A 57057-nucleotide genomic window follows, 5' to 3' on the forward strand; every position below is an offset into this window, starting at 1 on the left:
TGCCGTCGCACCCGGGCCCGCGCACCGGCCCGCGGGTGAACGTGCTCGTGTCGCTCAACTTCCCGGACATGAACGGGCACGTCGCCGACCTCGTGCGCCGCTTCACGCGGGTCGCGCTCGAGGAGCTGGCGGGGCTCGGCTTCGACTGGCGGCTGGTCGACACCTCGGCGCCGCTCCCGCCGCTGCACGAGGTGCTCGACACCGACGCCGTGCTCGTGCTGGGCGGCGGCGACATCGACTCCGAGCTGTACGGCGTACCCGGCCCGGTGCCCCACGAGTACGGCGTCGACACCGCGGCCGACCTCTTCTCGATGGACGCGATCCGCGCGGCGGTGGAGGCGGACGTCCCGCTGCTCGGGATCTGCCGGGGCGGGCAGCTGCTCAACCTCGCCTTCGGCGGCGGCATCGTGCCCGACCTCGACCCGTGGCACCTGCACAAGGGCGACTACGCGAGCGGGCTGTTCATCGACGAGCACGTGACGCTCGACGAGGGCACGCGGCTCGCTGCCATCCTCGGGCGGCGCGAGTGGATCGTGCGCGCAGGCCACCACCAGGCCGTCGCGGACGTCGCGCCCGCGCTGCGCCGGGCCGCGGTCGCCGACGACGGCGTGGTCGAGGCGGTCGAGCACCCGACCGCGTGGGCCGTCGGCGTGCAGTGGCACCCGGAGGACGACGAGGGCTCCGGGGAGGACCGCGCGCTCCTCTGGACGGCGCTGCGCCAGGCGGCCGTCGTCCGCGCCGCCGACCGCGCGGGGGCGCTCACCGACTGACCGGTGACCGTCTTGTGGGCATACCACGGTCTGGCTAAGGTCTATTGGTATAGGGAGAGAACCTCTTCGACGCGGTCCGCACCCCGGACGGACGTCGCCGTCCTCGTCGAGCCACCGTCGCCGGAGCAGCCCACATGACCAGCACCGTCCCGCCCTTCGCCAACCACCTCCCGGTGCGGATCCGCTTCGGCGACGGCCGAGCCGCCGAGCTCCCCGCGGTGCTGGCCGAGCTCGGTGCGACCCGTGCCCTCGTGATGCTCGACGAGGGCATCGAGCGCTTCAACCCGGCGGTCGCGGCGCTGCTCGACCTGCTCGACTCCACGGACGGCCTCACCGTGACGCGCTTCGCCAAGCCCGCGGGCGAGCCCACGGTCGCGATGGTCGACGCCGCGATCGCGGGTCTCGCGGCGGCGGACGCCGACGTCGTCGTGGCGATCGGCGGCGGCTCGGTGATCGACACGGCGAAGGCCGCGCGGCTGTGCGCCGACCAGGGCTGCACGTTCGCGGAGTTCCTCGCCTCCGAGCGGCGCTACCCCGAGCCCGTGCTCCCGCTGGTCGCGCTGCCCACGAGCGCCGGCACCGGGTCTGAGGTGTCGGGCGGCGCCGTCGTGTCCGACCCGGACGCCGGGCGCAAGGCAGGCATCGCCAACGCGAACCTCCGGGCCCAGGTGGCGATCGTCGACCCGGTGCTGACCCACAGCATGCCGCCGAGCATGACCGCGAACACGGGTATCGACGCCCTCGCCCAGGCGATCGCGGGCATGGTCGCGAAGGTGCGCACGCCGATCGGCGACGCGATCGCCCTCGAGGCCATCCGCATGATGGGCCGGTCGCTCGTCGCCGCCTACCGCGACGGCTCCGACGCCGTGGCCCGCTCGGAGATGGCGTGCGCCAGCATGATGGCCGGGCTCACGATGAACCTCTCGGACTGCACGGCCGAGCACTCGCTGGGGCAGGCCATCGGCGGCCTCAGCCACGCACCGCACGGGCTCACCATCGGGCTCGTGCTCGTCGAGACGCTGGAGCGCGAGCGCCACCACGTTCCGGAGCAGCTCGAGCGCGTCGCCGACGCCCTGGGCGCGCCGGACGACGGCACGCGCGACGGCAGCCGTGCGGTCGAGGCGGTCCGCGCGATCATCACCGCCCTCGACTTCCCCGTGCTCTCGAGCCTCGGCTTCACCGAGGACGACGTCGACCGGCTCGCCGACGCGGCGCTGGACGACTTCTTCATCACGATGGCGCCCGAGCCGTGGACCCGGGACGAGGTGCGCGCGGCGTTCCTGTCCGCCCTCGCGCTCACCTCGCGCACCGCGGCCTGACGGGCGCGTGCCATGACGGGTCACGACGAGAACCTGGACCTCGACGTCGTCGTGGTCGGGGCCGGCTTCTCCGGCCTGTACATGCTGCACCGGCTGCGCGGGCTCGGCCTGCGGACCCGTGTGATCGAGAGGGCGCCGTCGGTCGGCGGCACCTGGTACTGGAACCGCTACCCGGGCGCCCGGTGCGACATCGAGAGCATCGACTACCAGTACTCGTTCAGCGAGGAGCTGCTGCGGGAGTGGCGCTGGTCCGAGAGGTACGCCGCCCAGCCGGAGATCCTCGCCTATCTCGAGCACGTGGCCGACCGCTTCGACCTGCGCCGCGACATCACCTTCAGCACGTCTGTCACGTCCGCCGTCTACGACGAGGCGGCCGCCTGCTGGATGGTCACCACCGATGCGGGCGAGGTGCTCTCGGCTCGGTGGTGCGTGATGGCGACGGGCAACCTGTCCGTGGTGCAGCCGCCGAGGATCCCGGGGCTCGACTCGTTCCGGGGCCGCTGGCTGCACACCGGCGAGTGGCCGACCGAGCCGGTCGACCTCGCCGGCAAGCGCGTCGCCGTGGTCGGCACGGGCTCGTCCGGCATCCAGGCCGTCCCCGTGATCGCGCGCACGGCGGCGATGGTGCACGTCCTGCAGCGGACGCCGAACTACAGCATGCCCGCGCACAACCGGCCGCTCGCGAGCGAGGAGATCGAGGAGGCGGTGCGCACGTTCGCCGAGCGCCGCCGCATCTGCGAGTGGTCCGATGCCGGCACCCCGCTCGCCCCGCCCACGACCCGGGCCGTGGACGCCACCCCCGAGGAGCGGCGCGCCAGGTACGAGGAGGGTTGGAAGCGGGGCGGGATCAGCTCGCTGTCGTTCGCGTTCACCGACATGTTCACCGACGAGGTCGCGAACGGCTACGCGCAGGACTTCGCGCGCGAACAGATCCGCAGCATCGTCCACGACCCCCGCACCGCCGAGCTGCTCTCGCCGACGCACCACATCGGCACGAAGCGCACCTGCACCGACACCGGCTACTTCGAGACCTACAACCGCGACAACGTCGAGCTCGTGGACGTGCGGACCGACCCCATCGTGGAGATCACGCCCGACGGCATCCGCACCCGTGACCGGCAGATCGACGTCGACGTGATCGTCTTCGCCATCGGGTTCGACGCGATCACGGGTGCGCTCGCCGAGATCGACCTCCGCGGCCGCGACGGCGTGCGGCTGCGGGACGCGTGGGCCGAGGGGCCGCAGACGTACCTCGGGCTGCAGACGGCCGGGTTCCCGAACCTGTTCCTGATCACCGGACCGGGCAGCCCGTCGGTGCTCAGCAACATGGTGGTGTCGATCGAGCAGCACGTCGACTGGGTGGCCGACTGCATCGACCGCCTGCGCGCGGACGGGCTCGACACCATCGAGCCGACCCTCGAGGCGCAGCAGGCGTGGATGCGCCACGTCGACGAGCTCGCCCAGCCCACGCTCTACCCTCGGGCGACCTCCTGGTACCTCGGCACCAACATCCCCGGCAAGCCCCGGGTGTTCAACGTGTACGTCGCGGGCTGCGGGCCCTACCGGCAGGAGTGCGACGACGTCGTGGCTGCCGGCTATCGCGGCTTCGTCAGGGGACGGCAGGGGAACGAGTCGCAGAGGAGCGGGTCATGAGCGGCGGCACCGGGCTCGACGAGGCGGCGACGGAGCTGCTCGACCGGCTCACGGCCCTGGGCATCAGGACCGTGGTGATCGGCGGGTCGGACACGCACGGGGTCATGCGCGGGAAGCGCCTGCCGTTCGCGCAGCTGCGGCAGATCCTCGAGCACGGCATGCCGCTCTGCGACGTGTTCTGGGTGATGCACGTCGACGAGTCCGACCTCGTTCCGCGGCCCGAGGACCATGTCGGCTACTTCCCCACGGAGAAGCAGGGCTATCCCGACATCGTCGCGCTCCCGGACCTCGGCACCGTGCGTGTCGTGCCGTGGCACGAGGACACCGCGTTCCTGCTGGGCGACTGGCACCTGCCGCACGGCCACGGGCCGGTGCCGATCGCACCCCGCAACGTGCTGCGGTCGGTGGTCGAGCGCGCTCAGGGCATGGGCCTCACGCCGTACAGCGCCCTCGAGCTCGAGTTCTACCTGTTCGACGAGCCGCTCGGCACCGCGCACGCGAAGCGCCCGGCCGAGCTCGTTCCCCTGCAGGAGCGCCCGAGCACCTACGGCGTCGTCCTCGGCGCGCACCAGGAGCACATCTCGTCGGTGATCCGGCAGAGCATGCTCGACTACGGGCTTCCCATCGAGGCCTGCAACCCCGAGACCGGGCCGGGCCAGTTCGAGATCAACCTGCGCTACACCGGCAGCCTGGAATCCGCGGACCACGCGTTCCTGTTCAAGTCGGCCGTCAAGGAGGTGGCCGGTCAGCTCGGCTACCTCGCGACGTTCATGGCCAAGCCGAACCACGAGTGGGCGGGCAACAGCTGCCACATCCACCTGAGCCTGCGCGACGACGCCGGCCGCGGCCTGTTCTACGACGCCGCAGCCCCCGACGGCATCTCCGCGACGATGCGCCACTTCGTCGGAGGCATCCTCGCCACGATGCCCGAGCTCACGGCGCTCATGGCGCCGACCCCCAACTCCTACCGCCGCTACGCGCCCTACAGCTGGGCGGGCACCACGGCCACGTGGGGCATCGACAACCGGTCGGCCGGCCTGCGCGCCATCGTCGAGGGGGAGCTGGGCACCCGGCTCGAGCACCGTCAGCCCGGCGGGGACGTGAACCCGTACATCGGGACGGCCGTCGCCCTGGCCGCCGGTCTCTACGGGATCGGGGAGTCGATCGAGCCGGCCGACGTCGTCCGCGAGGACGTGTACGCCATGCCCGCGGGAACCGTGCCCGGCCTTCCGCGCACCCTCGAGCACGCGGTCGACCTGCTCGACGGCAGCGCGATGGCCCGCGAGTGGCTCGGTGCGGACTTCGTGGGGCACTACGTCGCCATGAAGCGCGCGGAGATCGAGGCGCAGTCCCGTGCCGTCACCGACTGGGAGGTCGCGCGCTACCTCGAGGCGCTCTGACCGCTGGTCAGTGCACCTCGTGCCCGCCGTCCACGAGAGTCAGCGGGCCTCGACGGGGGTCACCAGCGCTCCGGCGGTCCCGAGCCACGCTGGGATGAGGATCGCTGCGACCCACGCCGTCACGGGGGTCGCAGCGAGCACGACCATGACGAAGGCACTGATCGACAGCCACCTCGGGATACGGCGGAACGCCACGGCGACAGCGAGCACGAGGGCGAACCCCACGGCGTAGCGGCCGAACTCGACCATGTTGGCGGCGACGAGGGCTGCCTCGCCCGAGGCGGCCCCGGGGGTCGTGAGCAGGTCGGCGCCCACCAGGGAGCCGGCCGCGAACGAGCCGTAGTAGAGCGCCAAGAGGACGGCGACGGCGCAGCCCGCATGGCCGACGACGGCTCCGGCAGGCCCCCGGACCGTCCGCGAAACGCGGACGACGGCGACCGACAGGGCCGCCGCGGCATAGACCGCCAACGTCGCCGCGAGCACGATCGCGCCTGCCTGGTCGACGAGCTGTGCGCCCAGCCCTGCTCCGTCGGTCGCTGTGATCCTCTCGCCCAGAACGACGAGGGCAGCGGCCGCGAGCACAGCCCCCGCACCGCTGACGGCCCGCCCGATGGCGTCCATCCGCCGGGATGCGGTCGGCACGGGTGGCGTGGAGGTCTCGACGTCGATGTGCATGCTCTCTCCCATGGTCGGCCGGGGCCCGTGCCCCGGTCGACCGGACGCTAGGAGCGGCGACGGTGAGGTGGCTTCTGTCGCGGGGCCAGGCCTTCTCTGCCGCAAGGCAGAGGCCGAGCGCGTCGCCAGCACCTACGCTCCGACCCATGTCACGCGGAGGACACCGACGGGTGCTCGTGCAGGACGTCGTGCTCGCGGGCGCGTTCACCCTCGCCGCGCAGCTCGAGCTCACGGCCCAGTCGTCGGTTGTCGAGGGCCCCCTGCTCTGGCAGCGCTCGGCGTTCCTGCTGATCACGTCATCCCTGGCCGCGCGTCGGCGGGCGCCGATAACCGCGGTGGCCGTCGCCTCGACGGGATTCGCGCTCCAGGCGGCCGTCGGTGATGCCCCGGTCGCCAGCGGCTTCCTGGCACTCCTCGTCCTGCTCGCCTCGCTGGGCTTCTACGCGTCGCCCGGGCGGGGTGCCTCCGGGGTCGCCCTGCTGCTGGCAGCGGGCGCGGTGCCCGCCGTCCTGAGCGGGATGGCCGTGGGGGACCTGCTCGTCAACGCGGTCGTCATCATCGGGACGTGGGCGGGGGCGTTCCTCATCCACCGGAGCATCGAGCGACGCCTCGAGGCCGAGCTGGGACGCGAACGTGCAGCCCGGGAGGCGGTGCTGTCCGAGCGTGCCCGGATCGCGCGGGACCTGCATGACTCGGTCGCGCACGCCATCACCGTCATGACTCTGCAGGCAGGCGGCGCACGGCGCCGGTCCAGCGATCCCGTCGTGCAGGACGCCCTCCTCGTGGTCGAGGGCGCGGGTCGGCAGGCGCTCACCGACATGAACCGGTTCCTGGAGGTGCTCGGCAGCGACGTCGAGGCTCTCGGCGAGGCGCCGGGGCTGGACGACGTGCCCGACATCGTCGACGTCACCCGCGCGGCCGGCGCCGACGTCGAGGTGAGCATCTCCGGGCAGGTCGACCGCGTGCCGGCCAGTGTCGGCGCGACCGGCTACCGCGTCGTGCAGGAGGCACTCACGAACGCGCTCAAGCACGCCTCGCCAGGACCGATGCGCGTGCGGGTGGTGGCGGGATCCGACGCGCTCGACGTGCTCGTCGTCAGCCCCGCCGCACTGGCGGGACCCAGGGCAGGCGCGAACGGCGGCGGGCGAGGACTGAGAGGCCTCCGCGGGCGGGTCGCGGTCTTCGGGGGGAGCCTCGCCGCTGGGGCGGAGGGCGACGTGTGGCAGGTCGCGGCCCGCATCCCGTACGAGGACATGCCGTCATGAGCCAGAGCGCCGTCGCGGTCGAGGTGGTCATTGCCGACGACGAGCCGCTCGTGCGAAGCGGCCTGAGGCTCATCCTCGACGGCTCCGCGGTGGAGGTCGTGGGCGAGGCGGGCGACGGGCTGGACGCGCTCGAGCTCGCCCGGCGCTGCCGGCCGCGCGTGCTGCTGGCCGACCTCCGCATGCCTCGGATGGACGGGATCGAGCTGACGCGCCGCATCCGGCACGACCCGGAGCTCGACGACGTGCGCGTCGTCGTCCTGACGACCTTCGCCGAGGACGACTACCTGGTCCGTGCCACTCAGGCGGGAGCCGACGGCTACCTGCTCAAGTCGATGCCGCCGGAGGACATCGTGGCAGGGGTGGCTGCGGCGGCACGCGGTCAGACGGTCCTCGCGCCCGCGCTCGTGCAGCGACTCCTCGCGGAGCACGTCCATGGCAGGGTGACGGCGTCACCGGCGATGGAGCGGCTCACGGCGCGGGAGATCGACGTCCTGCGCCTCATCGCGGTGGGCAGGTCCAACCTCGAGATCGCCCACACCTTGTTCGTCGGTGAGGGGACCGTGAAGACCCACGTCGCGTCCATCCTGCGCAAGCTCTCGGTCAGGGACCGCGTCCAGGCCGCCATCGCCGCCTACGAGCAGGGCCTGGTGAGGCCGGGTGAACAGGGCTGAGGCACCACCGAGCGCCTCACGCACCGAAGTCCCAGAAAACCGTTGCGGTTTGTGGCACTTCGGTGCGTGAGGCGTGGGTCAGTGCACCTCGTGCCCGCCGGACACGTTGACCGCCTGGCCCGTCACGAACGACGAGCGCTCGTCGACGAGGTGGGCGACCGCGTGGGCGACGTCGTCCGGCGTGCAGGCCCGCCCGAGCGGGATCTCGGCCACGAACCGGTCGCGCCAGCCCGCGGTGTCGACCTCGGCGTATGCGTGCGCGAAGTCCTCGGCCAGGCTCTCCATCATCGCGGTGTCGCAGATGACCGGGCAGACGCAGTTGACCGTGACCCCGGTGCCCACGAGCTCGAGCGCGAGCGACTGCGCGAACCCGATGACGCCGAACTTGGACGCGCAGTAGTGGGCGATCCCGGGCTCGCCCGTCTTGCCGGCGTCCGACGAGATGCACACGACGCGGCCGCGCGGCGAGCGGCGCAGCAGCGGCAGGCAGGCCTGCACCGCGAGGAAGGTGCCGGTGAGGTTCACGGTGAGCACGCGGTCCCACTGCGCGCGGCTCATCGTCTCGACAGGCGCGACGTCGATGACGCCCGCGCAGGTGATGACGGCGTCGAGCCTGCCGAGCTCGGTCTCGACGGTGCTCGCGAGCGCGGCCACCGACGCCTCGTCGGTGACGTCGCACGCCACCCACCGGTCCGGCCCGGGCACCGCGTCGGCGCGGTCGCTGCCCACGACGAGCCAGCCGTCGTGCTGCAGCCGGGCGGTGATGGCGCGGCCGATGCCTCCGGCGGCGCCGGTCACCACGGCCACGGGCGGCGAGGTGCTCATCGGACCTCGACCGAGCGGAACCGCGCGAGCTTGGTGCGCAGGATGTACGAGCTCGCCGAGAACGGCCACTGCGACACCACCCTGCCGGTGCCGGCCTTGAAGTAGCTGGTCGTCTCCGCCCACACCGTCCGGCGCAGCTGGGCCTGGACCCAGTCGTTGAACTTCCGGAACGCCTCCGGGTTCACCGTGATGAGCGACCGGGAGGGGTCCTTCAGCTTCGCGATCAGCGAGGCGGCGAAGTCCGCCTGGGCCTCGTAGAACGACACGAGGGGCACGGCGTTGGTGTTGGGGCCGTACATCATGAAGAAGTTCGGGAAGCCGGGGACCATCATGCCGAGCAGGGCCTCGGGCTCGCCGTCCCACACCTTCTGCAGGTCCGCGCCGCCCTCACCCGTGACCTGGTAGCTGCTGAGGTAGTTCGCGGCATCGAACCCCGTGGCGAAGATGACGATGTCGACGGGGTGCTCGGTGCCGGAGGCGTCGACGACCCCGGTGCGCGTGAGCGACGTCACCGCGCGGGGCACGAGGTGCACGTGGTCCTGCTTCAGCGTGGGGTAGTACGTGTCGCTGATGACCGTGCGACGTCCCTCGAACGGGAACTCGGGCGTGCAGGCCTCGACCAGGTCGGGCCGGTCGCCGAGCGACTGGCGCAGGTACTCGAGCGAACGCACGCGGCGCTCACGGTGGGCCTTGCCGTCGGTCCGGGCGTGCTGCGACCGTGCCTGCCGCAGGTCGTATTCGGCATACAGCTTGAACCGCTTCCACCGGTAGACGAGCGGGTTCCTGCTCGCCTCGCGCTCCTCGGGGGTGAACGCCCGGCTGTTCTTGGGCAGCAGCCAGTTGGGCTCGATCTGGAAGATCGTGACGTCGCTCGCCACGGCGGCGGCCTCGACGATGATCTGGACCGCGGACGAGCCGGTGCCGAGCACCGCCACCCGCTTGCCCGTCATGTCCAGGCCCTCCGGCCACGTCGACGTGTGGCACATGACGCCCTCGAACTCCGTCTCGCCGCGCGCGAACGGCGGGATGAGCGGGACGTTGAGGAAACCGACGGCGCTGATGACTGCGCTGAAGGTGCCGAAGTCCTCCCCGGAGGCCGTCGTGAGCGACCAGGTGCGGGTGTCGTCCGACCACGTGACCGACTCGACCTTCTCCTCGAACCGCATGTGCTCGAGGAGGCCCCACTTGGTGGCCACGCGGCGGAGGTAGTCGAGCAGCTCGTGCCACTCGACATGGGTGCGGGTCCAGTCCGAGTGCTCGAACGAGAACGAGTAGATGTGCGACTCGAGGTCGACCTCGGCCCCGGGATAGCGGTTGGCCCACCACGTGCCGCCGACGTCCGGGTACTTGTCGAAGATGACGAAGTCCTCGATGCCCTTGCGGCGGAGCTCGACACCCGCGGCGATGCCGCTGAAGCCGGCACCGATGACGGCGACCCGCGGGCGGCCGGGCGTGGGGAGCGGTGGTGTCACGAGGATCCTCCCGGGCCTCACGTCCGTGCATGCGTCGCTCGCCGACGGTGGGTGCGGGCCCAGGGCGAGGGTAAGGCCCACAATGTAGACCAAAGTGCCGGGCTGTCAACCCTTTCCCAGATCGGAACGGACGCAACGCCATCGACCCGCCTGCGCAACCTGTGCGCAACCCGCAGGAAGCCCCTGACCGCGGGTAATGGTCCATTCTCTTGCTGTTTTGTTCGACGCAGGATAGGAAAGCCTTCTCACATCCCGACGCCGAGGAGCGTGCATGTCTACGGTCGTGGTCACGGGCGGCGCCGGCGGGATCGGCATGGCGATCTGCCGCCGTGTGGTGGAGGCAGGTCACCTCGCGGTGGCGGCCGACGTCGCGGTCGCGATCGAGGCTCACGGCGGTGCTGACGAGCCCGGCGTGAGCTTCGTCGAGATGGACGTGACCGACCGCGCGAGCATCGAGCGGGCCGTCGCCTCGATCGTCGCCGAGGGGCACACCGTCACCGGGCTGGTGAACTGCGCCGGGGTCCTGCGCGACACGTTCCTCGGGTCGCTGTCGGACGACGACATGCGCTTCATGTTCGAGGTCAACGTGGCCGGCATGGCACGCGTGACCGACGTCGTCGCCCCGCACCTCGTGGACGGCGGCGCCATCGTCAACATCGGGAGCCTCACCGGCCAGATGGGCCGGTTCGTGGGCGCCTCGGTGTACGGCGCGACGAAGGCGGGCGTGGCCGGCTACACGCGCTACCTCGCGATGGAGCTCGCACCGCGCGGGATCCGCGTGAACAACGTCGCCCCCGGGGTCATCGACCTCCCCATGAGCCGGTCGATGGACGCGATCTCGGGCGGGCCGGTGGAGTCGGCGAAGCACGTCCCGCTCGGCCGACTCGGCACGGCCGAGGAGGTCGCCGAGGTCGTCGAGTTCCTCCTCTCGTCCCGGGCGTCGTACGTCACGGCCCAGACGCTGCTCGTGGACGGCGGGTTCATCGCATGGTGACCCACGCGGACATCGACGCGGCCAATGCGCGCGCGCTCGAGCTGCTCGGCGCCGCGGACCCCGTGGTCGTCGACGTACGCACCGCCGGGGAGGTGCTGCCGGGCTACCGGCCCAACCTGATCCTCACCTCCGGCGCGCCCATGCCGTGGTCGGAGTACGTCGGCGGGCAGCGGGACGCCCTCATCGGGGCGGCGCAGTTCGAGGGCCTGGCCGCGAGCCGCGAGGAGGCCATCGAGGGGTTCGAGTCCGGCGACATCGAGGTCGGCTCGTGCCACGACCACGGCGCCGTCGGGTCGTTGGCCGGCGTCTACTCCGCGTCGATGCCCGTGTTCGTGGTGGAGAACCGGGCGACCGGGGCGCACGGCTACTGCAACTTCTACGAGGGCAAGGAGCCTCGCCGGCTCAACTACGGCTGCTACGACGAGGGCGTCCACGAGCGGCTGCTGCACGTCAACCGGGTGCTCGCCCCCGTGGTCGGCGAGGCGATCCGCCGCACCGGCGGCGTGGCGCTGAAGCCGCTGATCTCGCGCGCGCTGCGCATGGGCGACGAGGTGCACAGCCGCAACGCGGCGGCGTCGATGCTGTTCAGCCGCGAGCTCCTGCCCGCGTTCCTCGACCAGGTCGCGACCGACCGGGACGGTGTCACGGAGACGGCGACGCACCTGGCCGAGAACGACTACTTCTTCCTTCGCCTGTCGATGGCCGCGGCCAAGGCCACCGCCGACTCGATCATCGGGCTCGAGAACTCGACCGTGGTCAGCGCCATGGCCTTCAGCTGCCAGGGGTTCGCCATCCGCGTGGCCGGCACCGGCACACAGTGGTTCACCGGACCGCCGCCGGTCCACGAGGGCCGGCTCTTCGCCGGCCACACCGAGGACGAGATCACGTGGATGGGCGGGGAGAGCCCCATCACCGAGACGATCGGCCTCGGCGGGTTCGCCCAGGCCTGCGCACTGTCGCTGCAGGAGTACCAAGGAGGGTCGCCCGAGGTCATGATCGAGCGCAACAAGGAGATGTACGGCATCACGGTCGGGGAGAACCCCGACTACCGCATCCCGCTCTTCGCGTTCCGCGGCACGCCCACGGGCATCGACGTCCGCAAGGTGCTCGCGACCTCGGTGCTGCCGGTGATGGACGTGGGCCTCGCGGGGCGCGACGGCGGCCAGATCGGCGCCGGGGTGATCCGGGCCCCGCGCGAGTGCTTCGAGTCAGCTGCGTCCGGGTTCGAGGCGCAGTACGGGATCGCGCTGTGACCCGCGACCTCGAGGGCCTCCGCGCCCTCGTCACGGGCGGCACCCGCGGCATCGGCCGGGGCATCGTCGACACCCTCGTCGCGCGCGGCGCGACGGTGGTGGCCTCGGGCCGTGACACGGAGGCGGGCGAGGCTCTCGCTGCGGCCGTGCCCGAGGTCAGCTTCCTCCCGGCCGACCTGCGCGACACGGCGTCGGTCGCCGGGCTCGTCGACGGTGCCGTGCGCGCGCTCGGCGGCCTTGACATCCTCTGCCACTGCGCGGGCATCTACCCCGAGCACCCGATCGGCTCGATGCTCGACGGCGACTGGCACGACGTCATCGACACCAACCTGACCAGCGCCATGGCGCTGGTGCGCGCCGCGCTCCCCGCCCTGCAGGCCTCCGGCTCGGCGCGGGTCGTGCTGGTCAGCTCGATCTCCGGACCGCGCACGGGCATCAGCGGTCTGACCCACTACTGCGCGTCCAAGTCCGGCCTCGAGGGGTTCGCGCGCGCGGCCGCCGTGGAGCTCGCGGGCTCCGGGATCACCGTCAACTGCGTGGCACCCGGGACGATCCTCACCGAGGGGCTCGCCGCCCTCTACTCCGAGCCCGGCGTCATGGACGACGTCATCGGCCGCATCCCCGCAGGCCGCATCGGCGCACCGTCGGACATCGGCAACGCCGTGGCGTTCCTCGCCTCACCGGCGTCGTCCTTCGTGACGGGCCAGTCGATCACGGTCGACGGCGGGCAGACCCTGCCCGAGGTGCAGGGCTAGACGTGGCGGGCACCTCGCGCATCGAGCTGGAGCTCTCCGGGGCGACCGCGCTCGTCACCGGCGCCGCCTCGGGGATCGGGCTCGCGACCACGCGCATGCTCGGCGCCGCGGGCGTCCGGGTGCTCGCCGTCGACGTCGCCGCAGGGCTCGAGGACTCGGTGCGCGACCTCGTGACCGCCGGCTGCGACGTCGTCGCCGTGCGCCACGACATCACCGACGAGGAGGGTCTCGTCGCCGCGCTGGAGGCGGCGGGCGCGGACGGCCTCGCCTACGTCGCCAACTGCGCCGGGATCCATCAGCAGCGCTCGTTCGACGACATCACGCTCGACGAGTGGCGCCGCATGCTCGAGGTGAACCTGCTCGGCGCGTTCGCCGTCACGAGGGCCGCGGCACGCTGGCTGAGGGCCAGCGGCGGCGGCGCCGTCGTCAACGTCACCTCGACCGAGGCCGAGCGCGTCATCGCGCTCGTGAACCCGGACGCCGTGCCGCACTACGCGGCGTCCAAGGCGGCCCTCGCGATGCTGACCCGGAGCGAGGCGCACGCGCTCGCCGCCTACGGCATCCGCGTGAACGCCGTCGCACCCGGCTTCGTCGCGACGCCGATGACCCGGGGCAACCACGACGCATCCGATCTCCCCGAGCCCGCGCGGGCGCGAGCGCTCATCCAGCGCTACGCCGAGCCCCAGGAGATCGCCGTAGCGGTCTGCTTCCTGCTCTCGGACGGGGCCGGCTTCATCACCGGCACGACGCTGCACGTGGACGGCGGCTACCTGGTCACGTGACCGGCGATGTGGCTCGATCTCGCGCTGCCCTGACGGGCGGCACCCCTGAGCGGTAGGAAGAGGCATGGCGGACACCACGCGGTTCGAGGCGTTCCTCGGACGTGACGCGCGCGCGGGCTCCTGGGAGGAGCTCTCCCGCGGCACGTACCGCGTGATCCTCGAGGCCCTCGACTCCGGTGAGTGGCACGTGGCCGAGGAGCTGCTGCCCGTGACGATCCTCGAGGCCGAGGAGCTGCACGGCATCTACGGCGTCTGGCCGGGCCAGATCGCGCAGTTCCTCCTGGCCGAGGGCGCCGGGACGGACGAGGTGGACGCCGGGAGGCGGCGCCTCTGGACCGCGATCGGCGACGGCACCGAGCCCGACTGGGAAGGGGCCTGGCAGCGGTACCTCGAGCACACCGCCACGGCAGCATCGCTGGCCGCGGTCCGCGACGAGGGCACTCGCGAGGCGGTGCTGCGCGCGCACGAGACCTGGCGGGCGGCGCACGACCAGGCCGTCGACCACGTCTACGGCCTGGTCGACCTCTGCTTCCGGCTGCTGGGCGAGGGCTCGGTGCCGCGGGTCTGGGACCACCTCATGTCGCCCTGGTACGACGACCACGCCACGAGGCTGTCCACGGCGAACCAGCCGTGGTCGGAGTCGGCGCGGCAGCTGAAGCTCGCGATCGTGGACGGGTTCCACGCGCACCTGTCGGGCACCGACCGCCTCGGCGACGTCGAGCTGATCACCGAGCCGGGCCGCACCGGCTTCCGGTTCGCCCCCTGCGGATCCGGCGGGCGCGTGCTGCGCGACGACACCACCGGCGGCCGGCCGCGGGTCGAGGAGCCGTTCGCGTTCTCCGTGACGACCGAGCCGCACGACTGGTCGTTCGGAGAGGCCGGCGTCTGCACCTACTGCGTGCACTGCTGCCTGCTCAACATGACGATGCCGATGGACCGGCTCGGCTACCCGACCCGGGTCATCGAGCCGCCGACGTGGCCGGACGCCCGGGAGGGCGGCACCTGCACCTGGTGGGTGTACGACGACCCGTCGCTGGTGCCCGATTCGGTGTACGAGCGGGTCGGGCGCACACCTGACCGGCGACCCCGTCCCCAGGAGGAGCAGCAGTGAGCCCCGTCCCCCTCACCCAGCTCGAGGTGCCGGACTACGACCTCGGCCTGCGCGGGAAGCTCGTGCGCAGCGAGAAGCTGACCCGTTCCGGCAAGGCGGCGTTCTGCACGATCATCTACGGGCTCGACCCCGCGGACGGCGTCGCCGACACGCCTCTGTCGTCGGCGGCGAACGGCTACCCCGACGCGTTCGCCGTGCCGGACGAGTCGACCCGCGTCCAGCTGCCGTGGCGCCGCGCGACCGAGGCCGTGATCGCGGACATGGTCGACGACGACGGCGCACTGCTCGAGGAGTCGCCGCGCACGGTGCTCGCTCGGGTCGTGGCCGGCTTCGCCGAGCTCGGCCTCGTGCCCGTGCTCGGCTTCGAGTACGAGTGCTACGTGCTGCACGCGGACGACGACGTCCTGCGTCGCGGCGACTACGCCTCGCTGCGCGCGCTGGGCCGGGTCGACAACGCGTACAGCATCGGGCGGCACACCGAGAGCGCCGACCTGCTCGGCGAGTTCATCGACCGGATGGACTCGATCGGCATCCCGGTGGAGGCCGCGCACTCCGAGCTGGGCCCGGGCTTCTTCGAGTTCGCGATGTCGCCGATGGATGCCATGCGGGCCGCCGACAGCGCCGTCCGCGCACGCCAGTACTTCCGCGACCTGTGCGCCGAGCGAGGGCTGGTCGCGACCTTCATGGCCAAGCTGCGGATCGAGGCGTCGGGCTCCGGCGGCCACGTGCACCAGAGCGTGACGCGCGACGGCGTCAACCAGTTCTCCGACGGCGCGAACGGCCTGTCGGACACCGGCCGCGCCTACCTCGGCGGGCTCGTGCGCAGCATGGGCGACTACACGGTGCTGCTCAACCCGCTCCTCAACTCCTACAAGCGCATCAGCGCCGGCTTCTTCGTCGCCGAGAGGGCGACGTGGGGCTGGGACAACCGCAACGCCGCCTGCCGCGTGGTGCACAACGCGGGGTCGGCCGCGACGCGGGTGGAGCACCGGCGTCCAGGCGCCGACGCCAACCCGTACCTCGTGGCCGCCGCGCTGCTCGCGGGCGGGCTCGAGGGGCTGCGCGACGGCCTCGACCCGGGCGACCCGCTCGAGGTCGGGTCGGACATCGCGACGGCAGGGGACGCGCTGCCCTCGACCCTGCCGACGGCCATCGCGGCGTTCCGGGGCTCGAGCCGGGCCCGCTCGATGCTCGGCGACCGGTTCGTCGACTGCTACGCCGCCACCCGGGACGCCGAGGTGGCCGCGTTCGAGACCTGGTGGAACACCTCCATCACCGACTGGGAACTTCGCCGCTACGTGGAGCACCTGTGACCTCATCGCCCCTGATCACGTACGTCGAACTGCTGGAGCTCGCCCGCCAGGGCGAGGTCGACACCGTCGTCTGCGGCACGCCCGACCCGGTCGGGCGCATCGTCGGCAAGCGCCTCACGGTGCCGGCGTTCACGACGCTCTGCGTCGAGGGCGAGGGGATCGGCGCGAGCACGTTCGTCTTCGCCGTCGACGTCGAGATGACACCGCTCGACCTCCCGGTGTCGAGCGCGGAGAACGGCTGGGCCGACTTCCGGCTGGTGCCGGACATGGCGACCATGCGCCGCATGCCGTGGGAGCCGCGCTCGGTCTTCGTCCTGTGCGACGCGTACGAGATGGGGAGCGACGACCTCGTGGCGGTCGCGCCCCGGACGATCCTGCGCCGGCAGATCGAGCGGGCCGAGGCGCTCGGCCTCCGGTTCAAGTTCGCCTCCGAGCTCGAGTTCTTCCTGTCGAGCACGCCGCAGGCCGAGGCGTGGAGGCGCCGCTACCGCGACCTCGAGCCGCTCACGCCGTACCGCAACGACTACCAGGTGCTGCAGGGCGGCCGGGACGAGTGGTTCATCTCCCAGGTCCGCAACCACATGAGCGACTGGGGCATCCCGATCGAGTCGTCCAAGCCCGAGTGGGGGCTCGGCCAGCAGGAGGTCACGCTCGACTACACGAGCACCCTCGAGATGGCCGACCGGCACGTGCTCTTCAAGTACGGCGTGAAGGAGCTCGCCCACCGCGCCGGGCTCACCTGCACGTTCATGGCGAAGCCGGCCATCGACGAGGTCGGCTCGTCGTGCCACCTGCACGTGAGCATGTGGGACCTCGACGACAACCCGGTCTCGTGGGACGGCACCGGGCCCGCCGGCATGTCGGCCAGGTTCGGGAGCTTCCTGTCGGGCCAGCTCGCCCACGTGCTCGACCTCGGTCTGCTCCTCGCCCCGACGGTCAACTCCTACAAGCGGTTCCAGCCCGACCAGTTCGCCGGCACCGCGATCGCGGTCGGTGTCGACAACCGCTCGTGCGCGTTCCGCCTCGTCGGCCGGGGCCCGTCGTTCCGCATGGAGAACCGCATCCCGGGCGCCGACGTGAACCCGTACTACGCCTACTCCGCCACGATCGCCGCCGGTCTAGCCGGGATCGAGGCGGGCGCCGCGTCGCCGGAGCTGCACTCGGGCAACGCGTGGACCGACGGCGACCTCGCGACGATGACGACGTCGCTCCACCGCTCGGTCGACCGGTTCGCCGCGGCCGAGGTGGCGCGCGACGCCTTCGGTGACGACGTGTTCGAGCACCTGCTGCAGAGCGCCCGCGCCGAGGTGCTGGCGTTCGACTCCGGCTGCGTGACGGACTGGGAGCTCGTCCGCTACTACGAGCGGGTCTGAGGTGGGCGGCCGTCGTCCGGTCATCGGCGTCACGGGCTTCCACGAGCAGTGGGCGTTCGAGCACGGCAGCTACCTGTTCACCGCGACCGAGCGGGTCTTCACCGACGGTCTGCTCGAGGCCGGCGGGCTCCCGGTGCTGCTCATGAGCGCGGCCGAGACGACCGACGACGCGGTCGCGATGCTCGACGGGCTGCTGCTCACGGGCGGTGCCGACGTGGAGCCGTCTCACTACGGGCGGGAGGTGGCGCCGGAGACCGGGACGCCCGACCACGAGCGCGACGCGTTCGAGATCGCACTCGTCCGGGCAGCCGTCGACCGGGGCCTGCCCGTGCTGGCGGTCTGCCGGGGCAACCAGGTCGTCAACGTGGCGCTCGGTGGCGAGCTCGTGCAGCACGCACCGACGCACCAGGGCTACGGCCACCCCACGGTCGGCTTCCACGACGTCGACGTCGCCGCCGGCTCGCGGCTCGCCTCCGTGCTGGGCGCAGGGAACCATCCGGTGAACTCCCTGCACCACCAGACCGTAGGCAGCACGGCCCCCTCGCTGCGTGCCGTCGCGCACACGGCCGACGGCTCGGTCGAGGCGACCGAGCACCCCGACCAGCCGCTGATCACCGTGCAGTGGCACCCCGAGCGCCAGCTCGACAACGACTACTGGTCGCGCCTCGCGTCCTGGCTCGTGCGCGAGGCCAGGACGTACTCGTCCCGCACGCCCGAAGGTCAGGAGCCCTGATGCCGCTGCACCCCGTCGCCGCCCAGATGGTCGAGGACGCCAAGACCGGGCGGCCGAACGCCCACCTGCTGCCCGTCGAGGAGGCCCGCGCCAACTTCGAGAGCGACTTCGGCTCGCTGCCCAAGCCGGCCATCGCCCGCAGCGAGGACGTCGAGATCCCGGTGCGGGACACCGTGATCCCCGGCCGGGTCCTCTCGGACACGACCGAGCCGGGCGCGCCGCTGCTCGTCTTCTTCCACGGCGGAGGCTGGCTGCTCGGCAGCATCGACAGCCACGACATGATGGCGCGCAAGATCGCGATCGCGACCGGCTGCGTCGTCCTCAGCGTCGGCTATCGGCGCGGCCCCGACTCGCGGTTCCCGACCGCCACCGATGACGCGCTCGACGCCGTGCGGTGGGCCGTGGCGAACGCCGACATGCTGGGTGCGGACGCGTCGCGGCTCGTCCTCGCGGGAGACAGCGCCGGCGGCAACCTCGCCGCGGTCACCGCGATCCGGTGCCGGGACGAGGGCGGCCCCGCGGTGACGCACCAACTGCTGGTCTACCCGGTGACGACCTGCGACCTGGAGATCGGGTTCGACCCGGAGTGGGAGGGCGTCATGCTCTACCGCGACGAGATGCTGTGGCACCAGGAGCACTACCTGCCGGGGCCCGAGGCCCGGACCGACCCGCACGTGGCGCCGCTGCTGGCCGATCTCGCCGGTCTCCCGGCCGCCACCGTCGTCCTCGGCGAGTGCGACCCGATCCGTCCGCAGGGCCGCCTCTATGCCGAGGCGCTGGCGGCAGCGGGCGTGCCCGTGCAGGTCGAGGAGTACGCGAGCCTGGTGCACGGGTTCTTCGGCCTCGAGATGCTCTTCCCCGAGGCCGCCGCGGCGATGGACTTCGCCGGCGCTGCGGTGCGCGCTGCCGTCGGGACGACGGCATGAGCGAGGCCCGGCGCCCGACCGCTGTGGTCACCGGCGCAGGCGGGGGCATCGGCCTCGTAACGGCGCTGCGGCTCGACCGCGACGGCTACCGCGTGTGGGCCGTCGACGTGAAGGACGCGGCGCCCGAGCTCGCCGGGACAGGGATCGTCGCCGTACGTGCTGATCTCACCGACCCGGCCGCGCCGGCCGCGCTCCTCGCGGAGCATCTGGGCGACGACGGGCTCGATGCGCTGGTCAACGCGGCCGGCGTCGCGTTCTTCGACCGGGACGTCTCCGCCCTCGACGTCGACGAGGAGCTCTGGAGCCGCACGTTCGCGGTCAACCTCGACGGCATGCGCCGGATGAGCGCCGCGGCGGTGCCCTACATGCGACGCACGGCGGGCGCCGCGATGGTGCACGTCGCGAGCATCGCCGGCCTCCGCGGGATGGACTCGCCGATGGACGCCTACCAGGTGAGCAAGGCCGGCGTCGTGTCGCTCTCGCGCAGCATCGCCGTGCAGCTCGGGCCGGAGGGCATCCGGTCCAACACCGTGTGCCCCGGCGCGGTGCTCACACCGATGATCGCCCACCTGTACGACGAGGCGCCGGAACGCCGGACGCGGATGGAGGGCAAGACCCCGCTGCGCCGGCTCGGCAGGCCCGAGGACATCGCCGCGGCGGTCCGCTGGCTGCTCTCGAGCGAGGCCTCGTTCGTCACGGGCACCGACCTGGTGGTGGACGGCGGATGGATCGCGCAGATCGTATGAGCCCAGCCTCCGTCCCGCGGCGCTCACCTATGCTTCCGAGAACTGCAGGCATCGACGAAGGGCGCTCTGTGACGACGTCGCCGTACGGACTCCAGCCCGTGCGCACGCGGTCCGCCCACGAGCTGGTGCTGCAGCAGATCGAGACCGCGATCAACCTGGGCCGGTTCCGGCCCGGCGACCGGCTCCCCACCGAGCGCGACCTCGCCGACATGCTGCACGTCTCGCGCACCACGGTGCGCGAGGCGATCGCGGTGCTCGAGAACCGCGGCGTCATCGAGGTACGTCGGGGCCGCAACGGCGGGGCGATCGTGCTCGACGTCGTGCGCACCAAGGCCGATCTGCGCAAGCTCCTGCGCGCCAACCGCGACCAGCTGCGCGACACGTTCGACTTCCGGGTGGCCGTCGAGTCGGCCGCCGCGCGCCTCGCGGCCGAACGCCGTACGGCTGCGGACATCGACACCCTGCGGCGCCTCGTCGACATGCTGTCGCTCGTGGTCGAGAGCCCTGCCGAGGTGAGCGGGTCGGCCCGCTTCGCGCAGTTCCAGAACCTCGACTCGCAGTTCCACCTCGCCATCGCGCACGCGGCCGGGAGCCAGCGGCTCGCGACCGCGATCCTCGAGTCGCGCAGCGCGATGTTCCTGCCGGTGGGTGCGGTCTTCACCGATCTCGAGCCCACGGCCAACGACCTGCACGAGGCGGTGGTCGAGGCGATCGTCGCCGCCGACGGCGACGAGGCCGCGCGCGTGATGGCCGAGCACATCAACGTGACCCGGTCGACGGTCGAGGGCTGGCTCTGACCCGACCGCTTCGTCGCACTCGTCAGGCGACGACCAGCACCGCGTTGTCGCCGTTGCGCTCGGGGGCCTCGGGCTCGTCGAGCCAGGTGCCGCCCTCGCCGAGGTAGCGGAACTCGAACCGCCCCTCGGCGACCTCCACCTTGGCGCTGCGGGTGCCGTTCCACCGGCGGACGAGCGGGTTCGCGCCCGGCGTCCAGCCGTTGAAGTCGCCGACCACGCTCACCGGCCCGTCGTGCACGTCGCCGGGCAGCACGAACGTCACCGTCGTGCCGCCCTTGCGGGACCTCGCCACCTTGATCATCGCTGCACCTCTCGGAGTCTGGACGGACGGCCGGAGGCCGCCCGCGTGCCCAGGGTGCTCGACCGTCGACGTCGGCCGCGCGGCGGCACGCGCACGAAACCTGTTGTTTGCACGGGGTTCACGATGGTTTACACAGAGTGAGGGCCTGACTGCGGTACGTCGCCACTCACCCGTTCGTGGTCACCCGTGCGGTCGATTCGAAGTGACGCACAGTTCCGGCATCCTCATCGCATGACGCCGTACGGGGTTACGGACGTCCTGGCCGAGCGCGATCTCATCGTGCCCGGGTCGGTCGTCGATGTGGACAGTGTGCGCCGCGAGCCGGCGCTCTTCGCCGATGCTGCGCTCGCGCTCGGATGGCTCGACTCGTTCGTGCTGCAGCCGAACGACGGCCTGGGAAGGCCAGGTCACGTGTGCCCGCGCCTCGGCCCGGTCGTGAGTGCCAACCGGCTCACCTTCGTGACGATGCAGACCCCCGACGCCGAGCTGGGCACCGCGTACGCCGCGGGCCAGCAGCTCGCCACCCTCTACCGGTCGCTGTACCCGGACACCTCCGACCACAAGAGCGCCGCGCTGATCGCGATGTTCCCGGACCTCCCCGAGGCCGAGGCAGGCACCTTCATCGACGGCGGTCACAAGCTGCTGCGCATGGAGTACGTCGGCCAGGGCCTCATGCTCGGGGAGTTTCACCCCACGAGCGGCGTGGCCAGCGTGCGCAACGACCAGCTGCCGGTGATGCAGGCGCCCGTGCCGATGTACGCGATCCGCGGCATCACGCCGCACGACATCATGTTCCTCGACCGTCCCACCGAGGACCCGCAGCGCCGCATCTCGTACCTCGAGCACTACCTGCACTTCGTGGGGCCGCAGCTCGCGGCCTCGGCCCGGATCCGCGTCTCGGCCACCCTCGAGGAGCTCAAGGCCGCTGCCGGCTGACCCGCGCTCAGAGCGCGAGGTCGACGACCGTCATCCCCGACGTCGTCGCCGGCTCGCTCATCGCCGCCAGCGCCGCAGGGGCGTCCTCCAGTGCGATGACCCGTCCGACGAGGCGTCGTACGTCGAGCCGCCCCGACGCGACGAGCGCGAGCATCTCGGGGTAGTCGTGCGCCGGCATCCCGTGGCTGCCGTAGATCTCGAGCTCCTCGGCGATCGCCCGCCCCATGGGCACCGGCGCGACGGCGGAGTCCTCGAGCATCAGCCCCACCTGCACGTGCCGGCCGCGACGACGCAGCGACCCGATCGACGCCGTCATGGTGGCGGTGCCGCCGAGTGCGTCCACCGACACGTGCGCGCCGCCGCCGGTGGAGTCGCGGACTGCGGCCGCGACCTCGTCGGGCGTCAGCCCCGTCGCGTCGACCGTGGCGGCCGCTCCGAGAGCGCGCGCGGTCGCGAGCGCCTCGGACGACACGTCGACCGCGATCACCTGCGCCCCGAGCGACACCCCCACGACGACGGCCGACAGCCCGACACCGCCGCACCCGTGGACGGCGAGCACGTCGCCCTCGGTGGTGCGCCCCTGGTGCACGACCGCGCGGTACGCCGTCGCGAAGCGGCATCCGAGCGAGGCGGCGTCGACGAAGGAGAGGTCGTCCGGCAGGCGCACGAGGTTTGTGTCGGCGGCGTGCAGCGCCACGAGGTCGGCGAACGAGCCGTGGTGCGTGAAGCCGGGCTGCGTCTGGTCGGGGCAGACCTGGGTGTCGCCCGCGGCGCACTGCTCGCAGCGCCCGCACCCGCACGCGAACGGCACGGTGACGCGGTCGCCGACCTCCCACCGCGTGACGTCTCGACCGACGACGGCCACGGTCGCCGCGAGTTCGTGCCCCGGCACCCAGGGCAGGAACGGCACGGGATCGTGGCCGAGCCAGGCGTGCCAGTCGGATCGGCAGACCCCGGTCGCGCCGACGCGGACGACCACCCCGTCGTCCGGGCAGACCGGCTCGGGGAGCTCGCCGAGCACGGGCATCTCGCCGTACGCCGACCACACCACTGCTCGCACCGCGCGCCTCCTCGTCGTCGGCCACATCCTGCCGTGGTCGGGAGGTCGACGGCCGATAGCACCCGTGCCTGTCTCGACCGTCGCGGTGCCAGCACCCTGCGCCCCCGGATCGGTCGGAGCGCCACATCAGGCGCGGAACGTGCCGGCGGCTTCGCTCCCTGACAGAAGACAGGACAGCCCGAGAAAGAACCGGCAAGATGCGCGGACATCAACGGCCTCGGGAAGCGCCGCCGAAACGTGGACGATAGCCTCCGCCGACTGCCGAGCGGAGGAGTCCCGTGAGCGCCGCATCCGGAACGACCGGAACATCGAACCCGAGGTCGGAACGCCGTCATCTGGGGTGGATCGGTGTTGCCGCCCTCTGGGTTGCCTTCGCCTTCCTGCCCGCGATCGTCGACAACGTCGTGCACGGGAACTTCGACAACTACTTCCCCGACATCGCCCGGGCCACCAGCCTGCTTCCCGGGCGTGTCACCGAGTTCGTCCTCATCGTCGTGGTCATCTCGGCGCTGCGATGGTGGCCGGTGGTGTGGCGCGAGCGGCTCCGCGCTCGCGCCTGGGTGTGGGTCGTGGTCGTCGTCCCGCTCGCCATGTCGCTGTGGTTCATCGACCGCGACAACGTGGCGGCGTCGGGCTGGGCCCTGGCCCTGGGCGTTCTCGCCATCTCGTTGCTCATCGGCTTCTCCGAAGAGCTGTTCTTCCGAGGCGTGATCCTCACGGCTATGCGTGACCGCTACGGCAGGGAATGGCTCGCCGCGCTCATCACCACCGTCATCTTCGGCCTGTCGCACTTCTCCGGTGGCGTCCCCAACATCCTGTCGACGCTGGTCACCGGCTTCCTCTTCTACTGGATGCGCCGCGTCTCCGGGGGCATCCTCGTCCCGGCGCTCGTGCACTCCCTCTACGACTTCGCCATCTACACCAGCTACACGGGCCCGCACCCCGCCGACACAGATTCGTTGAGCCTGTCGGTGTTCTTGGTCGGGGCGCTGCTCTCGATCGTCCTGCTCGCGCTGCACCGGTACGCCGCACCGGCCGGGACGACCCCGTTCACACCTGATGTGGGCGTGGAGGGCAGTTGACCGCAACCGAGGCAGAAGCGGCCGATAGCTGAGTCAGGCCGGGCGGGAACACACCGCCGATTCAACATCCCTGCCGATAGCACCCGGTTCGTCCGGCACGATCGTCACGTGATCAGGGGGGCGCTGGGATGGCCCCTCGTAGTGGGACTCATCCTCTGCATCCCTGTTTCGCTGGTCGTCCAAGCCGCCACCGACGACAGTGCCGCAGGTACGGCGTTCGGGTGGGTCTGGTTCGCCCCGATCGTCGTCGCGGACCTGATCTTGCGTCGGCGCGGACCACGCGCCGACCAGGAGGATCCGCCTCGGGGACGACGCGAACGCAGCAGCGGCTGACGCGTCGAGGTGCCGATCGCGCTCGTGCTCCGGGGTCACGGTAGAGGCTCGAAACGGTGAGATCCGTGGTGGCCCAACGGATCCAAGGAATCCGTGGAAACCCCTTGCGTTCGTACATGTGTACTATTACACTCCTCGCATGGACCTGACCCGCGTCGATGTGATCCCCGCCCCGGCGGGGGTCCCGGTGTCGTACGTGGAGTCGCAGTGGCACCGCATCTCCGCCGAGCTGGAGGCCGACCGCGCGTTGACGCGCCTGGCGGGCATGCTCGACCGCGACCCCTGCTGGGACGACCTGCGGACGTTGGCGGGCGTGCGGGACGTGCCGCTGGACCAGGCCGGGCGGTTGATGCGCCTGATGGCGACCCAGCGGGTGTCGAGCTTCCTGAGCGGTCAGACGGTCCTGGGCATCGTCGAGATCGCTGACGAGGGCGAGGCCCCCGAGGCGATGGACGAGCGCACCGCCCGGCACGAGGTCGGGCTGGCACTGGGCCGATCCAAGGACCAGGCCGCGTTCCTCATCACCACCTACACGCGGCTGGTGCAGGAGTTCCCCGACTTCGTCACCGCGCTCACCGCCGGCCGGATCACCCTCGGACACTGCTACGTCCTGCACGAGGAGACCGTGGTCGTCACCGACCCAGCCGCCCTGGCCCGGATCGCGGGCAAGGCCCTCCCGCTCGCGCAGGCGCAGTCCGCCACCCGGTTCCGCACCGCGCTGCGCCGCCTGATCCAGCGCCACGACCCCAACGCCGCCGAGCGCCGCCGCCAGGCCCGCCTCGCGCGCCGGGTCACCTACTCCAACCTCGGCGACGGCGTCTCCTCGATGACCGTGGTCGCGCGCACCGAGGACGTCGAGGCGATGCGCGAGAGCATCGACGACGCCGCCATCTCCCTCATCACCGCCGACCGCGCCGCCGCCGACGCCGAAGCAGCTGCAGCGAGTGACACTGGAAGTGACGCCGGGCAGGGCGCCACGCAGTCACGCCCCCGCCTGACCACCGCGCAGGCCCGCTCCGACGCCGTCGTGGCCGCGCTGCTCGGGGAGGTCGACGACGACGGCATCGTCACCTACGCCCCGCGCGAGCACCGCCAGAGCCGCCTCGAGCTCGTCATCGACGTCGCCACCGCCGCCGGCATCAAGGACAACCTCGCCCGCCTGGGCACTGACCCGATCTGCGCCGGCGTCGCCCGCGCCCTCATGGTCGACGTCGAGGTGATCGCCCGCGCCCTGGTCGCCGACGGCACCGCCCACCTGCTCGACCTCGGCCAGGACACCTACCTCTCGGCCAAGCAGCGCGCCCACATCCGCACCCGCGACCGCGCCACCTGCCGCTGCTGCGGGCGACGCGCCACCCGAGGCGAGATGGACCACCTCGTCGAGTTCCTGCGCGGCGGCCCCTCCGCCCCCTGGAACGAATGGTGGCTCTGCCGCGAATGCCACCAACGCAAGACCGCCGGCCAGCTCGACGTCGACGGACGCACCGACCACGCCGTGCAGATCACCACCCCGCACGGGATCGTCTACTGCTCCACCCCACCGCCCTACCTCGACGACCCCGACCGCGACTCCGTCCTCGCCGCCCGAACCACACCCGTCCGGTTCGTCCTGCCCCCACGCAGACGACCCCGACCCGCACCCACCCCCGCACCCGACCCTGCCGACGACACCCCACCCTTCTGACCACCCCGCCCCGCAGCCCCCACCCACCCGGTGAGGGCCCCGAGGCATGTCCGGAGCCGGATGCCACTGGATGTGCGCGCCCCGGAAGGCGCGGGCGGGCGGGATGCGGCCAGAATGACGGCATGAGCGAGCAGGCAACGGCATCCGGCGGCATCGAGTGGGTCGCGAGCGGCGACTACACCGACATCCTCTACGCGACCGCCGAGGGCATCGCGAAGATCACCATCAACCGGCCCGAGGTCCACAACGCCTTCCGGCCCGAGACGATCATGGAGATCTCGCACGCCATCGAGGCCGCGCGCCAGGACAGCACCGTCGGCGTCATCATCCTGACCGGCGCGGGCGGCAAGGCGTTCTGCTCGGGCGGCGACCAGCGGGTGCGCGGCGACGCCGGCTACGAGTCGGACGAGGGCCAGGTCGGCCGCTTCCACGTCACCGACCTGCAGGTGCAGATGCGCCGCTGTCCCAAGCCGATCGTCGCGATGGTCGCCGGCTGGGCGATCGGCGGCGGCCACGTGCTGCAGGTGGTCTGCGACCTCACCATCGCGGCCGACAACGCGCGCTTCGGTCAGACCGGCCCCAAGGTCGGCTCGTTCGACGGCGGCTTCGGTGCCGCGGTGCTGTCGGACCTCGTCGGCCCGAAGAAGGCCAAGGAGATCTGGTTCCTCTGCCGCCAGTACGACGCCCAGCAGGCGCTCGACATGGGCCTCGTCAACACGGTCGTGCCGCTCGACGAGCTCGAGGCGACGACCGTGCAGTGGTGCAAGGAGATGCTGCAGCAGTCGCCGTTCGCGCTCCGCCTGCTGAAGGCGAGCTTCCACGCGGCCGAGGACGGGTACGCCGGCATCCAGCAGCTCGCGCACGACACCAACCTGCTGTTCTACGGGTCGGCCGAGGCGCGCGAGGGCCGCGAGGCCTTCAAGGCCAAGCGAACCCCCGACTTCGACCAGTTCTCGCGCCGCTCCTGACCGAGCCCGCTACGCCACCGGCTCGAACACCGCGGTGAAGTGCCGGAGGGTCGGCGGCTCCTCGACGATGCGGTAGCCGGTCAGCCGGTCCGCATGCGCGGCCACGTGGCGGCACGCCTCGATGACGTAGTCCATGTGGCTCTGCGTGTAGGTGCGGCGCGGGATCGCGAGGCGCACCAGGTCGCGTGCTGCGGGCACCTCGCTGCCGTCGGGCTGTCGGCCGAACATCGCGGTGCCGATCTCGCAGGTGCGTACGCCGCCGGCCTCGTAGAGCGCGACGGCGAGCGACTGGCCGGGGTACTGCAGCGGCGGGATGCCCGGCAGCATCGCGCGTGCGTCGATGTAGACCGCGTGGCCGCCGATCGGCGTCACCACCGGGATTCCCGCGTCGCGCAACGACTCTCCGAGGTACGCGGTCGAGCGGATGCGGTAGCGCAGGTAGTCGTGGTGCACGACCTCGCGCAGGCCCTGCGCGAGCGCCTCGAGGTCGCGGCCCGCAAGACCGCCGTACGTCGGGAAGCCCTCGGTCAGCACGAGCAGGTCGCGGCACCGCCGCGCGAGGTCGTCGTCGTCCATCGCGAGCCAGCCGCCGATGTTGCCCATCGGGTCCTTCTTCGCGCTCATCGTCATGCCGTCGGCGAGACCGGCGATCTCGCGCACGATGTCGGGCACCTCGCGGTCGGCGTGGCCGGGCTCGTACTCGCGGATGAACCACGCGTTCTCGGCGAAGCGGCACGCGTCGAGGAACAGCGGCTTGCCGTGCCGGTCGCAGATGTCGCGGACGGCGTGCAGGTTGGCGAGCGACACCGGCTGACCGCCGCCGCTGTTGTTGGTGATCGTCATCATCACGAGCGGCACGTCGTCGCCGCGCTCCTGCAGCAGCGCCTCGAGGGCCTCGAGGTCCATGTCGCCCTTGAAGGCGTACGTCGAGATCGCGTCGAGCGCGGCGCCGCAGACGAGGTCGAGCGCCAGGGCGCCGGTGTACTCGACGTTGGCGCGCGTGGTGTCGAAGTGCGTGTTGTTGGGCACCACCTTGCCCGCGCCTCCGAGGACGCTGAAGAGGATGCGCTCGGCCGCGCGGCCCTGGTGCGTCGGGATCACGTGCTCGAACGGGAACAGCTCGCGGACGGCGTCGCGGAAGATGAAGTACGACGGCGACCCGGCGTACGACTCGTCGCCGTGCTGCAGCGCGGCCCACTGGTCGCGGCTCATCGCGCCGGTGCCCGAGTCCGTGAGCAGGTCGACGATGACGTCCTGCGCGTGCACCTGGAAGAGGTTGTAGCCCGCGGAGCGCACGGCGGCCCGGCGCTGCTCGGGCGTGGTCATCCGCAGTGGCTCCACCGAGTGGATGCGGAAGGGCTCGATGATGGTGCGGAACTCGGGTGCGTCCATGGCTCCAGCGTGGCCGTCGCGCGGCCCTGCCGGAATGGTGTGCGTCAGGGGATCGGACCTGTCAGCCTGCTGATCGTGAGGCGATTCGCGCCTTCAGGCTCACGGACGGAAGACGGCCCATGGACCGCACCGACTGGCACATCCTCGGCGAGCTGCAGGCCGACGCCCGGCTGTCGATCAACGAGCTCGGGCGGCGGGTGAGCCTGTCGGCGCCGTCGACGGGCGACCGCGTGCGCCGGCTGCAGGACTCCGGGGTGGTCACCGGCTACCACGCGCACGTGGACCCGGCGTCGGTCGGTCGCAGCGTGCGCGCCTTCGTGCGGATGCAGTGCTACGGCCCCACCTGCGTGCTGCGCGACCCGGCGGTCGCGGCATGGCCGGAGGTGCTGACCATGCACCGCGTCACCGGCGTCGACTGCACGGTGATGCTCGTGGCCGTCGACGACATCACCGCGTTCCAGGCGCTGCTCGACCGCCTCGCCGACTACGGGCGCCCGGAGAGCAGCATGGTGCTCGAGGACGTCGTCGCCTGGGCTCCCGTCCGCCCGCTGTGAGCCGATCGGCATGATGGGCCACGACCCGGAGGGACGACGATGAGCGATCGATCCGACCGCGTGACCCTGCGGTTCCTGGCGGCACCTACCGACCTCGGCTACTCCGGCACCGTCGATGCCGGTCGCGTGCTCGAGTGGATCGACAAGGCGGGCTACGCCCTCGCCGCGCAGTGGAGCGGCAGGTACTGCGTCACGGCGTACGTCGGCAACGTGCACTTCTCGCGCCCGGTGCTCGTCGGCCAGCTCGTCGAGGCGACCGCGCGGATCATCCACACCGGGCGCAGCAGCATGCACATCGAGGTGTCGGTGACCTCGCACGACCCTCGTGGCGGCGAGCCGGTCGAGGCGACGAGCTGCCTCATCATCTTCGTGGCCGTCGGCGACGACGGCCGCTCGGTCGAGGTGCCCGTGTGGACGCCGTCGACCGAGCACGACGTCGAGGCGCAGCAGGGCGCCGTACGCCGGATCGACCTGCGGGCCGCGATCGAGGCCGCGATGGCCGAGCAGCACTACACGTCGGCCGGCACCGCGCCGCGCGAGGTGCTGCGCTTCCTCGCCGCACCCACCGACGTGAACTGGGGCGGCAAGGTGCACGGCGGCATCGTCATGCGCTGGATCGACGAGGCCGCGCACGTGGTGGCCTCGCGGTGGACCGGCTCGACGCACAACGTCGCGGTCTACTCCGGCGGCATCCGCTTCTACCAGCCGCTGTTCATCGGCGACCTGGTTGAGGTAGAGGCCCGCCTCCTGCACACCGGCACGTCAAGCATGCACATCAGCGTGCACGTGCGCTCGGGCGACCCGAAGGACGGCGAGCTGCGGCTCACCACGCACTGCCTCACCGTCTTCGTCGCGCTCGACGACGACGGCGCCGCTGTGCAGGTTCGCGCGTGGGTGCCGGCGAGCGACGAGGACCGCGCGCTGGCGGCGCATGCCCTCGACCTCGTCGCCCTGCGCAGCGCCGTCGACCGCTCCACGATCTGAGTCTCAGCCCCAGAATAGCGCGGTGGGGTCGCGATCGATCTCGTCCAGCAGGTCGGCGACGGTCGATGTCGGTGACGAGTACGGATAGAGGTGGAAGGCCTCGTGCTGGTCGCACCAGTACAACGACCACAGGCCGGTTGACTTCGTGTACCTGAGACGAGCGATGGGGGACCGCGTCCATTCGCCGTCACCCCGCCATGGTGGCCGGCACTCGACGAGCGTGATGTGTCGGGGAGCGACGTCGCACTCGACCGTCACCTGATCCTGCATCTCGGCTGGCACGCGCTGCTCGCACCAACGTCGCACGCGGACGACGTCAAGCTCCGGGAGACCACCAGGCATACGCCGAGCCTGGCACACGCGAGCGGTCACGCGGCGATGGCGCGGCTGCCGTCGAGGGTGACCACGTGGGCGCTGCTCAGCGTCCAACCGGTGCCGGCGATGGCCGCCTGGGTCGCTGCGATCCAGGCGTGGTCGTCGGGGGTCGGCGTCAGGCCACGCGCGCGGGCGGCTGCGACGATCACCGTGCCGCCCTCCAGGTCGGCTAGGCCTTCGCGCATCGCGTCGAAGAAGGCACGGACTGTCTGCGGGTCGCACGGGCCCGGGTCCGGCCCGATCACGCACGGCTGTACGAGCCGGACGTCGGAGTCGCACGCCAGGACGACGAACGACTCGTCGACGCGGTCGTGATGGCCGACGACGAGGTCCAGCACGTCGGCGAGCAGCTGCGGCTCGGTGAGGGGAAGGGTGGGCCAGTTGTCGGGGAGGTCCTCGAAGGTCATGGCGGGAGGGTGCCCGAGCGGGCGATGAGTGCGCGGACGTCATCCACAGGCACGGGTCTCGTCGTCCGTCGGGCTGACGGGCTGACCACCGGAAGTACGACGTCGGCGGCGCAACGCCCGGCCCGCGGACCGATGGCATACGTCGGCGCCGTGCCTACGGTCGAGGGATGCCTCAGAACGACGCGGGCGACAACCTGCGCACCAGCCTGTCCAGACTCCTCACGTCCGGCACTGACACCAACCCCGCGCTCAACGCGCTGCTGGCCGACTACACGTCGTACCACCGGGTGCTCGCGATCGTGGGCGGCGCGTTCCTGCTCGCCCTCACCACGCTCAGCGTGATGCTGTGGGGGCGGTTCCGGCGCTCACGCACGCCCGGTCGGGGCTGGAGCTTCGAACGCCGCACGTACTTCGGGCTGGGGCTCGTCGCATTCGGCGCCGCGCTGTTCCTGGGGCTCGTCGTCGCGGCGAACGTCAGCACCGTCCTCGACCCGCGGCACGGGTTCGGCGGAGCGATGGGCCTGCTCGGTACGCCGAGGGCCGGGACGTCGGCTGCGCAGCTGCAGGACGCATTCGCGACGTGGCTGCAGTCGGGTGCGCCCTCAGTGCCGCCGGAGGTCACCCGGGCGATCGACGAACGGCTCGCGTGGCAGCGGCCGAAGGCGATCATCACCAGCACGCTGCTGCTGGGGTTCGTGGCTGTCTCGGCGGTGACGTGGCGCTCCCTTATCCGGCGCTCGCACGGTCGAACGGGGAGGCGCTCGCTGCGCGGGTGGGGCCTGCTCGGCGCGGGCGTGTTGTCGGTCGCCGTCGGCCTGGTGCTGATGCTCATGGTGCTCGGCAACACCCAGGGCTCGCTGGCGCCGCTGTCGCTCACCCTCTTCTTCGGGTAGCGATCGCACCGTGGTTAGAGGGTGAGCCGCCCACGCTCGAGCCCCAGCTCCAGCTCGGCGGACCGGCGCATCCAGCGCTCGGCGTCGGCGGGGCTGATCGCGCCGCGGTGCGCGACACCCTGAAGGGCGAGGCCGTCGAGCATCGAGAGGAGGCGCCACGCGGCCGCGTCCGGCTCGTCGCACCTCATGGACCCGTCGGCGACCCCGTCGCGGATGAGCTCGACGAGCAGCGCGTGCCACTCCTCGTTGAGGCGGCGCGAGGTCTGCTGCAGGGCCGGACGTCGTACGGCGTCGGCCCAGGCGTCGAGCCAGAGCTGCATGGCGACGTCGTCGTCGCCGCGCGAGTAGGTCGCGAGGAACTGCTGGAGACGGTCCATCGGTTCTGGACCGACCAGGGCGGCGCGAACCGCGCGCAGGTCGTCGCCCGCCGCGCGCTCGAAGGCGTCGGCGAGCAGGTCGTCCATCGATGCGTAGTAGTGGTGGACCAGCCCGCTCGAGGTGCCCATCTCGGCAGCGACGTCGCGCACCGTGGTCGCGGCGATCCCGTGGCGCTGCATCACGGCCAGCGCGGCGTCGACGATCGCCGTACGACGCCGGTCGGGCGACATCCTGGCCATGACAGGAGGTTACGCCTATTGCGCGTCTGTCCAACAACAACCTAGGGTCTGGTCACCGTGCCGGACTCCGTCGGCACCGCGAACGGAGCATCCCGATGGTCCTCACGACGCCGTTCCATCCGCGTCTCGTCGAGCTCAACGAGTCGCAGCTCTGGCAGCACTGGGCCGGCTACCTCTCCGCCGACCGCTTCGACCTGTCGGCGCGGCAGGAGCACACCGTGCTGCGCAACGCTGCCGGGTGGTTCGACACGTCGCCCCTCAACAAGTACGCGATCCGCGGCCGCGACGCCGAGCGGTTCCTCGCCGGCGTGTTCGTGCGCGACATCCGCACCTGCCGGCCGGGCCGGGCCCAGTACACGGTCTGGTGCGACGACCGGGGGCACGTGCTCGAGGACGGCGTCGTCTTCCGCCACGCATCCGACGACTTCCTCCTGACGGCCGCGAAGCCGAACGCGGGCTACCTGTCGTCGCTGATCGGCAGGCTCGACGTCGAGGTGGTCGACGTGTCGACGCAGTGGGCGTCGGTCGCCGTGCAGGGGCCGAAGTCGCGCGAGATCCTCGCAACCCTCGCGCCCGACGTGCTCGACCTGTCGTTCTTCGCCATGACCCCGGCGAAGGTGGCGGACGTCCCCGTCACCATCAGCCGCACCGGGTTCACCGGCGACCTCGGCTTCGAGGTGATGATCCCGGCCGACGCAGCGCTCGCCGTCCTCGACGCGATCGTCGCCGCGGGGGCCCCCTACGGCATGAAGCCGTTCGGGAACGTCGCCCTCGACATGGCGCGCATCGAGGCCGGGCTGCCGCTCTACGGGAAGGAGTTCACCTCGGCCCGTTACGCCTACACGGACCACGACCGGTTCACGCCGCAGGAGCTCGGCCTGGGCTGGCTGGTGAAGAACCTGGACGACGACTCCCGCCCCTTCGTCGGGCGACGGGCCCTGCAGCGCGAAGCGGCCGAGGGCTCCGCGCGCTGGTCCACCGTCGGCATCGTCGTCGACTGGAGGGCGTACCACGACACCTTCGAGGCCGCCGGTCTCGTGCCGCCCAAGGACCCGGAGCCGGTGGGCTGGGAGACGATGCTGTACGACGACGAGCGCGAGCGCGCCGGCTACGCGACGAGCTTCATGTACTCGCCGATGATGCAGGGCCACATCGGCATCGCACGAGTGCGGCCCGAGCTCGCCGCGGTGGGCACCACGGTGCACGTCGAGACGTCGGTCAACCACCGCTACGTGAACGTCCCGGCACGCGTGACCACGCTGCCCTTCTTCAAGCCCGAGCGGAAGGTCGCCTGACATGGCCGGCACCCAGTACGACGCCCTCGTCATCGGCGGTGGCCACCAGGGACTGATCCACGCCGCCTATCTCGCCAAGGGCGGCCTGCGCCCGCTGGTGCTCGAGCAGCGCTCGTTCGTGGGCGGCGCCGCCATCACCGAGCCGCTCCACCCCGGCTTCTCGTTCACGACGTTCTCCTACGGCCTCTCGCTCCTGCGCAACGAGGTGATCCAGGAGCTCGAGCTGGTGAAGTTCGGCTACCAGCCGCTGTTCATGCCGACGTCGTTCACGCCCATGGACAACGGCGACTACCTCTACCTGTCCGACGACCACGACCTGAACATCAAGGAGATCTCGCGGCACTCGGTGCGGGACGCCGACGCCTACGACCGCTTCCAGCACGACTTCTCGCGCGTGAAGCAGCTCGTGAAGCCGATCTTCGACCGGCGGCCGCCGAACTTCTGGTCGGACCGCGCCGATGACCGCGACGAGATCACCTGGCTCCTCGGGCACCTGGGGTCCGCCGACAAGAAGGTCATCCACGACGCCGTCCGTCTCATCACCGGGAGCACCGCGGACTTCCTCGACGACTACTTCGAGTCCGAGATCCTCAAGGGCGCCCTCGCCGGCTCGGGCATCATCGGCACCAAGGTCGGCCCCATGTCCCCGGGCTCGGGTCTGGTGATGCTCTACATGGGCATGGGCGAGCACGACGGCGACATGGGCGGCTGGTCGTTCCACAAGGGCGGCAACGGCGGGCTCACGCAGGTGATCGCCCGTGCCGCGCAGGCCGTCGGGGTCGAGATCCGCTACGACTCCGTCGTCGACCAGGTGCTCGTGGAGAACGGCCGCGCCGTCGGCGTGGTGCTCCGTGACGGCGTCGAGCTGCGCGCCGGCACGGTGGTGAGCTCGCTCGACCCCCGCCACACGTTCCTCGACCTGGTCGACCCGCGCGAGCTGCCGACCGATCTCGTCGACGACGTGCGCCGGTTCCGCTTCCAGGGCACGGCGTCCAAGGTCAACTTCGCGCTCGACGACCTGCCGAGGTACCCGGCGCTCGGGGACCGCACCGACATCTACCGCGGCTTCGTGAGCGTCAGCCCGTCGATCGAGTACCTCGAGCGGGCGTTCGACGCCGCCAAGTACGGGTGGTACTCCGAGAAGCCCTACCTCGACGCCTGCTTCCAGTCGGTCATCGACCCGGACATGGCACCGCCGGGGAAGCACGTGCTGTCGTGCTTCACGATGTACACGCCGTACGAGCTGCGTGGGAGCGACTGGGACACCGAGCGGGAGAACCTGGGCGACACGGTCCAGCGCCGCCTCGACGAGATCTTCCCGGGATTCTCCGACCTCGTGCTCCACCGCGAGGTCGTGACACCGCTCGACATCGAGCGCACCACCGGGCTCTCCGAGGGCAACATCTACGCCGGCGAGTTCCTGCTGCCGCAGATGTGGGCCTTCCGCCCGGCGCCGGGCTACACCGACTACCGCACGCCGATCGAGGGCTACTACCAGTGCGGCTCCGGCACCCACCCGGGCGGCTGCGTCATCGGCTCGCCGGCCCGCTTCGCCAGCCAGGCGGTGCTCGCCGACCGCGCGGAGCGCTGACCGAGGTTCGGGACGTCAGCGGGGACGTCGACCGCAGCCGAACGTGGTGAGAGATGACCAGAGGCCCGAGCCGTGGGCTCGGGCCTCTCGGTGTCTGTCAGGTGCGGGACCTGTGGTGATGCTGTGGCCAGGGGCGGGGTCGAACCGCCGACCTTCCGATTTTCAGTCGGACGCTCGTACCAACTGAGCTACCTGGCCTCCGCTGCCGTGGGCAGCCCGGAGATCGTAGCCGACGCACAGGGAGCAGCAGAAATCCACCGGGCTGTGACGGCGCCGACACGCTCCGTCGAAAGTCGGAGGAGATTGCCCCCGGGGTGCATCCAGGCCGCAGAGGTGGGCAGAAGAGAGGTCGACGCCCGGAACAGCCGGGCCCGCACAGTCCCCGGGAGCCCCCGTGCGCCTTCGCCGTACCACTGCCTCGCTCGTCGTCGCCGCCGCCGTCGCGACGGGCGCCGTCACAGCTGCACCCGCCGCCACCGCCTCCGCGCCCGGCACCAACTCGCTCGCCAACGTCCTGCTCTCGGACGGCGACACGTTCGACGACAACCGCAACGACTTCGACATCGTCACCCAGGCCGCGCTGGCGGTCCTCGCGGAGAAGCCGGACTCGGCCGTCAAGGTCCTCACCGACGGCACCGTGCCGGTCACCGCGTTCATCCCGCGCGACCAGGCCTTCCGCCTGTTCGTCTACTCGACGACCGGCAAGTGGATCACCAGCGAGCAGGGTGTCTTCGAGGCCGTCGCGAGCTTCGGCATCCCCACCGTCGAGACGGTGCTGCTCTACCACGTCGTCGCCGGTGCCACGATCGACCGGGCGGGCGCGCTGATGTCCGACGGCGCGGTGCTCGACACGGCTGCCGGAGCTCCGCTCACGGTCGACATCGTGCCGAACCGCAAGATCGAGCTCCGCGACCTCGACCCCGACGCCACCGACGCCCGCGTGCGCTGGGACGCCTACGACATCAACAAGGGCAACCTGCAGATCGCGCACGGCATCGACCGCGTCCTGCGCCCGCTCGACCTGCCGAAGGCCTGACGCCTGCAGCAGCACCAAGCCCGCCGGGGCTGACCGGCGAACGACGGTGGCCCGTCCCCTCGCGAGGGGACGGGCCACCGCCATGACGTGCCTGCGCTACAGGTAGCCGCGCTTGCGCATGCCCTTGAGCGCCACCGCGCCGTACAGCGGCGGCACGTAGAACGTCGCGATGCGGTAGACGATCGCGGCTGACAGGGCTGCCGACTGCGGGATCCCGACCGCGGTGAGACCGGCGGTGAGCGCGGCCTCCGAGACCCCGATGTTGCCAGGGATCGGCATGAGGCCGGCGAAGAGCGAGACCAGGGTGTTGATGAGGATCAGCTCGGCGAACGTCGCGGTCTGGTCGAACGCGCGCAGCGAGGCGCCGAGCGCCATCGCAGCGATCACGTTCCAGAGCACGCTGCCGAACAGGATGAGCAGCAGCTTGGTCGGGGAGCGCAGCACCTTCAGCGCATCGATGCTGTCGGCGGCGCGGTCCTGCACGAAGCGACGTACTTTCGGCACCGCGAGGTAGAGCAGCACCGCCAGCACGATGAGGACGACGAGGACGATCAGGACGAGCGTCCAGTTCACGCTCGCGAGCGCCCCGCCGACGGTGCTGGTCGATCCCGACGACGGCGACGACGGCGTCAGCACGACGAGGCCGGTGAGCAGCGTCAGCACGATGACGAGCACCTGCACCAGCAGCCCGCCGAGGGTGTTGATGACGCTGATGGCCACGGCGGCGGTCGGGTTGCTGCCGACGAGCTGCAGGTGCCTGATCGTCAGCGCGATCTTCGCGGCCGACCCGGGGACCGCCAGGCCGAGGAAGCTGATGGCGTACTGCAGACCGAGGACCGGCATGAACCGCAGCCTGGCCATCGAGGCGCCCAGCGTCGCGATCGCCTGACCCACCTGGATGAACGGCGCGATGAGGATCGCCACCAGCACCCACGACCAGTCGGCGCCCTTGAACTCGGCGATCAGCGTGTCGATCCCGATGCCGGCGACGGCGCTGATCACCGACCAGGCGACGAACCCGAGCACCACGATCATGAAGACCGAGGCGATCGTGACGCGCTGGAGCTTCTCGAGCGGCGGCTCCTCGACGCCGGTCGCCTCCGCGACCGCCGCCCGAAGCTCGGCCATCTTCCACTCCGCCGCCTTCGTCGCCGTCTTGGTCTCGGCGTCGAGAGCGGCCGGCTGCAGGAAGGGCATGAGACCGACGAGGTCGTCGTGCGGGAGCGCGGCCTTCGCGACGCGCACCGCGGTCTCGACATCGGTGACCGTGGCCGTGCAGACGAGCATCTGCGCGTTGTCGGCGACCACGTCGTTGGCGTCGGGCGAGCTCGTGCCCGATGCGAGGTCGGAGAGAGCCTCGGTGCCGTCCTCGCGCACGACCAGGGCGTGCGGGCGCACCTGCCCGTGCGCGACACCGGCGGCATGCAGGCTCGTGAGCGCGGCCCAGAACCCGTGCAGCATCTCGTCGGTGACCTCGTCGCGCGCGAGGTCGGGCAGCGCCCGGCCGTCGTCGCGCCGCACGAGGAGCGCGTCCTTGCCCCAGGCCGTGCCGGCAGCCAGGACCGGCTGCACGGGCACGCCCGCGCGCTCGGCGTACAGGGTGAGGAAGGCCTCGTGCTCCACCTGCGTCTGGCGTCCGACCGAGGTCGCGGGGGCGCCGTCCTTGTAGAGCAGGCGCGACCACGCCGACGCGATGAGCGAGCCCTCGAAGGCGTCGCGCCCGTAGATGCGCACGAGGATGCGGCGTCCGGAGTCGTCGGTGCCCGTCGCGGTCACGACGCCACGCCGGTCTGTCGGCGCGTGCTCGAGCTCGCGGACATGCACGCCGAGGTCCTCGAGCTCGTCGACCACGAGCTCGAGCGGCACGCGCCCGCCCGGCGACCCGAAGGCGACGTGGACCGCGGACGCGGCGGCGACTCCCAGCACCACGCCGGCGATGGCGCCGACGAGGAGGTCGATCTCCAGCGCGACCCCGGCGACCGCGCCGAACGACACGAGCAGCCAGCCGAGGCGGCGGTAGGGGCGTGCGAGGTGCGGGGAGGACACCGCGACGATCGCGACCACCAGCGAGAGGCGCACCGCCGGGTAGATGCGGCCGGTGTCCTGCGAGGTCAGGGCGTCCCAGACGCCGCTCCACGTGCCGCCCTCGGCGTAGGCGAGGGCTGTCGCGATGCCGAGCGCGAGGATCGCGGCGACGAGCTGCACGAGGAGCAGGCGACGTCGCGAACGGCCGAACGCGGCGAGCACCACGAGCAGCAGGGCCCATCCCAGGGCCAGGGTGTACGCCGTCTCCCAGAACCAGCCGAGCAGGCCCGGCAGGGCGTCGAGCAGCTGCGTGACGGCGTTGTCGACGGTGCCCGGGCCGGGGGCGGGGACGGAGAGCAGCGCGAGGGTGACCACGGTGACGACCATCAGCACGACGTCGGTGGGACGCCGCTCGAGCGGCGCGTCGGCCGCCGACGACCACAGCTGGCCCGCTCCACGGCGCCAGACCCGCGGGTCCAGCCGGCCGACGGCCCGGGGGGTGGTGGCGGGATCGACCGTCGAGTCGCCGCCGTGCTCCGTCGTCCCCGACATCAAGCCCCTCCACCCTCACGTGCACGCTGCGCAGCCGCCCGTGCACCCACTGGCAGGAACCGTAGCGCCGCCCGCCCGCTGAGACCGACGAATCCGTCGCTACCGGGCCCGGGAGACGACGGATCGATCAGTGCGAGCGCGAAGGTGATCAGGCGGGTTCGGCGACGGCGCCGAGGGGGTCGGTGAGCACCTCGCGCAGGGCCGACCGCGCGGCACCGACGACTGCGGCATCGCGTCCGAGGCGCGACGGCGCGATCGAGATCGGCGCCCAGCGCGCGGACAGCACCCGGCGCGCCACCGCCGCGCGCACCGGTGCCTCGAGCCAGGGGAAGAGCGGGGCGTAGACGCCGCCGAGCACCACGGCGTCGACGTCGAACAGGTTCACGATCGCCGCGATCCCGACGCCCAGCGAGGCGCCGGCGTCCTCGACCGCGCCGACGGCCCGCGGCTCGCCCTCTGCCAGCGCGGCCAGCAGCGTGGGCGTCGCGTCGGCTCCGTGCGCGGAGGACGGCCGCAGCCCGGCGCTGCGCAGGATCCAGTCGAGGCCGGCGACCTGCTCGAGGCATCCCCGTGCGCCGCATCGGCACTCGGGCCCGTCCGGGGCCACCGTCAGGTGGCCGAGCTCGCCGCCGAAACCGCGCGTGCCGCGGTGCAGCCGGCCCTCGAGGACCACGCCGGCACCGACGCCGACGTCGCCGTTGACCAGCACGAAGCTGGCCCCCGCAGCAGGCCACGCGTGGTCGCCCGACCACAGCTCGCCGAGCGCGGCCAGGTTGGCCTCGTTGTCGAGCGAGGCGCGCGGCCAGAGCAGGCTCGACGCCGCGCGCATCCGGTCGAGCACCGGCACGTCGGCCCAGCCGAGGTTGGGCGCGACGCGCAGCACCGACGCCTCGAGGTCGACGAGCCCGGGGACGGCGACGCCGATGCCGCGCACCCTGAGGCCGTCGGCGGCGGCTGCGCGCAGCGCGTCGTCGACGAGGCGCGCGGCCGTCCTCAGCACCGTGCCGACGGGCTTGTCGCGCTGGTCGCCGGGTCGAGACGCGCGGTGCCGCACCTCGCCGGTGAGGTCGACGACGACGCACGAGAGGCCGTCGACGTTGATCTCGACCCCGACGCCCGCGCCGCCGGACGGGTCGAGCGCGAGATCGGTGCCGGGTCGCCCGACTCCGCGCGGCGCACGGGTGCCCTGCTCGCTCACGAGGCCGGCGGCGAGCAGGTCGTCGACGATCGAGCCGACCGTCGCCCGCGTGAGCCCGGTGAGGCCCGCGACCTCGGCGCGGGAGACCGGGCCGTCGGTCACCGCGGCCAGGACGAGGCCCGCGTTGTGCCGGCGTACGTCGGCCTGGTCGGTGGGCCGGGGGCGTCGCGAAGGAGGCGTCGGGGCTATCGACACGGTGCCTCCAGGCGAGTATGTTTGGGCGCTGAACGAATACTCCCCCAGAAGCCCGACGGAGGCAACCATGAACTTCCCCACCCCGACCCCGGGCGACAAGTTCACGTTCGGTCTGTGGACCGTGGGCTGGCAGGCACGCGACCCGTTCGGCGACGCGACCCGCCCGCACCTCGACCCGGTCGAGTCCGTGCACCGCCTCGCCGAGCTCGGCGCCTACGGCGTCACCTTCCACGACGACGACCTCATCCCGTTCGGGTCCGACTCCGACGAGCGCGACAAGCACATCCAGCGCTTCAAGGACGCCCTCGACGCGACCGGCATGAAGGTGCCGATGGCGACCACGAACACGTTCACGCACCCCGTCTTCAAGGACGGCGCGTTCACCAACAACGACCGCGACATCCGCCGCTACGCCACGCGCAAGATCATGCGCAACATGGACCTCGCCGCCGAGCTCGGCGCCGAGACGTACGTCTTCTGGGGCGGCCGCGAGGGCTCGGAGGTCGATGCGGGCAAGAACGTCGGCGACGCGCTCAGCCGCTACAAGGAGGGCCTCGACCTCCTCTGCCAGTACGTGATCGACAAGGGCTACAACCTGAAGTTCGCGATCGAGCCCAAGCCGAACGAGCCGCGCGGCGACATCCTGCTGCCGACGATCGGCCACGCGCTCGCGTTCATCAACGAGCTCGAGCACCCCGAGATGGTGGGACTCAACCCCGAGGTCGGGCACGAGCAGATGTCCAACCTCAACTTCGTGCACGGCATCGCGCAGGCCCTGTGGCACAAGAAGCTGTTCCACATCGACCTCAACGGCCAGCACGGCCCCAAGTTCGACCAGGACCTCGTCTTCGGCCACGGCGACCTGCAGTCGGCGTTCTTCCTGGTCGACCTGCTCGAGGCCTCCGACTACGACGGCCCGCGCCACTTCGACTACAAGCCGATGCGCACCGAGGACATCGACGGCGTCTGGGCCTCGGCCGCGGCCAACATGCGCACCTACATCCTGCTGCGCGAGAAGGCCAAGGCGTTCCGCGCCGACCCGCGCGTGCAGGCGGCGCTCGAGGCCTCGCGCGTCGGCGGCACCGCCGTCCCGACCCTCGCCCCCGGCGAGACGTACGACGACCTCGTCGCCGATGTCGACGCGAACTTCGACGTCGAGGCCGCAGCGGCGCGTGGCTACCACTACGTGCAGCTCGACCAGCTCGCGATCGAGCACCTGCTCGGCACCGCCTGATCGCGGTGGGCCCCTCTCTCGTCGCGGGGATCGACTCCTCGACGCAGTCGTGCAAGGTCGTCGTCCGGGACGCGACCACGGGCGCCCTCGTGCGCTCGGGTCGCGCTCCGCACCCGGACGGCACCGAGGTCGACCCCGCGGCGTGGGAGGTCGCGCTCACCGCTGCGATCGCCGACGCCGGCGGGCTCGACGACGTCGGTGCCGTCTCGGTCGGCGGGCAGCAGCACGGCATGGTGCTGCTCGACGAGAGCGGCGACGTCGTCCGCCCTGCGCTGCTGTGGAACGACACCCGCAGCGCCGGTGCGGCGTCCGACCTCGTGGCCGAGCTCGGCGCCGAGGTGTGGGCCGATGCGACCGGTTCCGTGCCGGTCGCATCGTTCACGGTCACCAAGCTGCGCTGGACGGCGCAGCACGATGAGGCGTCTGCCGCCCGCGCCACAGCCGTCTGCCTCCCGCACGACTGGCTGACCCGCCGGCTGCGCGGCGGAGGTCTCACGACCGACCGCGGCGACGCGAGCGGCACGGGCTACTGGTCGCCGACGGCGGGCGAGTACCGCACCGACCTGCTCGTGGGCGCCTTCGGCCGCGAGCTCGAGGTGCCCGCGGTCGCCTCGCCGTGGGAGAGCGTCGGCGAGGTCGAGGCACGATGGGGTGCCGCCCCGGGCACCCTGCTCGCCCCTGGCACGGGCGACAACATGGCTGCCGCGCTGGGGCTCGGCGCCCAGCCGGGCGACGTCGTCGTCTCGCTCGGCACGAGCGGTACGGCGTTCGCGGTGTCCGAGACCTCGACGCACGACGTCAGCGGTGCCGTGGCCGGCTTCGCCGACGCGACCGGCCGCTTCCTCCCGCTGGTCTGCACGCTCAACGCGGCCCAGGTGCTCGACGTCGCGGCACGCATGCTCGGCGTCGACCACGACGGCTTCGCGCGGCTCGCGCTCTCGGCGGCACCAGGTGCCGACGGCCTCGTGCTGCTGCCGTACCTCGCGGGTGAGCGCACTCCGAACCGGCCCGACGCCACCGGAGTGCTCGCCGGCATGACCCTCGCGAACACGACGCCCGCCAACCTCGCCCGCGCCGCGGTCGAGGGGATGCTGTGCGGCCTCGCCGACGCCGTCGACGCGCTCGAGGCCCTCGGCGTGCCCGTCGGCCGCGTTCTGATCATCGGGGGCGCGGCGAAGAACCCCGCCGTGGCCGAGGCGGCGCCGCGGGTCTTCGGCCGCCCGGTGTTCCTTGCCGAGCCGGGCGAGTACGTCGCGGACGGTGCCGCGCGCCAGGCGGCGCAGGTGCTCGCCGGCGGCAGCGCTGATGTCCACTGGCCAGAAGCCTCCGGCCGCTGGGTCGAGGCCGATCCCACCCCGCACGTGCGCGAGGCCTACGCGGCCCTGCGCGAGGCGACGGCGCCCTGATCGGGCACCCGCCGACCTTCCAGGCCCGGGGACTCCCTCGCCGGACCTGGAACGGACGACCTGCTCGTCGCTGCCACGGGCGCGGCGGGCCGGGGAACGACGAAGGGCGCCACTCGCGAGAGTGGCGCCCTTCGTGCTGGCGACCCCGACCGGGCTCGAACCGGCGACCTCCGCCGTGACAGGGCGGCGCGCTAACCAACTGCGCTACGGGGCCTTGCTGTGGTGCTGTCGTGCGGGTGGTGCTGTGCGTACCCCCAACGGGATTCGAACCCGTGCTGCCGCCGTGAAAGGGCGGTGTCCTGGGCCACTAGACGATGGGGGCCGAAGGCCTCCGACGTCACCCGTCGGGGACCCCGGAAGCATACGGGACGCCCGCCGACGATCCAAAACCGACCTCACCCGCTGCTCGACCGGGGCAGGTCGGGCCGCGCGCGGCGGCGCGGTGAGGGAGGATCGGCGGGTGCTGCAGGTGCCGTTCGAGGAGTTCGAGGATCTCGTCGCCGAGGCGCTCGACGAGATCCCGGACGAGCTCGCGCGCCTGGTCGACAACGTGGTGTTCGTCGTCGAGGACGACGTCGAGCCCGGCGACGAGCCGCTGCTCGGGCTCTACCAGGGCGTGCCGCTGACCGAGCGCGGCCACTACTACGCAGGGGCGATGCCGGACCGCATCACGGTCTACCGGCTCCCGATCCTGGCGATCTGCGACACGATCGACGACGTGATCGACGAGGTGCACATCACCGTGGTGCACGAGATCGCCCACCACTTCGGCATCGACGACGACCGGCTGCACGACCTCGGCTACGGCTGACGCGCCGCCGGCGAGCTAGAGGATCGAGCCGCCGTCGCTGCCGCCGAGGCCGCGCAGGTGCAGGGTCGGCGCGATCTCGGGTGTGACCGGGGTGTCGACGCCGGCCGGTCGCAGCACGATCCGCGGGCCGTCGCCCCCGCGCACCCGCAGGTCGACGGTCGGCTGGTCGGTGAGGTCGACGTCGGGGGTCGTCCGAGCCTCGGAGTCACCGTCGTGCAGGCCCGGGCCCGGACCCCCCTGGGCATCGGGGTCGGCGACGTCGTCGATCACGACGATGTACGGGCCCGGGTTCGACGGGGGCGCGGACCCGTCCGGGCCGTCGACGTCGTCCCGGTCGGAGCTCGTGAGGCTGAGCCCGGGGCCGGCGTCGCGGGGCGGGGCGGCGTCGCGCAGGTCGGTCTCGTCGGCAGCCGCGTCCGGTGCGTCGGCGCCGGCCTCCGCGCCCTCGACGCCCTCGACGCCCTCGACGTCGTCGACGACGTCGGCAGGGTCGGTGGCGCCGCTGTCGGACCGGTCGGGGAACGCGCGGTTCACCTCGGGCGTGCCGAGCGCGGCGTGCAGGTCGGCGAGCCCGGGCAGGCGCGGCTGGGTGCGGCCGGGGGGCAGCGCCTCGTCGACGGGCGCGGGGACATCATCGAATTCCGGGAGCGGGGGCAGGGCGACGCCGAGCTCCCGGGCCAGCTGGTCGGCCACGTCGATCCCGAAGCCGGGTGCGGGGCGGCCCTCGTCGCGTTCGGGGCTGCCCGCGGCGTGCGGCGGCAGGGCCACCCCGAGGTCGCGGGCCACCTGCTCGGCCAGGTCGACGACGTCGCCGAGCAGCAGCCGGCTCGAGCGCGGGGCCTCGGCTGCCGGCTCGGCCGGCTCTGTCGGCTCTGTCGGCTCGGCGGCGTCGGAGGGCGCATCGGCGCCGGCGGCCTCGGCAGCGTCGTCGGCCGGTGCCGGGGCGTCCCACGCCTCGGTGTCGTCCGCGACGTCGTCCTCGAGCGTCTGGGCGAGCAGGTCGTCCTCGGCCTCCTCCTCCAGCGCGCGGATCGCCGACAGCATCGGTCGCCCGGGGGCGATGTAGTCCTCGTCGTCGAACGGCCGCACGATCGTGACCTCGGGAGCGCCGGGCAGCGTCACGCGCTCGCCGTGCAGGAGGTCGGAGTAGACCTCGAGCGACGCGGCGGGTCCGATGAGGTCGCCGGACACCGCGTGCACGCCGAGCCGCCGGGCCTCCTCGAGCAGCTCGGGGGAGGAGATGCCGGTCGCGACCGTGACCACGCCGACGGCGGTGGCGCCCGTGACCAGCGAGCGGACGAGCGCCTCCCCGGACTCGTTCTCCGACGCCGCGAGCAGCAGCTCGGGGTCGACCGACGCCGACGCCGCGCCGAGCAGCTGCAGCGCGCCGACGGGGAGGACGTCCGCCGACAGGTGCTCGACGCCGACCGCGACCGGACCGGTCTCGGTCAGCGCAGTGAGCTGACGGCGCAGCGAGGGACGGCGGGCGAGCGTCGCGAGGTCGGTCTCGTGCACGTCGAGCACCAGGGACGGCGAGGTGTCGGGGGTCTGCGACCCGTCGGGTCCCAGCACCGCGGCGCGCAGCGCATCGCGCGTGCTGGTGGCCTGCACGGCGCGGCCCGGGACCGGCAGCCACACCGACACGTGGTCGACGCGCAAGGGCGCCACGGTGCGGACGTCGTTGATCGCGCGGTCGATGCACCAGTCGACCACCGGGAGCACCGCGGCCGAGTCGAGCGCCGCCCGCACCTGGTGCGCCGGGAGCAGGCCGAGGGTCGGGTGCTGCCAGCGCAGGACGGCGCCCACGCCCAGCACCGCGCCGGTCGCGAGCGACACCACGGGCTGGTACTGCATCCGGAGCTCACCCCGGGCGAGGGCGCCGACGAGGTCCGGTGTCACGGCCGAGGTGAGCTCGTCGGCGCGCTCGACGCGCCCGCCGCCGTGGCTCTTGGCGACGTACATCGCCGCGTCGGCGCGGGAGAGCAGCTCCTCGGAGGTCTCGTCGTCCTCCGAGCTGACGGCGAGGCCGATGCTGACGGTGGGGTGGTGGATCTGCGGCCCGAGCGGCACCGGCTGGCGGGCGGCGTCGAGCAGGCGCTCGGCGAGCTCGGTGACGGCGACGTCGTCGCCCACCTCCTCGCAGATCACGAGGAACTCGTCGCCGGCGAGGCGCCCGATGGTGTCGGTCTCGCGGAGCGCGCCCCGCATCGCGACGGCGATGCTCGTGAGCAGGACGTCGCCGGCCTTGTGCTGCCAGGGGTGGGTGTCGTTGACGTGCTTGAGGTCGTCGACGTCGATGAAGAACACGGCGAGGCGCTGTCCGCCGCGGCGGGCTCGCGACACCGCGCGCTCGAGCCGGTCGAGCACCAGGCGCCGGTTGGGCAGGCCGGTGAGAGCGTCGTGGAGCGCGTCGTGGGTGAGCTGTGCCTCGCGCGCCCGCGCCGCGGTCACGTTGTCGAGCGAGACGAGCAGGCGCGGCCCGTCGGCCGAGTCGATCGGCGAGGTGCGGGCTCGCACCCAGACCACCGAGCCGTCGGAGTGCAGGAGCCGGTGCTCGTTGGGTGCAACGGCCGCGCCGTCGGTCTCGCGCCGGGTGCGCGACACGAACGCCGACGCCCGGTCCTCGTGGTGGATGAGCGCCTCGTAGACGGTGTCGCGCAGGGAGTCCCAGGTGCGGCCGACGAGTCGGCAGAACGCATCGTTGACGCGTACGAACGTGCCGTCGTCGCGCAGCTCGGCGAGGCCGCTGGGGCTGGCGTCGAACAGGGCGCGGAAGGCCTGGTCGGTCTCGGGGTCGGGGAGCCCGTGCGCCGTGACCGGTGCGAGGTCGGCGACGACCTCGTCGACCTCGACGACCTCCACCGAGACGACCTCGACCGAGACGACCTCGACCGGGACGACCTCGACCGGGACGACCTCGGGCTCGGTGATCTCGGGCTGGGCGGGCTCGGGCTGGGCGGGCTCGGGGGGCGCGACGCCCTCCGCCGGAGCAGCCTCGACCGGTGCGGGCTCGGCGGCCGGCTGGTCCACGTGCTGGTACGTCGCGCGCCGCACCATCGCAAGACCCGGCCACGCCCCCCGCAGGAGCACGTCCAGCGGCTGGCCGGTCTCGCCGACCACGGTGTAGTGGAGCTCGACGTCGCCGCTGCCCACGAGCGTGAGGTACGCCGCGATCACGCGCCCCGCGTCGGTGGTGGACAGGCCGCGGGTGACGTCGTCGATCGACCGGATCCGGCGCCACCGCGGGCGGCCGTGCAGCCGGTACGCCTCGTCGGTCCAGCGGACCGATCCGTCCTCGCCCACCCACACCAGCCCGGTGGCGTCGGCGTCGGCGGCCGCCACGAGCGCGGGGTCGTCGAGGCCGGGCCCCGCCGGGTCGGCCGAGGCCAACCACGAGGGGAGGCGGTCGCTCACGTCGTCGATCATGCCTGGCTGTCACGCACCGCAGCAGCCCCTTGACGGGTGAATGGGCCGAGCGGGTGAGAGAGGTGTCACCCACTGTGAGCAACGGACGGCGGGACGCCGAGAATCCGCGTGCACCAGGCGGATCACGGTGCACGCGGATCCCGTCGCTCTCCGTCAGGAGAGCGTCACGCAGTGGTGCTGGTCGTGCCCGAGAGCGGTGCGGTGAGGTCGTACACCGTCACCCCGCCGACGGTCTGGGCGGAGAAGCTCTGCTCCACCCAGGCGGAGATCTCGCCGGTGGTCGACGCCCCGCCGCTCTGGGGGCCGAAGCCGCCGCCGCCGATGAACCAGTGCACCTGGCCCGACGCGACGTACTCCTGGAACGCCGCGAGGGTCGGCCAGGGGTCGCTGCCGTTGAAGCCGCCCAGCGACATCACGGGGTAGCCGGTCGCGAGCTGGTAGCCGGCCGCGGTCTGCGCACCGACGGCGGCCGCGACCCAGGTGTAGGAGTCGGCGTCCTGCAGCAGCAGCGCCTGCAGCTCGGCCGTCGGGGTGGCGGCGTCGAGCAGCCCTCCCATGCCGCCGCCAGGGCCGCCCACGCCACCGCCGGGCAGCGCTCCCGTACCGCCGCCGGGGAGGGTGCCGGGGAAGCCCTGTGCGCCGGGGAAGCCCTGTGCGCCGGGGCCTCCCGGGCCGCCCGGCATCTGGCCGCCGCCAGGGCCGAGGCCGCGACCGCCGGAGACCGCAGGGCCGGCGGACGGCAGCGAGCCGGTGTGCGGCTCGGACGCCGTCTGCAGCGCGTATGCCGTCGGCGCCGCGAGCGCGAGCACGAGCCCGGCTCCCACCACGCCCAGCGCCGCGCGGCGGCTGAGCCGGTCGGCCAGGAGGATGGCGAGGGCGGCGAGGGTGCCGCCGACGAGCACGACCCAGCGCAGCGCAGGGAGGAAGTCGGCCGAGCGGGCGAGCAGCACGCTCGCCCAGACCGCGGATCCCGCCACGGTCACCGCGAGGGTGATGCGTGCGGCCGCGCGCTCGCGCTGCCTCCAGAGCTCGACGACGCCGATGCCGACGAGCGCACCGATCGCGGGGGCGAGGGCCACCGTGTAGTACTCGTGGATGATGCCCGCGGCGAACGAGATCACCGCGCCGGTGATGGCGAGCCAGCCGGTCCACAGGATCACCGAGGCGCGCACGGGATCGGTGCGCGGTGCGCGGCCCCGCAGCACCAGAACCGCGATGGCGAGCACGATCGCGGCCGGGATCAGCCACGCGATCTGACCGCCGTACGAGCTGGAGAACAGGCGACCGATGCCGGTCTCGCCCCACATGCCCCCGGCGTTGCCGCCGATGGCCGCTCCACCACCGGTGACGCTGCCGACCTCGTCGCCGGTGATCCGGCCGAGGCCGTTGTAGCCCATGATCAGCTCCCAGGCCGAGTTGGTCTGCGAGCCTCCGATGTAGGGGCGGCTGTCCGCCGGCCAGAGCTCGACGAGGGCCACCCACCAGCCGCCGGCCACGATCATCGCGGCACCCGCGACGAGCAGGTCGCGGATGCGGCGGCCGAGGGTCGTGGGGGCGGCGTACAGGTAGACGAGCGCGAAAGCGGGCAGGGGGAGGAACGCCTGCAGGCTCTTGGTGAGGAAGGCGAAGCCGACGAGCACGCCGGTCCACACGAGCCAGCGCATCGAGGCCTTCTCGGTCGCACGGATCGTGGTGTACGCCGCCGCCACGAGCAGCAGCACGAGCAGCGCGTCGGGGTTGTTGAAGCGGAACATCAGCACCGCGACGGGCGTGAGCGCCAGCACCGTGCCCGCGACGAGGCCGGCGGCCGCGCCGGAGACCCGGCGTACGGCGAGGTAGAGGATCCCGACGCTCGCGACGCCCATGAGCGCCTGCGGCACGAGGATGCTCCAGCTGCTGAGGCCGAACAGCTTCACCGACAGCGCCATCGGCCAGAGCGAGGCCGGGGGCTTGTCGACGGTGATGAGGTTCGCGGCGTCGGACGAGCCGAAGAGGAACGCCGTCCAGCTCTCGCTGCCCGCCTGCGCCGCGGCCGAGTAGAACGCGTTCGCCCAGCCCGACGACCCGAGGTCCCACAGGTAGAGCAGGCCCGTGCCGAGCAGGAGCGCGAGCAACGACGGACGTACCCAGCGCGGGTCGTCCGGGTTGCCGCGCCACGGGCGGGCGATGCGCCCGGTCGGCTCGGCCGCGCTGCGTTCGTCGATGCCGTCGAGCGGCGGCGCGAAGGTGGGGTCGTCGACGGTGCTCATGCGGTGGTCCTCCGGTCGGGCTGTGCGGGCAGGGCAGGGCTCTCGCGACGCGGGAACACCCACGAACGGAAGAGGAGGAAGCGGACGAGGGTGGCGCCGACGTTGGCGGCGACCAGCACGCCGAGCTCGAGCCACCGGGGCGCCGCGGGCGCTGCGGAGTGCAGGGCCCAGAGCGACGACGACGTCAGGGCGAGACCGATGGCGAACACGACGAGGCCCTGCAGCTGATGGCGGAACCGGTCGGTGGCGCCGCGCACGCCGAAGGTGAGGCGACGGTTGAGCGCGGTGTTGCCGACGGCGGTGAGCAGCAGGGCGGTCGCGTTGGCCGACTGGGCGCCGAGACCGCTGCGCAGCATCAGGTAGAGCAGCAGGTACGCGAGGGTCGAGAGCACGCCCACGGCGGCGAACCGCGCGAGCTGGCGGCCGAGCCGAGGCGGGACGTCGGCGCCCTGGTACGACGGCAGCGCCGTGACCGGGATCGAGCCCGAGGCCATGCCGCGCGCGAGGCGGACGATCCCGTGGAGGTCGGCCTTCGCCGTCGCGACGATGTCGACGCGCGAGTCGGGGTCGTCGACCCAGTCGACGGGCACCTCGTGGATGCGCAGGCCCGACCGCTCGGCGAGCACGAGCAGCTCGGTGTCGAAGAACCAGCCGGTGTCCTCGACCAGGGGCAGCAGCTCGCGGGCGCGGTCGGCGCGGATGGCCTTGAAGCCGCACTGCGCGTCGGAGAAGCGGGTGGCGAGCGAGAGGCGCAGCAGCAGGTTGTAGCAGCGGGAGATCAGCTCGCGCTTGGTGCCGCGCACGACCCGCGATCCGCGGGCGAGCCGCGTGCCGATCGCGAGGTCGCTGTGGCCGGACAGCAGCGGTGCGATGAGGGGGAGCACCGCGGCGAGGTCGGTGGAGAGGTCGACGTCCATGTAGGCGAGCACGTCGGCGTCGCTCGCCGACCACACCTGGTGCAGCGCGCGGCCGCGGCCCTTCTCCTCGAGCCGCACGGCGCTCACGTGCGGCAGCGTCGAGGCGAGGTCCTCGGCGATCGTCCACGTGCGGTCGGTGCTCGCGTTGTCGGCGATGGTGATGCGGTAGGTCACCGGCAGGTGCAGCTCGAGGTAGGCGTGCAGCCGGCGGACGCTCGGGCCGAGGTCGGTCTCCTCGTTGTGGACGGGGACGACGACGTCGACGACCGTGCGCCGCCTCTGCGCGGCGACGACCGCCGGTGACGCGCTCACCCCGGCCTCCGGGCTGTCGGACCAGGCACGGAGGGGGGAGCCGTGCTCTCGGGGGTCGGTGGGTGCGGTCATGGGGCGACCGTGGCGCCCGAACCTGTGATCACCGTGAACGCGGTGTGTGCCTCCGATACGTGTGCGACGAGGGGAATGGCGTTCCGCTCGGGGAGGTCGTGTCGCACACTGTGGGGGTGTCCAACCCGGTGGTGCGCTCGCTCGAGGAGATCGGCGACCTGCTCAAGCACCCGACGACCTTCCGGCCGCCGGTCCTCACCGCTGTGCGCGAGAACCTCTCGGTGCTGCAGGTCGCGGGCAGGATCATCGCCCAGCGCTCCGAGCTGTCGGAGCCCACGCTCGTCGACACCGACCGCGTGCCGGTGCTGCTCGTGCCCGGGTTCGCGGCCACCGACATCGCGCTCGAGCCGATGGCCGAGGCCCTGCGCCGCCGCGGGCACTGGACCTCGCGCAGCGGGATCGGGCCGAACGTCGGCTGCACCCGTGAGATGGCCGACGCTCTGGAGCGTCGGCTCGAGGTCGTCGCCGAGCGGGTCGGGCAGCGGGTCTCGCTCGTCGGCTGGAGCCGCGGCGGTACGCTCGGCAAGGTCGTCGCCGTACGCCGGCCCGACCTCGTCGAGTCGCTCGTGACCCTGGGTACGCCGAACACGCACCCGCTCGCCGTGAGCGAGACGCTGTCGGCGCAGATCGGGGTGCTGGCCAAGCTGCACGCGCTCGGCATCCCCGGCCTGCTCGACCAGGACTGCCTGTCCGGCGACTGCGCCCGGTCGGTGATGGCGGTTCTCGAGGGCCCGTTCCCCGACGACATCGGCTACACCGCGGTGTTCTCCATGGAGGACGGCGTCATCGACTGGCGCGCATGCCTCGACCCGGACGCCACGCACGTCGAGTGCACCGCGACCCACATGGGGATGGGTGCCGACCCGGAGGTCATCGACCTCGTGGTGTCGATCCTGGGCTCGCTCACGCCGCGCGCCCTCGCCGCCTGACCGCCGGCGACCAGGTGCGCGGCGCGATGGGTTGTCCACGAGTTTTGTGCACAGGGGTGGGGACAACCTGCGGCGTGAGCACGGCAGGGTGTGGACGACGCTGTGTGCGGAGCTGTGCACGAATATTCGTCGTCCAAACCCCTTGCGCCCGTTGACGCGGGGCGCGTATCAATCTCCTCACGTCCTCGCGGACGGGGCAGGCACCGGGGCAACCCGGGGCAGGCGCCGGAGGCAGGGACGGCCCGGACGGAGAACGTCAGTCCATCCCGGGAGGGGCAACCCTCCCGGCTGCGAGTGCCATCGCAGTGGACCGACGGGCCCTGCTGGGCGGGCATCCGCTCGTGAAGCGCCCGGGTCTCCCGGACGGGGAACGGCGGCCGCGGCGGCACCCGCGGGTCGTGCCGGCCTCCAGGTCTCCTGGAGGTGGGCCGACGGCTGGCGCGAGGCCCCTCGAACTCATACTTCGAGGGGCCTCGTCGCATGTCCGGGTGCTTTCCATGGTCGCCGAAACCCTTGTGGTTCCAGCATGTTTCGCGGTTCTCATGATGGCCCGAGGAAAACTGGCCAGTAGCGTGACGGGCCGTTCGCCGAGCGTTAACCTCAGCCGCTGGTCGCCGACTTCCCTCCACCTCTCGGCGGCACATTCCTCCCGGAAGGCACATCCATGGCTGTGGAAGCCCCTGACCGCGCAGTGACGGGCTGGGACCGCTGGTTCCACCTGACCGAGCGCGGCTCGACCGTCTCGCGCGAGGTGCGCGGTGGTCTCGTCACGTTCTTCACGATGGCGTACATCGTCGTGCTGAACCCCCTCATCATCGGCACCGCGAAGGACAGCACCGACAACTTCCTGGGCGGCGGCAGCATCGTCCAGTCGATCACGATGGTCACCGCGGCCACGGCGCTCATGGCCGGCCTGCTCACCATCGCGATGGGCGCCATCGGCCGCTTCCCGGTCGCGCTCGCCGCGGGCCTCGGCCTCAACGGCTTCGTCGCCTTCACCCTCGCCCCGCAGATGACCTGGGCCGACGCGATGGGCCTCGTGGTCATCGAGGGCATCATCATCGCCCTGCTGGTGCTCACCGGATTCCGCACCGCGGTCTTCCACGCCGTCCCCGAGCAGCTGAAGTACGCGATCGGCGTGGGCATCGGCCTGTTCATCACGATCATCGGCTTCGTGGACGCCGGCATCGCGCGCCCGGGCGTCCCGCTGATCAGCTTCGGAACCAACGGCGCCCTGCGCGGCTGGCCGACGTTCGTCTTCGTCTTCGGCCTTCTGCTGCTCGCCGTGCTCGTGGCCAAGAAGGTCAAGGGCGCGATCCTCATCGGCATCGTGGCGACGACGATCCTCGCGATCATCGTCGAGGCGATCGCCAAGGTCGGCCCGCGCGTCGGCGCCGACGGAAGCATCGCCAACGAGCTCGGCTGGAGCCTCAACGTCCCGAGGCTGCCGGACACCGTCGTCTCCACTCCGGACCTCGGCCTGCTCGGCCAGTTCAACCTGCTGGGCGGCATCAAGGCGATCGGCCTGATCGCGGCGATCCTCGCGATCTTCTCGCTCATGCTGAGCGACTTCTTCGACACCATGGGCACGGTGTTCGGCATCGCCAACGAGGGCGAGATCCTCGACGAGAAGGGCGACGTCCCCCACCTCGAGGCGATCCTGCTCGTCGACTCCGTCGCCGCAGCCGCGGGCGGTGCGGCCAGCGTCTCGAGCAACACGAGCTACATCGAGTCCGCGTCCGGCGTCGGTGAGGGCGCACGCACGGGTATCGCCTCGCTCGTCACCGGCGTGCTGTTCCTCGTCGCGATGTTCTTCTCGCCGCTCGTCACCGTGATCCCGCACGAGGCGGCCACTCCCGCGCTCGTGATCGTCGGGTTCCTGATGATGACCCAGATCCGCCACATCGACTTCACCGACTACTCGATCGGCATCCCCGCGTTCCTGACGCTCACGATCATGCCGTTCACGTACTCGATCACGAACGGCATCGGTGCCGGCTTCGTCTCGTGGACCCTCATCCAGGTGTCCACCGGCAAGGCCCGCGAGGTCAAGCCGCTCATGTGGGCCGTGACGGCCGCGTTCGTCGTCTACTTCGCCTACGACCCGATCAGCACGGTGCTCGGCGTCTCCTGACCCCGTCCCGTACGAACCCCCGGTGGGGGGCAGCCCCGATCCTGGGGACGCCCCCCACCGGCGTCCGATGACCCCCGAGCAGGGGTACGGGATGAACATGCGAAGAACGGTTCGTGAGTAAGGCATGACTGGCCGGTGAACGGCCCTCATACCGGGCGTGTCGCCCCACCCGAGGCCCGTTCACCACCCGTTCGTGGTTTGTTCACTCCACCGAATAGACACCGGGGCACGCATCCCCGACATTGTGCGTGTCCGGGCTGCCCAGGGGGGCCGGCCCTCGCACGGTGGAGACACTTGTGGACCTCACGCTGATCGCCGTGGTGGCGGTCGTAGCTCTGGCCCTGCTGTTCGACTTCACCAACGGCTTCCACGACGCCGCCAACTCCGTGTCGACTGTCGTCGCCACGAGGGCGCTGCCAGCGAAGTGGGCCGTCTGGTTCTCGGCGTTCTTCAACTTCGCCGCCGTCTTCATCGTAGGTACCGCCGTCGCCAACACCGTCGCGAAGACGGTCAAGGCCGACTTCACGGGCGTCGCGGTCGTGTTCGCGGCGCTGTTCGCCGCCATCGCGTGGAACTACGCGACCTGGTGGGTCGGCATGCCCTCGTCGTCGAGCCACGCCCTCATCGGTGGGCTCGTCGGTGCCGGCCTCGCCGCCGGCGGCATGGACGCGATCTCCTGGTCGAGCGTGCAGAAGACCGCGATCGCCATCGTGATCTCGCCGCTCGTCGCGTTCTTCATCGCCTTCCTGGCGATGTACCTGATCGGCGCCATCCGCAAGGCCACCGGCGCGCACGAGAACGCCAAGCCGTTCAAGTGGCTGCAGCTGGTCTCGGCCGCGGCGGTGTCGTTCGGGCACGGCGCCAACGACGCCCAGAAGACGATGGGTGTCATCGCAGCTCTGCTCGTGGGCACCGGCCACCTCACCGCGGCCGCCGACGGCAACGTCGTCGTGCCGGTCTGGGTGGAGTTCGCGGCGTACGGCGCCATCGCCCTCGGCACGATCTGGGGCGGCTGGAAGATCATCGAGACCATGGGGCTCAAGATCACGACGCTTCACGCGTCGTCGGGCGTGGCGGCCAACGCCGGCGCCGTGACCGCGATCTTCGGCGCCACCGGCCTCGGCGTCCCGATCTCGACCACGCACGCTGCCGCGTCGTCGGTGGCCGGTGCCGGAGTCGCCTCAGGCGTCGGGATCAACCTCAAGGTCGTCGGCGAGATGGTGATGGCCTGGATCATCACGCTCCCCTCGACCGTCATCGTCGGCTTCCTCGCCTTCAAGTCCACCCAGCTGCCTGGCGCCTTCGCCTGGATCGTCACCGGCGGTCTGGTGCTTGTGGCCGCAGTGCTCATCGGCTGGGCGATGGCGCACACGATCACCGCCGAGGACGTCGAGGCCGAGATCCCCACCGAGGAGGAGCTCGACAAGCCGCTCGAGCTCACCCCGCACCTCGAGGGCCACGGCCCGGCCGCCTGAGCGGTCACCGGGCCGCCTGCGGCCCGCACGGCGAACGACGGAGGGGCTCCCCTGATCCGGGGAGCCCCTCCGTCGTTCGCCGCGGTTGCGGCTACCAGCGCCAGCGGACGACGCCGTCGTCGTCCTGGGGCAGCTTCTGCCGCACGGAGGCCTCCACCGCGGCGTAGACCGGGTCGTGCTCGACCTGCTCGGTGAGGTCGACCGCGGGGGCCTCCTCGGCAGCCGGCTCGGTGAGGTCGACGCTTGCGGGCGTCTCCTCCGGGCGCGGGTCGGGCACCTCGGCGTCCGGCAGGTCGGGTGCCTCCGGGGCTGCGTCGGCCTCGGGCGCCTCCCACTCGGCGACGGGGTGGAGGTCGGGCTGCGGCGCGGCCTCGGGCTCGGCCGGGACACCCCAGCCGGTCGGCTGCTCGACGACGGCGCTGGGCTCGGGAGCCGCGTCGACGACCGGGTCGAGGAGCGCCTCGGGCGACGGCTGCTCCCAGGCGGCCACGGGGTGGATCTCGGGCTGCGACGGCTGACCCGCCGGGCCGGGCTGCACCCAGGCGGACACGTGGTGCTCTGCGTCCTCGATGCGGGCGACCTGCTCGAACGACCACGCGGGCGGCTGCACCTCGGCGACGGGCTCAGCCGCGCGCTCGGGGGCCGGCGGCGGCGTGCTCAGCTCGAATGCCGCCATCTCGTACGCCGCGGCGTCCGGCATCGCCAGCACCGCCGGGGAGGGCGGCTGCTCGACCGGGGCGGCTGCGGCGGGCACCGGCAGCGCGGGCTCGGGCGCCGACGGCGGCGTCGCGGGGGCAGGGGGAGCCGGGGCCGCGACCACGGCAGCGGGGGCTGCCACGACAGCAGGGGCGGCCGCGGTGGGCCGGGCTGGGGCTTCCGCGGGGGCCTCGGGGGAGGGCTCGTCCGCGGCCGCGGCGGCAGGGGTGCTCGGACGTACCGACGAGCGCAGATCGAGGATCGACAGCCGGCGCGTGATGTCGACGAGCTCGGGCTCGGGCGACGAGCGCTTTCGGCCGAACTTCACTGCCGCCCCTCCCCGGACGTCGTAGATCCCACCGGACAGTTGTGCCACAGAATGGCCGCCGCGTCACCCTTTCGGTCCATCTGCCGCTCGATCGTGTGGTGCCGAGCAGGAAGGCCCGATCCCCTAGGGGGGCCGGGCCTTCGGCTGCGTGCGCGGGGGCGACTGTCAGTCGTCGTCCGACTCCGAGGAGTCGTCGTCGGCGTGGTCGTCCTCGTGGTCGTCGCCGGAGTCGGCGGAGTCGCTGTCGCTGTCGCTGTCGCTGTCGCTGTCGTCCGAGTCGGCGTGGTCCTCGCCCTGCTCGTCGGCGTCCTCGGCCTCGTCGTCGCCGTCGTCCCGGCTGCGTGTGGCACTCGGCGCGGGCGACTCCGAGGAGTCGTCGCTGTCGTCATCGACGCGCGGGGTGGCCGAGTCGCTGGCCTCGACCTCGGGGCTCTCGGTCTCGGTGGCCTCGACGCTGGGCGTCTCGGTGGGCTCGGCAGCCTCGGTCGCGTCGTCGTCGGGCTCGGGCACCGCGGTCTTCACGGAGTCCGCGGACGGCGCCGTCTGCGGGACGGCGATGTGCGTCGAGGCGAACGCGGCGGTCGAGCCCATGAACAGGGCGGCCGCGGCGATCGGGACGGCGATGCGGATCTTCATGAGGTGCTCCGAGACGTCGGTGTGCTGACACTCCGATCATCGGCAGCACGCGTGCGGGGTTCACCTCCTGGACGTCCAAGAAACGTCCCAGAAGTCGGACGCCGCGTGCCACCAGTGCTCC

49 protein-coding genes and 3 tRNA genes (1 of these 52 running past the window's edge) are annotated in these 57057 nt (G+C 72.1%); 33 read left to right on the forward strand and 19 right to left on the reverse strand.

The annotated features are described in order from the left end of the window. The 4 genes from ACFQGU_RS00710 to ACFQGU_RS00725 all read left to right on the forward strand — a co-directional run. Window positions 1-770: the 3' portion of a gamma-glutamyl-gamma-aminobutyrate hydrolase family protein gene (locus ACFQGU_RS00710; protein ID WP_386763428.1), read on the forward strand. It extends 40 nt beyond the left edge of the window; the window shows 770 of its 810 coding nt (coding positions 41-810); the start codon falls outside the window, past its left edge; its stop codon occupies window positions 768-770. 134 nt (window positions 771-904) lie between these two features. Further along, entirely contained in the window at window positions 905-2089 is a 1185-nt protein-coding gene (locus ACFQGU_RS00715; RefSeq protein ID WP_386763429.1) for an iron-containing alcohol dehydrogenase family protein, read from the forward strand. Window positions 2090-2101: 12 nt separating this feature from the next. Then, window positions 2102-3742, forward strand: coding sequence for a flavin-containing monooxygenase (locus tag ACFQGU_RS00720; RefSeq protein WP_386763430.1), 1641 nt, complete (start codon window positions 2102-2104; stop codon window positions 3740-3742). Further along, window positions 3739-5142 carry a glutamine synthetase family protein gene (locus ACFQGU_RS00725; RefSeq protein WP_386763431.1) on the forward strand — a complete coding sequence of 468 codons (1404 nt, stop codon included), beginning with the start codon at window positions 3739-3741 and terminating at the stop codon, window positions 5140-5142. Before ACFQGU_RS00720 ends, ACFQGU_RS00725 begins: the two co-directional genes overlap by 4 nt. A gap of 39 nt (window positions 5143-5181) precedes the next feature. On the opposite strand, the gene ACFQGU_RS00730 is transcribed toward ACFQGU_RS00725, so the two are convergent. Beyond that, window positions 5182-5817, reverse strand: coding sequence for a hypothetical protein (locus ACFQGU_RS00730; protein ID WP_386763432.1), 636 nt, complete (start codon window positions 5815-5817; stop codon window positions 5182-5184). A 146-nt stretch (window positions 5818-5963) separates the two neighbouring features. Here ACFQGU_RS00730 and ACFQGU_RS00735 point away from each other — a divergent pair, with 146 nt between their 5' ends. Both ACFQGU_RS00735 and ACFQGU_RS00740 read left to right on the forward strand, forming a co-directional pair. Further along, on the forward strand, window positions 5964-7082 hold the full coding sequence (locus tag ACFQGU_RS00735) for a sensor histidine kinase (protein WP_386763433.1): 1119 nt from the start codon (window positions 5964-5966) through the stop codon (window positions 7080-7082). Further along, complete coding sequence (locus ACFQGU_RS00740) at window positions 7079-7753, forward strand: response regulator (protein WP_386763434.1); 675 nt, start codon at window positions 7079-7081, stop codon at window positions 7751-7753. The genes ACFQGU_RS00735 and ACFQGU_RS00740 overlap by 4 nt, the downstream gene beginning before the upstream one ends. A 78-nt stretch (window positions 7754-7831) precedes the next feature. Here the strand turns inward: ACFQGU_RS00740 and ACFQGU_RS00745 are convergent, their stop codons facing one another. Both ACFQGU_RS00745 and ACFQGU_RS00750 read right to left on the reverse strand, forming a co-directional pair. Then, a complete protein-coding gene (locus ACFQGU_RS00745; RefSeq protein WP_386763435.1) occupies window positions 7832-8578 on the reverse strand; it encodes an SDR family NAD(P)-dependent oxidoreductase in 747 nt (248 codons plus the stop codon). Then, window positions 8575-10050: a flavin-containing monooxygenase gene (locus ACFQGU_RS00750; protein ID WP_386763436.1), complete on the reverse strand. Its 1476-nt coding sequence runs from the start codon at window positions 10048-10050 to the stop codon at window positions 8575-8577. The genes ACFQGU_RS00745 and ACFQGU_RS00750 overlap by 4 nt, the downstream gene beginning before the upstream one ends. A 271-nt stretch (window positions 10051-10321) precedes the next feature. Between ACFQGU_RS00750 and ACFQGU_RS00755 the strand changes: the two genes are divergently transcribed. The 11 genes from ACFQGU_RS00755 to ACFQGU_RS00805 all read left to right on the forward strand — a co-directional run bounded on the left by ACFQGU_RS00755 (window position 10322) and on the right by ACFQGU_RS00805 (window position 20833). After that, window positions 10322-11044: an SDR family NAD(P)-dependent oxidoreductase gene (locus ACFQGU_RS00755; protein ID WP_386763437.1), complete on the forward strand. Its 723-nt coding sequence runs from the start codon at window positions 10322-10324 to the stop codon at window positions 11042-11044. Continuing rightward, window positions 11038-12297, forward strand: a complete 1260-nt coding sequence (locus ACFQGU_RS00760; protein ID WP_386763438.1) for a YlbE family protein — start codon at window positions 11038-11040, stop codon at window positions 12295-12297. The genes ACFQGU_RS00755 and ACFQGU_RS00760 overlap by 7 nt, the downstream gene beginning before the upstream one ends. Continuing rightward, on the forward strand, window positions 12294-13052 hold the full coding sequence (locus ACFQGU_RS00765) for an SDR family NAD(P)-dependent oxidoreductase (RefSeq protein WP_386763439.1): 759 nt from the start codon (window positions 12294-12296) through the stop codon (window positions 13050-13052). Before ACFQGU_RS00760 ends, ACFQGU_RS00765 begins: the two co-directional genes overlap by 4 nt. Before the next feature lie 2 nt (window positions 13053-13054). Beyond that, entirely contained in the window at window positions 13055-13834 is a 780-nt protein-coding gene (locus tag ACFQGU_RS00770) for an SDR family NAD(P)-dependent oxidoreductase (protein WP_386763440.1), read from the forward strand. A 64-nt stretch (window positions 13835-13898) separates the two neighbouring features. After that, complete coding sequence (locus ACFQGU_RS00775; protein ID WP_386763441.1) at window positions 13899-14945, forward strand: hypothetical protein; 1047 nt, start codon at window positions 13899-13901, stop codon at window positions 14943-14945. Further along, window positions 14942-16258: a glutamine synthetase family protein gene (locus ACFQGU_RS00780; protein WP_386763442.1), complete on the forward strand. Its 1317-nt coding sequence runs from the start codon at window positions 14942-14944 to the stop codon at window positions 16256-16258. The genes ACFQGU_RS00775 and ACFQGU_RS00780 overlap by 4 nt, the downstream gene beginning before the upstream one ends. Next, on the forward strand, window positions 16255-17631 hold the full coding sequence (locus tag ACFQGU_RS00785) for a glutamine synthetase family protein (protein ID WP_386763443.1): 1377 nt from the start codon (window positions 16255-16257) through the stop codon (window positions 17629-17631). The genes ACFQGU_RS00780 and ACFQGU_RS00785 overlap by 4 nt, the downstream gene beginning before the upstream one ends. A gap of 1 nt (window position 17632) precedes the next feature. Further along, window positions 17633-18364 (forward strand): gamma-glutamyl-gamma-aminobutyrate hydrolase family protein, encoded by a 732-nt coding sequence (locus ACFQGU_RS00790; RefSeq protein ID WP_386763444.1) that lies wholly within the window; start codon window positions 17633-17635, stop codon window positions 18362-18364. After that, entirely contained in the window at window positions 18364-19290 is a 927-nt protein-coding gene (locus ACFQGU_RS00795; protein ID WP_386763445.1) for an alpha/beta hydrolase, read from the forward strand. The genes ACFQGU_RS00790 and ACFQGU_RS00795 overlap by 1 nt, the downstream gene beginning before the upstream one ends. After that, complete coding sequence (locus ACFQGU_RS00800) at window positions 19287-20036, forward strand: SDR family NAD(P)-dependent oxidoreductase (RefSeq protein WP_386763446.1); 750 nt, start codon at window positions 19287-19289, stop codon at window positions 20034-20036. Before ACFQGU_RS00795 ends, ACFQGU_RS00800 begins: the two co-directional genes overlap by 4 nt. Window positions 20037-20104: 68 nt before the next feature. Further along, on the forward strand, window positions 20105-20833 hold the full coding sequence (locus ACFQGU_RS00805; protein WP_386763447.1) for a FadR/GntR family transcriptional regulator: 729 nt from the start codon (window positions 20105-20107) through the stop codon (window positions 20831-20833). A gap of 22 nt (window positions 20834-20855) precedes the next feature. On the opposite strand, the gene ACFQGU_RS00810 is transcribed toward ACFQGU_RS00805, so the two are convergent. Further along, complete coding sequence (locus ACFQGU_RS00810; protein ID WP_386763448.1) at window positions 20856-21134, reverse strand: isoamylase early set domain-containing protein; 279 nt, start codon at window positions 21132-21134, stop codon at window positions 20856-20858. A gap of 231 nt (window positions 21135-21365) precedes the next feature. On the opposite strand from ACFQGU_RS00810, the gene ACFQGU_RS00815 reads away from it, so the two are divergent. Beyond that, on the forward strand, window positions 21366-22070 hold the full coding sequence (locus ACFQGU_RS00815) for a DUF6875 domain-containing protein (RefSeq protein WP_386763449.1): 705 nt from the start codon (window positions 21366-21368) through the stop codon (window positions 22068-22070). 7 nt (window positions 22071-22077) lie between these two features. Here ACFQGU_RS00815 and ACFQGU_RS00820 read toward each other — a convergent pair whose 3' ends face one another. Further along, window positions 22078-23130, reverse strand: a complete 1053-nt coding sequence (locus tag ACFQGU_RS00820; protein ID WP_386763450.1) for a zinc-dependent alcohol dehydrogenase family protein — start codon at window positions 23128-23130, stop codon at window positions 22078-22080. 278 nt (window positions 23131-23408) lie between these two features. Here ACFQGU_RS00820 and ACFQGU_RS00825 point away from each other — a divergent pair, with 278 nt between their 5' ends. From ACFQGU_RS00825 to menB, 3 genes are all read left to right on the forward strand, one after another. Then, a complete protein-coding gene (locus tag ACFQGU_RS00825; RefSeq protein WP_386763451.1) occupies window positions 23409-24212 on the forward strand; it encodes a CPBP family intramembrane glutamic endopeptidase in 804 nt (267 codons plus the stop codon). Between the two features lie 472 nt (window positions 24213-24684). Continuing rightward, entirely contained in the window at window positions 24685-26229 is a 1545-nt protein-coding gene (locus ACFQGU_RS00830) for an HNH endonuclease (protein WP_386763452.1), read from the forward strand. A 122-nt stretch (window positions 26230-26351) separates the two neighbouring features. Continuing rightward, window positions 26352-27197: a 1,4-dihydroxy-2-naphthoyl-CoA synthase gene (menB, locus tag ACFQGU_RS00835; RefSeq protein ID WP_386763453.1), complete on the forward strand. Its 846-nt coding sequence runs from the start codon at window positions 26352-26354 to the stop codon at window positions 27195-27197. Between the two features lie 9 nt (window positions 27198-27206). Here menB and ACFQGU_RS00840 read toward each other — a convergent pair whose 3' ends face one another. Beyond that, window positions 27207-28589, reverse strand: a complete 1383-nt coding sequence (locus ACFQGU_RS00840) for a tryptophanase (RefSeq protein ID WP_386763454.1) — start codon at window positions 28587-28589, stop codon at window positions 27207-27209. Window positions 28590-28708: 119 nt separating this feature from the next. On the opposite strand from ACFQGU_RS00840, the gene ACFQGU_RS00845 reads away from it, so the two are divergent. Then, window positions 28709-29143 carry an Lrp/AsnC family transcriptional regulator gene (locus ACFQGU_RS00845; protein WP_386763455.1) on the forward strand — a complete coding sequence of 145 codons (435 nt, stop codon included), beginning with the start codon at window positions 28709-28711 and terminating at the stop codon, window positions 29141-29143. Window positions 29144-29182: 39 nt separating this feature from the next. After that, on the forward strand, window positions 29183-30127 hold the full coding sequence (locus ACFQGU_RS00850; protein ID WP_386763456.1) for an acyl-CoA thioesterase: 945 nt from the start codon (window positions 29183-29185) through the stop codon (window positions 30125-30127). A gap of 3 nt (window positions 30128-30130) precedes the next feature. Here the strand turns inward: ACFQGU_RS00850 and ACFQGU_RS00855 are convergent, their stop codons facing one another. Both ACFQGU_RS00855 and ACFQGU_RS00860 read right to left on the reverse strand, forming a co-directional pair. Then, complete coding sequence (locus tag ACFQGU_RS00855; protein ID WP_449280322.1) at window positions 30131-30469, reverse strand: DUF3024 domain-containing protein; 339 nt, start codon at window positions 30467-30469, stop codon at window positions 30131-30133. A 26-nt stretch (window positions 30470-30495) separates the two neighbouring features. Continuing rightward, window positions 30496-30909: a hypothetical protein gene (locus ACFQGU_RS00860; RefSeq protein ID WP_386763458.1), complete on the reverse strand. Its 414-nt coding sequence runs from the start codon at window positions 30907-30909 to the stop codon at window positions 30496-30498. 167 nt (window positions 30910-31076) lie between these two features. On the opposite strand from ACFQGU_RS00860, the gene ACFQGU_RS00865 reads away from it, so the two are divergent. Beyond that, a complete protein-coding gene (locus ACFQGU_RS00865; RefSeq protein WP_386763459.1) occupies window positions 31077-31802 on the forward strand; it encodes a hypothetical protein in 726 nt (241 codons plus the stop codon). A gap of 14 nt (window positions 31803-31816) precedes the next feature. On the opposite strand, the gene ACFQGU_RS00870 is transcribed toward ACFQGU_RS00865, so the two are convergent. Beyond that, window positions 31817-32419: a TetR/AcrR family transcriptional regulator gene (locus ACFQGU_RS00870; RefSeq protein WP_386763460.1), complete on the reverse strand. Its 603-nt coding sequence runs from the start codon at window positions 32417-32419 to the stop codon at window positions 31817-31819. Window positions 32420-32514: 95 nt separating this feature from the next. Between ACFQGU_RS00870 and ACFQGU_RS00875 the strand changes: the two genes are divergently transcribed. Next, window positions 32515-33714 carry an aminomethyltransferase family protein gene (locus tag ACFQGU_RS00875; protein ID WP_386763461.1) on the forward strand — a complete coding sequence of 400 codons (1200 nt, stop codon included), beginning with the start codon at window positions 32515-32517 and terminating at the stop codon, window positions 33712-33714. 1 nt (window position 33715) lies between these two features. Further along, complete coding sequence (locus ACFQGU_RS00880; RefSeq protein WP_386763462.1) at window positions 33716-35305, forward strand: phytoene desaturase family protein; 1590 nt, start codon at window positions 33716-33718, stop codon at window positions 35303-35305. Window positions 35306-35429: 124 nt separating this feature from the next. Here the strand turns inward: ACFQGU_RS00880 and ACFQGU_RS00885 are convergent. Further along, window positions 35430-35503 (reverse strand) — tRNA-Phe (locus ACFQGU_RS00885). A 196-nt stretch (window positions 35504-35699) separates the two neighbouring features. On the opposite strand from ACFQGU_RS00885, the gene ACFQGU_RS00890 reads away from it, so the two are divergent. Next, complete coding sequence (locus tag ACFQGU_RS00890) at window positions 35700-36341, forward strand: fasciclin domain-containing protein (protein WP_386763463.1); 642 nt, start codon at window positions 35700-35702, stop codon at window positions 36339-36341. A 96-nt stretch (window positions 36342-36437) separates the two neighbouring features. Here ACFQGU_RS00890 and ACFQGU_RS00895 read toward each other — a convergent pair whose 3' ends face one another. Next, a complete protein-coding gene (locus ACFQGU_RS00895) occupies window positions 36438-38918 on the reverse strand; it encodes a lysylphosphatidylglycerol synthase domain-containing protein (protein WP_386763464.1) in 2481 nt (826 codons plus the stop codon). A gap of 148 nt (window positions 38919-39066) precedes the next feature. Further along, on the reverse strand, window positions 39067-40311 hold the full coding sequence (locus ACFQGU_RS00900) for an ROK family protein (protein WP_386763465.1): 1245 nt from the start codon (window positions 40309-40311) through the stop codon (window positions 39067-39069). Window positions 40312-40378: 67 nt separating this feature from the next. Between ACFQGU_RS00900 and xylA the strand changes: the two genes are divergently transcribed. Continuing rightward, window positions 40379-41545, forward strand: a complete 1167-nt coding sequence (gene xylA, locus ACFQGU_RS00905; protein ID WP_386763466.1) for a xylose isomerase — start codon at window positions 40379-40381, stop codon at window positions 41543-41545. A 5-nt stretch (window positions 41546-41550) separates the two neighbouring features. Further along, a complete protein-coding gene (gene xylB / locus ACFQGU_RS00910) occupies window positions 41551-42951 on the forward strand; it encodes a xylulokinase (protein WP_386763467.1) in 1401 nt (466 codons plus the stop codon). A gap of 137 nt (window positions 42952-43088) precedes the next feature. On the opposite strand, the gene ACFQGU_RS00915 is transcribed toward xylB, so the two are convergent. Both ACFQGU_RS00915 and ACFQGU_RS00920 read right to left on the reverse strand, forming a co-directional pair. After that, window positions 43089-43165, reverse strand: a tRNA-Asp gene (locus ACFQGU_RS00915). 35 nt (window positions 43166-43200) lie between these two features. Next, window positions 43201-43273, reverse strand: a tRNA-Glu gene (locus tag ACFQGU_RS00920). Window positions 43274-43411: 138 nt separating this feature from the next. On the opposite strand from ACFQGU_RS00920, the gene ACFQGU_RS00925 reads away from it, so the two are divergent. Then, the gene (locus tag ACFQGU_RS00925; protein ID WP_386763468.1) at window positions 43412-43762 is read left to right on the forward strand and encodes a metallopeptidase family protein; all 351 of its coding nucleotides are present in this window, start codon (window positions 43412-43414) and stop codon (window positions 43760-43762) included. Window positions 43763-43777: 15 nt separating this feature from the next. Here ACFQGU_RS00925 and ACFQGU_RS00930 read toward each other — a convergent pair whose 3' ends face one another. The 3 genes from ACFQGU_RS00930 to ACFQGU_RS00940 all read right to left on the reverse strand — a co-directional run bounded on the left by ACFQGU_RS00930 (window position 43778) and on the right by ACFQGU_RS00940 (window position 50738). Beyond that, the gene (locus ACFQGU_RS00930) at window positions 43778-47176 is read right to left on the reverse strand and encodes a diguanylate cyclase domain-containing protein (protein WP_386763469.1); all 3399 of its coding nucleotides are present in this window, start codon (window positions 47174-47176) and stop codon (window positions 43778-43780) included. 176 nt (window positions 47177-47352) lie between these two features. Continuing rightward, a complete protein-coding gene (locus ACFQGU_RS00935) occupies window positions 47353-49437 on the reverse strand; it encodes an ArnT family glycosyltransferase (protein ID WP_386763470.1) in 2085 nt (694 codons plus the stop codon). Then, window positions 49434-50738 carry a glycosyltransferase gene (locus ACFQGU_RS00940; RefSeq protein WP_386763471.1) on the reverse strand — a complete coding sequence of 435 codons (1305 nt, stop codon included), beginning with the start codon at window positions 50736-50738 and terminating at the stop codon, window positions 49434-49436. Before ACFQGU_RS00940 ends, ACFQGU_RS00935 begins: the two co-directional genes overlap by 4 nt. Window positions 50739-50854: 116 nt before the next feature. On the opposite strand from ACFQGU_RS00940, the gene ACFQGU_RS00945 reads away from it, so the two are divergent. The 3 genes from ACFQGU_RS00945 to ACFQGU_RS00955 all read left to right on the forward strand — a co-directional run bounded on the left by ACFQGU_RS00945 (window position 50855) and on the right by ACFQGU_RS00955 (window position 55276). Beyond that, the gene (locus tag ACFQGU_RS00945; protein ID WP_386763472.1) at window positions 50855-51667 is read left to right on the forward strand and encodes an esterase/lipase family protein; all 813 of its coding nucleotides are present in this window, start codon (window positions 50855-50857) and stop codon (window positions 51665-51667) included. 664 nt (window positions 51668-52331) lie between these two features. Next, window positions 52332-53801 carry an NCS2 family permease gene (locus ACFQGU_RS00950; RefSeq protein WP_386763473.1) on the forward strand — a complete coding sequence of 490 codons (1470 nt, stop codon included), beginning with the start codon at window positions 52332-52334 and terminating at the stop codon, window positions 53799-53801. 296 nt (window positions 53802-54097) lie between these two features. Continuing rightward, window positions 54098-55276 (forward strand): inorganic phosphate transporter, encoded by a 1179-nt coding sequence (locus tag ACFQGU_RS00955; RefSeq protein ID WP_386763474.1) that lies wholly within the window; start codon window positions 54098-54100, stop codon window positions 55274-55276. 91 nt (window positions 55277-55367) lie between these two features. On the opposite strand, the gene ACFQGU_RS00960 is transcribed toward ACFQGU_RS00955, so the two are convergent. Continuing rightward, the gene (locus ACFQGU_RS00960) at window positions 55368-56300 is read right to left on the reverse strand and encodes a hypothetical protein (protein ID WP_386763475.1); all 933 of its coding nucleotides are present in this window, start codon (window positions 56298-56300) and stop codon (window positions 55368-55370) included. 165 nt (window positions 56301-56465) lie between these two features. Further along, entirely contained in the window at window positions 56466-56936 is a 471-nt protein-coding gene (locus tag ACFQGU_RS00965; RefSeq protein ID WP_386763476.1) for a hypothetical protein, read from the reverse strand. Between the last annotated feature and the right edge of the window lie 121 nt (window positions 56937-57057).

This window comes from Longivirga aurantiaca (assembly GCF_042660085.1).
In the GTDB taxonomy this organism is placed as follows: Bacteria; Actinomycetota; Actinomycetes; order S36-B12; family CAIYMF01; genus Longivirga; species Longivirga aurantiaca.

Coding starts and splice junctions, on each gene's coding strand:
- ACFQGU_RS00715 (WP_386763429.1), top strand. CDS start 905: ATGACCAGCACCGTCCCGCCCTTCGCCAACCACCTCCCGGTGCGGATC.
- ACFQGU_RS00720 (WP_386763430.1), top strand. CDS start 2,102: ATGACGGGTCACGACGAGAACCTGGACCTCGACGTCGTCGTGGTCGGG.
- ACFQGU_RS00725 (WP_386763431.1), top strand. CDS start 3,739: ATGAGCGGCGGCACCGGGCTCGACGAGGCGGCGACGGAGCTGCTCGAC.
- ACFQGU_RS00730 (WP_386763432.1), bottom strand. CDS start 5,817: ATGCACATCGACGTCGAGACCTCCACGCCACCCGTGCCGACCGCATCC.
- ACFQGU_RS00735 (WP_386763433.1), top strand. CDS start 5,964: ATGTCACGCGGAGGACACCGACGGGTGCTCGTGCAGGACGTCGTGCTC.
- ACFQGU_RS00740 (WP_386763434.1), top strand. CDS start 7,079: ATGAGCCAGAGCGCCGTCGCGGTCGAGGTGGTCATTGCCGACGACGAG.
- ACFQGU_RS00745 (WP_386763435.1), bottom strand. CDS start 8,578: ATGAGCACCTCGCCGCCCGTGGCCGTGGTGACCGGCGCCGCCGGAGGC.
- ACFQGU_RS00755 (WP_386763437.1), top strand. CDS start 10,322: ATGTCTACGGTCGTGGTCACGGGCGGCGCCGGCGGGATCGGCATGGCG.
- ACFQGU_RS00760 (WP_386763438.1), top strand. CDS start 11,038: ATGGTGACCCACGCGGACATCGACGCGGCCAATGCGCGCGCGCTCGAG.
- ACFQGU_RS00775 (WP_386763441.1), top strand. CDS start 13,899: ATGGCGGACACCACGCGGTTCGAGGCGTTCCTCGGACGTGACGCGCGC.
- ACFQGU_RS00795 (WP_386763445.1), top strand. CDS start 18,364: ATGCCGCTGCACCCCGTCGCCGCCCAGATGGTCGAGGACGCCAAGACC.
- ACFQGU_RS00800 (WP_386763446.1), top strand. CDS start 19,287: ATGAGCGAGGCCCGGCGCCCGACCGCTGTGGTCACCGGCGCAGGCGGG.
- ACFQGU_RS00810 (WP_386763448.1), bottom strand. CDS start 21,134: ATGATCAAGGTGGCGAGGTCCCGCAAGGGCGGCACGACGGTGACGTTC.
- ACFQGU_RS00815 (WP_386763449.1), top strand. CDS start 21,366: ATGACGCCGTACGGGGTTACGGACGTCCTGGCCGAGCGCGATCTCATC.
- ACFQGU_RS00830 (WP_386763452.1), top strand. CDS start 24,685: ATGGACCTGACCCGCGTCGATGTGATCCCCGCCCCGGCGGGGGTCCCG.
- menB (WP_386763453.1), top strand. CDS start 26,352: ATGAGCGAGCAGGCAACGGCATCCGGCGGCATCGAGTGGGTCGCGAGC.
- ACFQGU_RS00840 (WP_386763454.1), bottom strand. CDS start 28,589: ATGGACGCACCCGAGTTCCGCACCATCATCGAGCCCTTCCGCATCCAC.
- ACFQGU_RS00845 (WP_386763455.1), top strand. CDS start 28,709: ATGGACCGCACCGACTGGCACATCCTCGGCGAGCTGCAGGCCGACGCC.
- ACFQGU_RS00850 (WP_386763456.1), top strand. CDS start 29,183: ATGAGCGATCGATCCGACCGCGTGACCCTGCGGTTCCTGGCGGCACCT.
- ACFQGU_RS00855 (WP_449280322.1), bottom strand. CDS start 30,469: ATGCCTGGTGGTCTCCCGGAGCTTGACGTCGTCCGCGTGCGACGTTGG.
- ACFQGU_RS00860 (WP_386763458.1), bottom strand. CDS start 30,909: ATGACCTTCGAGGACCTCCCCGACAACTGGCCCACCCTTCCCCTCACC.
- ACFQGU_RS00865 (WP_386763459.1), top strand. CDS start 31,077: ATGCCTCAGAACGACGCGGGCGACAACCTGCGCACCAGCCTGTCCAGA.
- ACFQGU_RS00870 (WP_386763460.1), bottom strand. CDS start 32,419: ATGGCCAGGATGTCGCCCGACCGGCGTCGTACGGCGATCGTCGACGCC.
- ACFQGU_RS00875 (WP_386763461.1), top strand. CDS start 32,515: ATGGTCCTCACGACGCCGTTCCATCCGCGTCTCGTCGAGCTCAACGAG.
- ACFQGU_RS00880 (WP_386763462.1), top strand. CDS start 33,716: ATGGCCGGCACCCAGTACGACGCCCTCGTCATCGGCGGTGGCCACCAG.
- ACFQGU_RS00895 (WP_386763464.1), bottom strand. CDS start 38,918: ATGTCGGGGACGACGGAGCACGGCGGCGACTCGACGGTCGATCCCGCC.
- xylA (WP_386763466.1), top strand. CDS start 40,379: ATGAACTTCCCCACCCCGACCCCGGGCGACAAGTTCACGTTCGGTCTG.
- ACFQGU_RS00935 (WP_386763470.1), bottom strand. CDS start 49,437: ATGAGCACCGTCGACGACCCCACCTTCGCGCCGCCGCTCGACGGCATC.
- ACFQGU_RS00940 (WP_386763471.1), bottom strand. CDS start 50,738: ATGACCGCACCCACCGACCCCCGAGAGCACGGCTCCCCCCTCCGTGCC.
- ACFQGU_RS00950 (WP_386763473.1), top strand. CDS start 52,332: ATGGCTGTGGAAGCCCCTGACCGCGCAGTGACGGGCTGGGACCGCTGG.
- ACFQGU_RS00965 (WP_386763476.1), bottom strand. CDS start 56,936: ATGAAGATCCGCATCGCCGTCCCGATCGCCGCGGCCGCCCTGTTCATG.